General features: G+C 69.1%; 55 protein-coding genes, 1 tRNA gene and 2 riboswitches. Of the genes, 26 read left to right on the forward strand and 30 right to left on the reverse strand.

The features are described from left to right. Positions 1–77 precede the first annotated feature (77 nt). Positions 78–446, forward strand: a complete 369-nt coding sequence (locus AB0305_RS11625) for a DUF2750 domain-containing protein (RefSeq protein WP_364134416.1) — start codon at positions 78–80, stop codon at positions 444–446. A gap of 57 nt (positions 447–503) precedes the next feature. Here the strand turns inward: AB0305_RS11625 and AB0305_RS11630 are convergent, their stop codons facing one another. Beyond that, positions 504–1,028, reverse strand: a complete 525-nt coding sequence (locus AB0305_RS11630; RefSeq protein ID WP_364134419.1) for a DUF2199 domain-containing protein — start codon at positions 1,026–1,028, stop codon at positions 504–506. 1,027 nt (positions 1,029–2,055) lie between these two features. On the opposite strand from AB0305_RS11630, the gene AB0305_RS11635 reads away from it, so the two are divergent. From AB0305_RS11635 to AB0305_RS11650, 4 genes are all read left to right on the forward strand, one after another. Next, complete coding sequence (locus AB0305_RS11635) at positions 2,056–2,205, forward strand: hypothetical protein (RefSeq protein ID WP_364134422.1); 150 nt, start codon at positions 2,056–2,058, stop codon at positions 2,203–2,205. A 202-nt stretch (positions 2,206–2,407) separates the two neighbouring features. Continuing rightward, positions 2,408–2,932: a hypothetical protein gene (locus AB0305_RS11640; RefSeq protein ID WP_364134425.1), complete on the forward strand. Its 525-nt coding sequence runs from the start codon at positions 2,408–2,410 to the stop codon at positions 2,930–2,932. 146 nt (positions 2,933–3,078) lie between these two features. Continuing rightward, the gene (locus AB0305_RS11645; RefSeq protein ID WP_364134428.1) at positions 3,079–3,627 is read left to right on the forward strand and encodes a dihydrofolate reductase family protein; all 549 of its coding nucleotides are present in this window, start codon (positions 3,079–3,081) and stop codon (positions 3,625–3,627) included. Between the two features lie 50 nt (positions 3,628–3,677). Further along, a complete protein-coding gene (locus AB0305_RS11650) occupies positions 3,678–4,301 on the forward strand; it encodes a LysE family transporter (protein WP_364134431.1) in 624 nt (207 codons plus the stop codon). A gap of 8 nt (positions 4,302–4,309) precedes the next feature. Here AB0305_RS11650 and AB0305_RS11655 read toward each other — a convergent pair whose 3' ends face one another. The 5 genes from AB0305_RS11655 to AB0305_RS11675 are packed head-to-tail and all read right to left on the reverse strand — an operon-like array spanning position 4,310 to position 9,476. Further along, positions 4,310–5,917: a long-chain fatty acid--CoA ligase gene (locus tag AB0305_RS11655; protein WP_364134434.1), complete on the reverse strand. Its 1,608-nt coding sequence runs from the start codon at positions 5,915–5,917 to the stop codon at positions 4,310–4,312. A gap of 36 nt (positions 5,918–5,953) precedes the next feature. Beyond that, entirely contained in the window at positions 5,954–6,409 is a 456-nt protein-coding gene (locus tag AB0305_RS11660; RefSeq protein ID WP_364134437.1) for a MaoC family dehydratase, read from the reverse strand. 26 nt (positions 6,410–6,435) lie between these two features. Next, the gene (locus AB0305_RS11665) at positions 6,436–7,644 is read right to left on the reverse strand and encodes an acyl-CoA dehydrogenase family protein (RefSeq protein WP_364134440.1); all 1,209 of its coding nucleotides are present in this window, start codon (positions 7,642–7,644) and stop codon (positions 6,436–6,438) included. A 1-nt stretch (position 7,645) separates the two neighbouring features. Then, on the reverse strand, positions 7,646–8,539 hold the full coding sequence (locus tag AB0305_RS11670; protein WP_364134443.1) for an amidohydrolase family protein: 894 nt from the start codon (positions 8,537–8,539) through the stop codon (positions 7,646–7,648). Between the two features lies 1 nt (position 8,540). Beyond that, positions 8,541–9,476, reverse strand: coding sequence for an SDR family NAD(P)-dependent oxidoreductase (locus AB0305_RS11675; protein ID WP_364134446.1), 936 nt, complete (start codon positions 9,474–9,476; stop codon positions 8,541–8,543). 121 nt (positions 9,477–9,597) lie between these two features. Between AB0305_RS11675 and AB0305_RS11680 the strand changes: the two genes are divergently transcribed. Further along, positions 9,598–10,068, forward strand: coding sequence for a MarR family winged helix-turn-helix transcriptional regulator (locus AB0305_RS11680; protein WP_364134449.1), 471 nt, complete (start codon positions 9,598–9,600; stop codon positions 10,066–10,068). 9 nt (positions 10,069–10,077) lie between these two features. Here AB0305_RS11680 and AB0305_RS11685 read toward each other — a convergent pair whose 3' ends face one another. After that, positions 10,078–10,533: an SRPBCC family protein gene (locus AB0305_RS11685; RefSeq protein WP_364134452.1), complete on the reverse strand. Its 456-nt coding sequence runs from the start codon at positions 10,531–10,533 to the stop codon at positions 10,078–10,080. A 97-nt stretch (positions 10,534–10,630) separates the two neighbouring features. Here AB0305_RS11685 and AB0305_RS11690 point away from each other — a divergent pair, with 97 nt between their 5' ends. Together AB0305_RS11690 and AB0305_RS11695 are read left to right on the forward strand one after the other, a co-directional pair. Beyond that, the gene (locus AB0305_RS11690) at positions 10,631–11,188 is read left to right on the forward strand and encodes a hypothetical protein (RefSeq protein ID WP_364134455.1); all 558 of its coding nucleotides are present in this window, start codon (positions 10,631–10,633) and stop codon (positions 11,186–11,188) included. A gap of 117 nt (positions 11,189–11,305) precedes the next feature. Continuing rightward, positions 11,306–11,965: a Type 1 glutamine amidotransferase-like domain-containing protein gene (locus tag AB0305_RS11695; protein WP_364134458.1), complete on the forward strand. Its 660-nt coding sequence runs from the start codon at positions 11,306–11,308 to the stop codon at positions 11,963–11,965. 11 nt (positions 11,966–11,976) lie between these two features. Here the strand turns inward: AB0305_RS11695 and AB0305_RS11700 are convergent, their stop codons facing one another. Further along, positions 11,977–12,411 carry an NUDIX domain-containing protein gene (locus AB0305_RS11700; protein WP_364134461.1) on the reverse strand — a complete coding sequence of 145 codons (435 nt, stop codon included), beginning with the start codon at positions 12,409–12,411 and terminating at the stop codon, positions 11,977–11,979. 537 nt (positions 12,412–12,948) lie between these two features. Between AB0305_RS11700 and AB0305_RS11705 the strand changes: the two genes are divergently transcribed. Beyond that, positions 12,949–13,314 carry a hypothetical protein gene (locus tag AB0305_RS11705; RefSeq protein WP_366173005.1) on the forward strand — a complete coding sequence of 122 codons (366 nt, stop codon included), beginning with the start codon at positions 12,949–12,951 and terminating at the stop codon, positions 13,312–13,314. A gap of 12 nt (positions 13,315–13,326) precedes the next feature. Here AB0305_RS11705 and AB0305_RS11710 read toward each other — a convergent pair whose 3' ends face one another. Then, positions 13,327–13,731 (reverse strand): VOC family protein, encoded by a 405-nt coding sequence (locus AB0305_RS11710; protein WP_364134467.1) that lies wholly within the window; start codon positions 13,729–13,731, stop codon positions 13,327–13,329. A gap of 49 nt (positions 13,732–13,780) precedes the next feature. Between AB0305_RS11710 and AB0305_RS11715 the strand changes: the two genes are divergently transcribed. The 4 genes from AB0305_RS11715 to pabB all read left to right on the forward strand — a co-directional run bounded on the left by AB0305_RS11715 (position 13,781) and on the right by pabB (position 17,583). Further along, complete coding sequence (locus AB0305_RS11715; RefSeq protein ID WP_364134470.1) at positions 13,781–14,311, forward strand: GNAT family N-acetyltransferase; 531 nt, start codon at positions 13,781–13,783, stop codon at positions 14,309–14,311. Then, positions 14,308–14,871 (forward strand): LysM peptidoglycan-binding domain-containing protein, encoded by a 564-nt coding sequence (locus AB0305_RS11720; RefSeq protein WP_366173008.1) that lies wholly within the window; start codon positions 14,308–14,310, stop codon positions 14,869–14,871. Before AB0305_RS11715 ends, AB0305_RS11720 begins: the two co-directional genes overlap by 4 nt. 94 nt (positions 14,872–14,965) lie before the next feature. Beyond that, on the forward strand, positions 14,966–15,547 hold the full coding sequence (locus tag AB0305_RS11725; protein WP_364134476.1) for a low molecular weight protein-tyrosine-phosphatase: 582 nt from the start codon (positions 14,966–14,968) through the stop codon (positions 15,545–15,547). Then, positions 15,544–17,583, forward strand: a complete 2,040-nt coding sequence (gene pabB, locus AB0305_RS11730) for an aminodeoxychorismate synthase component I (RefSeq protein WP_364134479.1) — start codon at positions 15,544–15,546, stop codon at positions 17,581–17,583. The genes AB0305_RS11725 and pabB overlap by 4 nt, the downstream gene beginning before the upstream one ends. 7 nt (positions 17,584–17,590) lie before the next feature. Here the strand turns inward: pabB and cls are convergent, their stop codons facing one another. Continuing rightward, positions 17,591–19,066, reverse strand: a complete 1,476-nt coding sequence (gene cls, locus AB0305_RS11735) for a cardiolipin synthase (protein ID WP_290256404.1) — start codon at positions 19,064–19,066, stop codon at positions 17,591–17,593. Positions 19,067–19,157: 91 nt separating this feature from the next. Here cls and AB0305_RS11740 point away from each other — a divergent pair, with 91 nt between their 5' ends. After that, a complete protein-coding gene (locus AB0305_RS11740) occupies positions 19,158–20,108 on the forward strand; it encodes an aminodeoxychorismate lyase (RefSeq protein WP_364134482.1) in 951 nt (316 codons plus the stop codon). A 24-nt stretch (positions 20,109–20,132) separates the two neighbouring features. Here AB0305_RS11740 and AB0305_RS11745 read toward each other — a convergent pair whose 3' ends face one another. The 5 genes from AB0305_RS11745 to AB0305_RS11765 form a co-directional block, all read right to left on the reverse strand. Beyond that, positions 20,133–20,918 carry a hypothetical protein gene (locus AB0305_RS11745; protein WP_364134485.1) on the reverse strand — a complete coding sequence of 262 codons (786 nt, stop codon included), beginning with the start codon at positions 20,916–20,918 and terminating at the stop codon, positions 20,133–20,135. 157 nt (positions 20,919–21,075) lie between these two features. After that, entirely contained in the window at positions 21,076–22,155 is a 1,080-nt protein-coding gene (locus AB0305_RS11750) for a hypothetical protein (protein WP_364134488.1), read from the reverse strand. Next, positions 22,152–23,447, reverse strand: a complete 1,296-nt coding sequence (locus tag AB0305_RS11755) for a glycosyltransferase family 2 protein (RefSeq protein WP_364134491.1) — start codon at positions 23,445–23,447, stop codon at positions 22,152–22,154. Before AB0305_RS11755 ends, AB0305_RS11750 begins: the two co-directional genes overlap by 4 nt. After that, the gene (locus AB0305_RS11760) at positions 23,434–24,378 is read right to left on the reverse strand and encodes an ATP-grasp domain-containing protein (protein WP_364134494.1); all 945 of its coding nucleotides are present in this window, start codon (positions 24,376–24,378) and stop codon (positions 23,434–23,436) included. The genes AB0305_RS11755 and AB0305_RS11760 overlap by 14 nt, the downstream gene beginning before the upstream one ends. Next, positions 24,375–25,280 (reverse strand): PIG-L deacetylase family protein, encoded by a 906-nt coding sequence (locus AB0305_RS11765; RefSeq protein WP_290256410.1) that lies wholly within the window; start codon positions 25,278–25,280, stop codon positions 24,375–24,377. The genes AB0305_RS11760 and AB0305_RS11765 overlap by 4 nt, the downstream gene beginning before the upstream one ends. Before the next feature lie 466 nt (positions 25,281–25,746). Then, positions 25,747–25,859, forward strand: a riboswitch (SAM riboswitch). A 103-nt stretch (positions 25,860–25,962) separates the two neighbouring features. On the opposite strand from AB0305_RS11765, the gene AB0305_RS11770 reads away from it, so the two are divergent. The 3 genes from AB0305_RS11770 to AB0305_RS11780 are packed head-to-tail and all read left to right on the forward strand — an operon-like array spanning position 25,963 to position 27,817. Beyond that, on the forward strand, positions 25,963–26,205 hold the full coding sequence (locus AB0305_RS11770) for a DUF1737 domain-containing protein (protein ID WP_364134697.1): 243 nt from the start codon (positions 25,963–25,965) through the stop codon (positions 26,203–26,205). Further along, entirely contained in the window at positions 26,202–26,609 is a 408-nt protein-coding gene (locus AB0305_RS11775; RefSeq protein WP_364134497.1) for a rhodanese-like domain-containing protein, read from the forward strand. The genes AB0305_RS11770 and AB0305_RS11775 overlap by 4 nt, the downstream gene beginning before the upstream one ends. Next, a complete protein-coding gene (locus AB0305_RS11780; protein ID WP_364134500.1) occupies positions 26,606–27,817 on the forward strand; it encodes an O-succinylhomoserine sulfhydrylase in 1,212 nt (403 codons plus the stop codon). The genes AB0305_RS11775 and AB0305_RS11780 overlap by 4 nt, the downstream gene beginning before the upstream one ends. A 28-nt stretch (positions 27,818–27,845) precedes the next feature. Here the strand turns inward: AB0305_RS11780 and AB0305_RS11785 are convergent, their stop codons facing one another. The 6 genes from AB0305_RS11785 to AB0305_RS11810 all read right to left on the reverse strand — a co-directional run bounded on the left by AB0305_RS11785 (position 27,846) and on the right by AB0305_RS11810 (position 34,603). Then, positions 27,846–28,994, reverse strand: coding sequence for a glutamate--cysteine ligase (locus tag AB0305_RS11785; RefSeq protein WP_364134503.1), 1,149 nt, complete (start codon positions 28,992–28,994; stop codon positions 27,846–27,848). A gap of 23 nt (positions 28,995–29,017) precedes the next feature. Continuing rightward, on the reverse strand, positions 29,018–30,541 hold the full coding sequence (locus AB0305_RS11790) for a UDP-N-acetylglucosamine 1-carboxyvinyltransferase (protein ID WP_364134506.1): 1,524 nt from the start codon (positions 30,539–30,541) through the stop codon (positions 29,018–29,020). Between the two features lie 100 nt (positions 30,542–30,641). Next, on the reverse strand, positions 30,642–31,445 hold the full coding sequence (locus AB0305_RS11795) for an energy-coupling factor transporter transmembrane component T (RefSeq protein ID WP_364134509.1): 804 nt from the start codon (positions 31,443–31,445) through the stop codon (positions 30,642–30,644). Next, entirely contained in the window at positions 31,442–33,001 is a 1,560-nt protein-coding gene (locus AB0305_RS11800) for an ABC transporter ATP-binding protein (protein ID WP_364134512.1), read from the reverse strand. The genes AB0305_RS11795 and AB0305_RS11800 overlap by 4 nt, the downstream gene beginning before the upstream one ends. A gap of 11 nt (positions 33,002–33,012) precedes the next feature. Further along, positions 33,013–33,645 carry an ECF transporter S component gene (locus AB0305_RS11805; RefSeq protein WP_290256417.1) on the reverse strand — a complete coding sequence of 211 codons (633 nt, stop codon included), beginning with the start codon at positions 33,643–33,645 and terminating at the stop codon, positions 33,013–33,015. A gap of 67 nt (positions 33,646–33,712) precedes the next feature. Continuing rightward, a riboswitch (TPP riboswitch) is annotated at positions 33,713–33,854 on the reverse strand. Positions 33,855–33,880: 26 nt separating this feature from the next. Continuing rightward, positions 33,881–34,603, reverse strand: coding sequence for a hypothetical protein (locus tag AB0305_RS11810; RefSeq protein WP_364134515.1), 723 nt, complete (start codon positions 34,601–34,603; stop codon positions 33,881–33,883). 105 nt (positions 34,604–34,708) lie between these two features. On the opposite strand from AB0305_RS11810, the gene AB0305_RS11815 reads away from it, so the two are divergent. Beyond that, complete coding sequence (locus AB0305_RS11815; RefSeq protein WP_290256419.1) at positions 34,709–34,972, forward strand: DUF4235 domain-containing protein; 264 nt, start codon at positions 34,709–34,711, stop codon at positions 34,970–34,972. A gap of 42 nt (positions 34,973–35,014) precedes the next feature. Here AB0305_RS11815 and mnhG read toward each other — a convergent pair whose 3' ends face one another. The 6 genes from mnhG to AB0305_RS11845 are packed head-to-tail and all read right to left on the reverse strand — an operon-like array spanning position 35,015 to position 41,350. Next, the gene (gene mnhG, locus AB0305_RS11820) at positions 35,015–35,422 is read right to left on the reverse strand and encodes a monovalent cation/H(+) antiporter subunit G (RefSeq protein WP_364134518.1); all 408 of its coding nucleotides are present in this window, start codon (positions 35,420–35,422) and stop codon (positions 35,015–35,017) included. Continuing rightward, positions 35,412–35,690 (reverse strand): monovalent cation/H+ antiporter complex subunit F, encoded by a 279-nt coding sequence (locus tag AB0305_RS11825; RefSeq protein WP_290256421.1) that lies wholly within the window; start codon positions 35,688–35,690, stop codon positions 35,412–35,414. Before AB0305_RS11825 ends, mnhG begins: the two co-directional genes overlap by 11 nt. Then, the gene (locus AB0305_RS11830; protein ID WP_290256422.1) at positions 35,687–36,232 is read right to left on the reverse strand and encodes a Na+/H+ antiporter subunit E; all 546 of its coding nucleotides are present in this window, start codon (positions 36,230–36,232) and stop codon (positions 35,687–35,689) included. Before AB0305_RS11830 ends, AB0305_RS11825 begins: the two co-directional genes overlap by 4 nt. Further along, positions 36,229–37,857: a Na+/H+ antiporter subunit D gene (locus AB0305_RS11835; RefSeq protein ID WP_364134523.1), complete on the reverse strand. Its 1,629-nt coding sequence runs from the start codon at positions 37,855–37,857 to the stop codon at positions 36,229–36,231. Before AB0305_RS11835 ends, AB0305_RS11830 begins: the two co-directional genes overlap by 4 nt. Beyond that, positions 37,854–38,399 carry a Na(+)/H(+) antiporter subunit C gene (locus tag AB0305_RS11840; protein ID WP_364134526.1) on the reverse strand — a complete coding sequence of 182 codons (546 nt, stop codon included), beginning with the start codon at positions 38,397–38,399 and terminating at the stop codon, positions 37,854–37,856. The genes AB0305_RS11835 and AB0305_RS11840 overlap by 4 nt, the downstream gene beginning before the upstream one ends. Further along, complete coding sequence (locus tag AB0305_RS11845) at positions 38,396–41,350, reverse strand: Na+/H+ antiporter subunit A (protein ID WP_364134529.1); 2,955 nt, start codon at positions 41,348–41,350, stop codon at positions 38,396–38,398. The genes AB0305_RS11840 and AB0305_RS11845 overlap by 4 nt, the downstream gene beginning before the upstream one ends. Before the next feature lie 156 nt (positions 41,351–41,506). On the opposite strand from AB0305_RS11845, the gene AB0305_RS11850 reads away from it, so the two are divergent. The 3 genes from AB0305_RS11850 to AB0305_RS11860 all read left to right on the forward strand — a co-directional run bounded on the left by AB0305_RS11850 (position 41,507) and on the right by AB0305_RS11860 (position 44,651). Then, a complete protein-coding gene (locus AB0305_RS11850) occupies positions 41,507–42,904 on the forward strand; it encodes an MFS transporter (protein ID WP_364134532.1) in 1,398 nt (465 codons plus the stop codon). A 64-nt stretch (positions 42,905–42,968) separates the two neighbouring features. Beyond that, positions 42,969–43,451: a cation:proton antiporter regulatory subunit gene (locus AB0305_RS11855; protein ID WP_290256427.1), complete on the forward strand. Its 483-nt coding sequence runs from the start codon at positions 42,969–42,971 to the stop codon at positions 43,449–43,451. Positions 43,452–43,454: 3 nt separating this feature from the next. After that, a complete protein-coding gene (locus tag AB0305_RS11860) occupies positions 43,455–44,651 on the forward strand; it encodes a cation:proton antiporter (protein ID WP_364134536.1) in 1,197 nt (398 codons plus the stop codon). Between the two features lie 36 nt (positions 44,652–44,687). On the opposite strand, the gene dcd is transcribed toward AB0305_RS11860, so the two are convergent. Both dcd and AB0305_RS11870 read right to left on the reverse strand, forming a co-directional pair. Continuing rightward, a complete protein-coding gene (dcd, locus tag AB0305_RS11865) occupies positions 44,688–45,269 on the reverse strand; it encodes a dCTP deaminase (RefSeq protein ID WP_364134539.1) in 582 nt (193 codons plus the stop codon). Between the two features lie 79 nt (positions 45,270–45,348). After that, positions 45,349–45,795, reverse strand: coding sequence for an SRPBCC family protein (locus AB0305_RS11870; protein WP_364134542.1), 447 nt, complete (start codon positions 45,793–45,795; stop codon positions 45,349–45,351). Between the two features lie 235 nt (positions 45,796–46,030). Between AB0305_RS11870 and AB0305_RS11875 the strand changes: the two genes are divergently transcribed. From AB0305_RS11875 to AB0305_RS11885, 3 genes are all read left to right on the forward strand, one after another. Next, a tRNA-Gly gene (locus AB0305_RS11875) sits at positions 46,031–46,104 on the forward strand. Positions 46,105–46,212: 108 nt separating this feature from the next. Next, positions 46,213–46,362 carry a hypothetical protein gene (locus AB0305_RS11880; RefSeq protein ID WP_290256431.1) on the forward strand — a complete coding sequence of 50 codons (150 nt, stop codon included), beginning with the start codon at positions 46,213–46,215 and terminating at the stop codon, positions 46,360–46,362. Further along, positions 46,359–47,519, forward strand: coding sequence for a N(5)-(carboxyethyl)ornithine synthase (locus AB0305_RS11885; RefSeq protein ID WP_364134545.1), 1,161 nt, complete (start codon positions 46,359–46,361; stop codon positions 47,517–47,519). The genes AB0305_RS11880 and AB0305_RS11885 overlap by 4 nt, the downstream gene beginning before the upstream one ends. A gap of 90 nt (positions 47,520–47,609) precedes the next feature. Here AB0305_RS11885 and AB0305_RS11890 read toward each other — a convergent pair whose 3' ends face one another. Continuing rightward, positions 47,610–48,956, reverse strand: coding sequence for an MFS transporter (locus tag AB0305_RS11890; protein ID WP_364134700.1), 1,347 nt, complete (start codon positions 48,954–48,956; stop codon positions 47,610–47,612). Between the two features lie 219 nt (positions 48,957–49,175). On the opposite strand from AB0305_RS11890, the gene AB0305_RS11895 reads away from it, so the two are divergent. Together AB0305_RS11895 and AB0305_RS11900 are read left to right on the forward strand one after the other, a co-directional pair. Next, positions 49,176–50,030 (forward strand): LysR substrate-binding domain-containing protein, encoded by an 855-nt coding sequence (locus AB0305_RS11895; protein ID WP_364134548.1) that lies wholly within the window; start codon positions 49,176–49,178, stop codon positions 50,028–50,030. Positions 50,031–50,282: 252 nt separating this feature from the next. Next, entirely contained in the window at positions 50,283–50,642 is a 360-nt protein-coding gene (locus AB0305_RS11900; protein WP_364134551.1) for a hypothetical protein, read from the forward strand. The last annotated feature ends 45 nt before the right edge of the window (positions 50,643–50,687 follow it).

Below are 50,687 nucleotides of genomic sequence, written 5' to 3' on the forward strand. Positions count from 1 at the left end.
AGGGGATGCCTCAATGGGACGTGTGTGCTGGGAATCCCTTTCAGAGCCGATTGAGGGCGGTCACTTAAGCTGTGCGTGTGAGTATCAGCGCAGCCCAGGCGAGCCGTTTCTACCAAGAGGTCATCCTGCATCAGCGAGTCTGGGGAATTCGCGATTCCGGCGGTTTCCCTGCACCCCGCAATGGAGATGGCGAACGTAGCATGCCGTTCTGGTCGCTCCGAAGCAGAGCCGAGAAAGTGATCAGCAGCATTCCGGCGTACAGCGCGTTCGAAGTAGAGGAAATCCCTGTTGCTGTCTGGCGCACGCGGTGGATTGACGGACTCGACCGAGATGGCATTCTCGTGGGTCTCAACTGGTCGGGCGTTCGCGCAACGGGGTATGATATTCAGCCGCTTGAAATCCGTGCCCGGCTCGAGGCCGGTGGAGGCGCCCCACCAGAACAATGAGATCGGCCCGGTAAAGGATCCCTGAATGGACGCCCCCGGACCGTGCTTGCATCAGGCCTAGCCCATTACAGTTTTGTTGATTTCGGCCAGCCGATGCAGCGAGATTCCGGACGCTTGTTCTCTAACTAGAGGGTGGTCGATGGACGGGTCGAGCTCAATGTAGGGAACCATTCCTGGCGCCCTATTGTGCACGTGCGTCGCGATTGAGGTCGTGGGCGTCTCGTAGGGCAACTCATTGCATAGCCAGCCAAACACCGGGGGCATGGAAGCTCGTGCAGGATCATCCCAATGGTCAGCAATCTTTTGGATGCTTTCCTGGCTGAGGGAGACCCAAGCAGACCAGCTGAAGGCCTCACCGGGGGAATCAATGAGAGGGATCTCAATGTGTCCCCTAAGGAAATAATGCCGTTCTCCTCCGACTTCAAGCACGCATACGTCGCCGCTCAATTCGCCGGCTTTCCGTTCAGTTGCGCTGGCCTGCAGCCAAACGTCCGGAGCTTGGGCTCCGAAAACCGTAGCGAGCCCTCGGTGCGGCTCTCCGCACGTCCCGCAGCGCCATTCGTTCCCGCCCCGGCTACCCATTGATTCCGCCCCCCCGAGATTTCGTGAACACTTTTAGCTTCCCGAAGCCTACCTGCGAAGGAGCCCCCTTCCTCGGCTTCGCTGGAGGATCGTCCACGGGGCTCGTGTCCATCTTGGGGGTTCGCGCACCAGTCGGTACGGCCGTCGCTGTCCCATAAGGGGGCCGCCCGCTAACTGTCCCGTAAGACGGTCCCCTACTGCGACAACCCACCTCTGATCTGCGGCGTTACGGGGTCCCTGCTCAGGGTGTCCCGTATACCCCGCCCGCAAAATTGCCCGGTGAAGGTGCCCTATACGCTACACACTCAACCGTCTCCAAACCCATGGGATACGAGACGTCTCGCCGGTGCCGACCAGTCCCGAAACGGCGATGCCCCTAATTCCGCTGATTCTCAGGAAACTTCCCGGCGCCCGCGATTCTCATAACTACGTCACATAACTGTCTGGGCGAATCGGCGTATCCATTGTTAGTTATGAGACACCTTGTAGTCAGGTAAGGCGAGACTGATCGGCTACTGCGCTTTTCGGCGCGGCCGCAGTCAAGTGACCGGCAACAGGCAGACCGTCTGGCATCCGACGCCCGTCGGGATGACCCTTTAGTCGACCACGGCGTCTCGGGGTCACGCGTCGCCACCTCAGTTGGACCGGGCACTGGACGCGCTGGTCGAGGGCGTCACCCTCGTCTCACCACTCAGGACTGGCACGACGCTCCACCCAGAACATGTTTGCCTTCGCCGACGCACTCCGGACCCGCGGTGCCAGCCGCTGGATCCTGAACCTGCGCGGGAGCGACGTCGATACCTCACCCGTACTCAGTGATGCAGGGTTCGCGGGCCAGCCGGCTTCCTCGGTCATGCTGTACTCGTTGCCCGTATCGGCCCTCCTTGCCTCTGCCTCAGTGCAGTGTTCGCCTCATTACTAAAGCCGGATTCCTCACCAGGCGACTTCGCTCCTTACTGTGGTCAGCGGCCGCAAGGAAGTTCCATGAGAGGCTGACATGAATTGCAGCAACTAGCTGGGGGAAACAATGCTTTCAATCGTCGTGTCCGTGGTCGTATTTGTCGTGCCGGTGGCGGTGATCATCTTTGCCTTGTACTGGATCATCCGTATGGGCGTAAAGCACGGGCTGAGGTCCTACTACGCAGAGCGGAACCAGGAAGCGGAGACCTCCATCTAGGGTCCCTCCCTGAACTGCCGCTTAGTGTGTCTGCGCCCGCGCGAGCGCAGGGCGCGCAGGGAACCCCCAGCCCCTGAGCGGCCGCACCTGCACAGGAACGCCACAGTGTTGCCAAAGTCCTGCCCTATCTGCGCGGGCGAGGCTGGGTTCAGCCGCAAAGGTCGGCTGGCCCGGACCCCGGGCTCCAGAAAAGGAGCAACAAATGGCAAAGATCAACAAAACCACGGCGACCATCATGCTGGCAGCGGTGATCGGCGGCGGCGCGGTCGGCGCCGCCGCGGTTCCTGCAATGGCTGCGGACAGCACCGGATCGACGACCTCGAGCACCTCCACCAGTGGCACTTCATCGGCGGGCGGCTACGGGGCTGCCGGATCGAACGGCGGCCAGCGCGGACCGCACCAGGCGAATGGGAAGACCGAGGAGGTCCTCACCGGCGACACCGCAACCAAGGTGGAGGCAGCGGTCAAGGCAGCCCAGCCGGGTGCGACGATCGACCGGATGGAGACCGACGCCGACGGCGCCACCTACGAGGCCCACATCACGAAGGCCGACGGCACCCACTCGACGGTGCTCCTGGACGGCAACTTCACCGTGACCGGCACCGAAGACATGGGGCAGGGTGGACCGGGTGGCCACGGCGGCCCCGGTGACGGCGACGGCGACGGCGACGGCGGCCAGGGCGGCACGGGTCAGAACGACGCCGGCGCTCCCGCCACCAACGGCTGACGCGGCGGGGTCCCCGGCCGCAGGCCCGGGACCCCGTCCGTCCGGCAGCCGGAGGCTACCGGACGCTACCCGGCCGCCCGGAACCCATTCCCTCCACGCGGATGTGCCGCTAGGGTGCAGGCATTGACCCGATGTGAGGAGAGCGGATGCGCAAGGTAACGGCCGGATTGTTCAGCTCGGTGGACGGAGTGGTGGAGGACCCCTTCCTCTGGCAGTTCGACAGCTTCGACGCGGAACTGGGGGCCGGCATGGGCGAGATGATGGGCCGAATCGACGCCGGGTTGCTGGGCCGGGTTGGCTACCAGCAGTGGGCCGAGTACTGGCCCAACGCCCATGCCGATGACGATTTCGCCGCCTTCATCAACCCACTGCCCAAGTACGTGGCGTCGCGAACCCTCAGCGGGGACCTCGCCTGGCAAAACTCGCAGCTGATCCAGGGCCCGCTGGAGGACTTCGTCAAGGAGCTCAAGCAGGGCGACGGCGGCGACATCGGCGTCTTCAGCAGCATCTCCCTGGTCCGTCAGCTGTTCTTCGCCGGGCTTCTGGACAGCCTGATGCTGATCGTCCACCCGGTGGTGGCCGGCAGCGGCCGGAAGCTCTTCAACGACGGCGACCCGCTCAGCCGGCTGGAACTGCAGTCCTCCGAGCAGACCAGCAAGGGCAACATGATCCTCAGTTACGGGCGCCGGGACTGAACAGCGGCCTGGATGCGGGCGCCGGCAACGGCGAACCGTAAGCTTGGCGGGTGCAATTCTCCCTCTGGCTGGCCCTGGTCGGCGCCGGCGTCCTGATCAGCTTCACGCCCGGCGCGGGCGCCATCAACACCATGAGCAACTCGCTCAACTCCGGTTTCCGGCGCGCCATCTGGGGCATCCTGGGCCAGCAGGCGGCCCTGGTGGTGCACATCCTGATCGTGGCCCTCGGCGTCGGCGTGCTGGTGGCCAGCTCGCCGCTGGCGTTCAACATCATCCGCTACGCGGGCGCCGCGTACCTGGTGTATCTGGGCATCCAGCAGTTCCGGCACAAGCCGGACCTGGACCAGGAGAAAGCCGCGGCCCTGCGCAACGAGCCGGCGCTGTCCATGTTCCGCCGCGGGCTCTGGGTGAACCTGCTGAACCCGAAGGCGATCGTCTTCTTCCTGGCGTTCATGCCGCAGTTCATCCGACCCGACCAGCCGCTGGTGCCGCAATACCTGGTGCTGTCCCTGACCGTGATCGTGATCGACATCCTTGTCATGTGGTTCTTCTTCGCCGCTGCCGCCAAGACCTTCCAGCGGTTCACCCACGACGCACACGGTCAACGGATCCTCAACCGCGTCTTCGGCGTCCTGTTCATGGCCGTCGGCGTGCTGCTGGCCCTCATTCACTAAGGGCCTCCCTACACCGCGCCCTGGGTCAGCTTCCGCAGCTCGGCCTTGCGGATCTTGCCGCTGGCAGTCAGGGGCATCTGGTCCACAAACACCACGGACTTCGGGATCTTGTACCTTGCCAGCTTCCCGTCCAGGTGCGCGCGCAGCTCCTCCTCGGTCAGCCGCGCCCCGTCCCGCAGCGACACCACTGCCTGCGGAACCTCGCCCCACTTCTCGTCGGCCACACCGATCACCGCCACGCTGCCGACGGCGTCGAGCTCGGCGATCACCTGTTCCACCTCGGCCGGGTAGATGTTCTCCCCGCCGGAGATGATCATGTCCTTGAGCCGGTCGGAGATGAAGACGAAGCCGTCGTCGTCCGTGTACCCCATGTCGCCGGACTTGAACCAGCCGTCCGGGGTGTACGACTCGGCCGTGGCCTCGGGCCGGTTCCAGTATTCACGGATGACGTTGGGGCCCTTGATCTGGATCTCCCCCACCGTTCCTGGCGCGGCCGGGCCGGCATCGGGCTCCAGCGGGTCCGCCACCCGGACGTCGGTGAAGAAGTGCGGCAGTCCGGAGGAACCGGCCTTTTCCCGGGACCGTGCCGCCGGCAGCGTGGTGGCGCCCGGGGCGGTCTCGGTCATGCCGTAGCCGTTGGAGAAATGCAATCCGCGCCGTTCGTAGGCGTCCAGGACCCGGAGGGGAACGGCCGAGCCGCCGCAGGTGAGCTTGTTCAGCGAGCCCAGCGCCGTGGCTTCCCAGTCCGGGTGCTCGCAGAGCATCTGGAACGTGGTGGGAACCCCGCTGAGGGTGGTGGCCCGGTGCCGCTGGATCAGTTCCAGCGTCCGGCGCGGGTCGAAGCGGGCCTCCAGGACCACGGTGCCGCCCTTGAGCAGCGTGGGCAGCACGCCCATGTCCAGCGAGGCCACGTGGAACATCGGCGAGATCATCAGGGCCACGTCGGTCGAGGAGAAGTCGAAGTCCACCAGCACGTTGATGCAGTTCCAGGTGATGTTGCCGTGAGTGAGCAGCGCCCCCTTGGGGCTGCCGGTGGTGCCGGAGGTGTAGAGGATCATGGCCCCGTCGTCGAGGGTCACGGGCACGTCCGGCGCCTGGGGAGACCCGGCGGCGAGCGCCTGCTCGTAGTCCTCGACGGCGGCGCCCGCGCCCCCTTCGACGCCCCCGCCCGGTTCGGCGCCGGACACCGCTTCGGTGCCGGCCGCGCCGGTCGTGCCGCCGTCGTCGACCACCAGGCGGGTCCGGACGCCGGTGCCGGCGGCGCCGCGCCCGGCGAGCCCGGCCAGGCTGGCCGCGTGGACCAAGACGGCGGCGCCGCAGTCCTGCAGCTGGAACTGGATCTCCGGTGGGGCCAGGCGGGTGTTCAGCGGGACGAACACGGCACCCAGCAGCCCGGCGGCGAAAAGCGTCTCCAGGAAGGCTGGATCGTTCTCGCCCAGGTAGGCCACGCGGTGGCCTTTGACGACGCCGCGGCGGCCCAAGGCGTCGGCCAGCCGCGCGGCCCGCTCGGCCAGCTGCGCGTACGTCACGTTCCGCTCGCCGGCGATCACGGCGGTTTTGGTGCCCGACTTGGGACTGCGCCGTTGCAGCCATGAGCCGATGCCGAAGTTCTCCACGGCAGGTCCTTTCGAGAGGGGGAGCCGGTGGGCGGCTTACTTGTAGAAGCGGGCGAGGAACTCGGCGACGACGGCGGGCCGCTCCTGGCCCTCGATCTCGATGGTGTTGGACACCTTGATCTGGGCGCCGCCCTTGACCTCGGTGACCTCGGCGATGGTGGCCTGCATCCGGATGCGCGAGCCCACTTTCACCGGGGAAGTGAAACGAACCTTGTCCAAACCGTAGTTGACCTTGGTGGTGACGCCCTCGACGTCGAACAGCTCGCCCCAGAACGGGATGATCAGGGACAGGGTCAGGAAGCCGTGCGCGATCGGGGCGCCAAACGGTCCTTCCTTGGCGCGTTCGACGTCGACGTGGATCCACTGATCATCGCCGGTGGCGTCGGCGAACTTGTTGATCTGTTCCTGCGTGATTTCGCGGTAGTCGGTGACGCCGAGGTCGGTTCCGGCGAGGGTGAGCAGCTTGTCGAAGTCGACGACGAGGTTGGGCATGGCGGGCTCCTGGGGTTGCGGGCTGGTTAGTGGGTGAAGGCGCTGTGGCCGGTGAGGGCGCGGCCGATGATGAGGGCGTTAATGTCGTGCGTGCCCTCGTAGGAATAGATCGCTTCGGCGTCGGCGTGGAAGCGGGCGACGTCGGCCTCCAGCGTGATGCCGTTGCCGCCGACCACCTCCCGTGCCAGCGCCACGGTCTGGCGCATCAGCAGGGAGGTCTGCATCTTGGCCAGCGCCGAATCCTGGTCCCGGTAGACGCCGCGGTCCTGCTGTTCGGTCAGCCGGACCACCAGCGAGAGGGCGGAGGTGACGTTGCCGAGCATCCGGGCGAGCTTTTCCTGGACCAGCTGGAACGAGCCCAGCGGCCGGCCGAACTGCTGCCGCTCGGTGACGTAGCGGAGGGCCGCCTCGAAGGCGCCGGCGGCGGTGCCGGTGGCGATCCAGGCGACGTCGGAGCGCATCATCCGCAGCATTGCGGCGACGTCGCGGAACGAGTCGACGTTGTGCAGCCGCATCGCCTCGGGCACTCGGACATCCGTCAACGTGATGTGGGCGTTCTGCATCATCCGCAGCGACGCCTTGCCGTGGATTTTCTCCAGGGTCACGCCTTCGGCCTGCCGGTCCACCAGGAAGCCCTTGACCTGCCCGTCGCCCTCGTCGCGGGCGAAGACGGCCAAGACGTCGGCGGTCAGGGCTCCCCCGATCCAGCGTTTGGCCCCGTTGAGAATCCAGTCCCCGCCGTCGCGCCGGGCGCTGGTGGCCAGGCCGCCGGCGATATCCGAGCCGTGCTCCGGTTCGGTCAGGGAGAAGACGCCCTTGAGCGAGAAATCGAGGACCCTCGGCAGCCATTCGGCCCGCTGCTCCGGGGAAGCGCCCACCGTGACGGCCGTCCGGAAAAGGCCGGCCTGGGCGGTGTAGAAGGTGGCCAGCGAGGCGTCCGTGCGCGCCAGCTCGAAGATCCGGAAGCCGTGGTAGATCCCGCGGGCCGGGGTGTGGCCGGGTCCGGGCGGGCCGGTCAGCTCGGCCGGTTCCATCAGGTCCAGGTCGATCAGCGGGCCGGTCAGCTGGTCCGGGAACTCGCCGCGCTCCCAGTAGTCGGCCAGCAGCGGGTGTGCCTGCTCGTCGAGGAAGGTCCGCAGCCGGCCCAGCACCCGCCGCTCCGCGTCGGTGAGCAGCGCCTCGGCGTCGTAGTAGTCGCAGACGCCGTAGAGGCGTTCCGTGGTTTCCGCGCCCATCTCAACCACCGAGTCCGAGCAGGCGGACGGCGTTGGCCTTGAGGATCTTCGGACGGACCTCGTCCTTGAGCGGCAGCTCGGCGAAGGCGCCGAGCCATTTCTGCGGGGTGATCAGCGGGAAATCGGTGCCGAAGAGGACTTTGTCCTGCAGCACCGAGTTCGACATCCGCACCAGCGACTCCGGGAAGTATTTCGGGGACCAGCCGGAGAGGTCGATGAACACGTTGGCCTTGTGTGTGGCGATCGAGTTCGCCTCGTCCTGCCAGGGCACGGACGGGTGGGCCATGATGATCTGCAGTTCCGGGAAGTCCGCGGCCACGGCGTCGAGCAGCAGCGGGTTGGAGTAGGCGAGCTTGATGCCGTAGCCGCCCGGCAGCCCAGCGCCCATGCCGTTCTGCCCGGTGTGGAAAATCGCCGGGAGCCCCAGCTCCTGCAGCCTCTCCCAGAGCGGATAGAACTGCTCGTTCGAGGGGTCGAAGCCCTGCAGGCTGGGGTGGAACTTGAAGCCGCGGGCGCCGAGCTCCTCCGCCTGGTGGCGGGCGCCGGTGATGGCGTCCGGGCCGGTGCGCGGGTCGACGCTGCCGAACGGAATCAGCACGTCATTGTTGCGTGCGGCGCCGGCGATCAGCTCGGGAATGCTGTTGGGTTCGTGCTTGAGCTGGGTGCGGGCGTCCACGGTGAAGACGACGGCGGCCATGTTCAGTTCGCGGTAGATCTCGGCGATCCGGTCCAGCGACGGCGTCCGGTCTTCGGCCTTGAAGTACTTGGCGGAGGCCTCGGTGAGGGTTTCGGGCAAGGAATTGTGGCCGCAGCTGTCCACCTCGAGGTGGACGTGCATGTCGATCGCGTCGAGCGCGGCAGCGTCGATGGCGGGTTCGTACCGGGTCGAGGCCATCTCAGCGGGCCTGGGCCGGTTCGGGCTGCAGCTCCTCCGGCAGCGGCAGGAACTCCTCGCCCACGCTCTGCAGCTTGTCGCCGAAGAGTGAGTCGAAGTTCTCCACGAGGGCCTGGTAGCCCCAGCCGCCCTCGCGGTATTCGGTGGCGGCGGCTTCCGGGTGGGTCCAGAGCTGGAGCCGGTCGCCGCCGGCGCCGATGGCCTGGCCGGTGATCCCGGCGGCGGCGTCGGAGGCCAGGAACGCGACCAGCCCGGCGACGTCGTCGGCGGTGCCGAAGCCCAGCTCGTGACGGAAGAAGGCCGGCATGGCCTCGCCGCGCTCGTCCGCTTCGACGGCCTTTTGGAAGTACGGGACGGTCTTGGTCATGGCGGTGGCGGCCACGGGGATGACGGCGTTGGCGGTGACTCCGGCCTTCTTCATCTCCAGCGCCCAGGTGCGGACCATGCCCACGATCCCGGCTTTGGCGGCGGCGTAGTTGGTCTGGCCGAAGTTGCCACGCTGGCCGGTGGGCGAACCGATGGTGATGATGCGGCCCGGAATCTGGTTTTCCTTGAAGTAGCCGAACGCCTCCCGGGCGCAGGTGAAGGTGCCCTTGAGGTGGACGTTGATGACGGCGTCGAAGTTCTCGTCCGTCATTTTCAGCAGGCTCTTGTCCCGCAGGATGCCGGCGTTGGTGACCAGGATGTCCAGCCGGCCGAACGTGTCGACCGCCGTCTGGACCAGCCGCCTGGCTACCTCGGAGCTGCCCACGGGGGCGACGACGGCGGTGGCGCGGCCGCCGTCGGCCTCGATGGTGCGGACGGCGTCGGCTGCAACCGCCTCGTCAACGTCGTTGACGACGACGGCGGCGCCCTGCCGGGCCAGTTCCCGGGCGTAGGCCAGGCCCAGCCCCCGACCGCTGCCGGTGACGATCGCTACTTTTCCTGCGAGGCTCATTGCCGCTCCTTTGCTAGCTGCCGCGCGTCCTGCACGGCGGCGTGGGACGTTGTTCTGGATCCATGAAAGTATGGATAATTGAGAAAGTCAATGATTCATTTTGTCGACCATTGGAGCCGGAATGACGATCGAAGCCGCGGACGCACCGGGCACGGACCGGGCGCCGAAGCTCACGGCCGCGCCCATAGCCGGCGATGCCGGATTCCTGCTGGCAAAGCTCCATGCCGCCGGCTCGGTCCTGAACAACCGGGCGCTGGCCGGGTTCGGGTTGAAGGAGCGCTCCTTCTCCGTGCTGGCCCTTGCCGCCTCCGGGCTGGAGCCGACCCAGCGCGAGATGGCGGAGTTCCTCAGCCTGGATCCCAGCCAGATCGTGGCCCTGATCGATGAACTGGAGGGCCGGGGGCTGGTGATGCGCGCCCCCGGGAAACAGGACCGGCGGGCCAAGACCGTCACCACCACCGACGACGGCGATGCCGTCTTCCGGCAGGCAACGGCGGCGGCCCGGCGGGCCGAGGCCGACGCCCTGGCCCGGCTCAGCGCCGAGGAGGCCGGTCAGTTGAAGGCCCTGCTCCGGAAGGCGCTGTGGGGTTAGGGAGCCGGACTATTCGATGAGCGTGCCACCGGCAAGATGCCGGTTGCGCGTCTCGATCAGCTGTTTGAGGTAGCGGGCGAGCAGCGCTTTCTCGACCAGACGCCCGAGGGGGCCGAACGGCGCCGAGAACTCGATGCGGTCCAGCATGAGGGTTCCTGCCCCGTCCGCCCTGAATTCATGAACGTGCCGGAAGCGCCGGAACGGACCCCTCACCTGCTCGTCGACGAAGGAGTCGGGCGCGTACATCTCAGTAATCCGGCTGGTCATGTGCAGCGGAATGCCGAAATGGTGGGCCCGCCAGGTCACTTCCTCGCCGAGGGAAATGAGGCCCGAGGTCACCCCGCCGATGGCTTCTTCCCGGGAGTGCGCCAGGGAATCCATGTGGACGTCGATGTTGCGCGCACGATCAAACATTTCCGCCGGGGGCATGGTGGTCCGCGTCCTGCATTCGAAAGTGACGGCCATCGTCAGAGTATTGCAGGGTTTTGACCCCGCCCTGATCCGCATTCGATATCCCGCTCCCGCTATTTCACCCGGGCCGTCCCTATGTAAGACTGCCCGCATGGACGATCCGCGAAGCCGCATCCTTCCCCTTCTCCGCCAAGGCGAGCAGCTGTTGTGGGCCGGCCAACCTGATCCGAAGGTTCGTTTCACCGGTGTCGATGCATTCCTCATTCCCTTCAGCATTCTGTGGGCAGGATTCGCGGTCTTTTGGGAAGTCACGGCCATCCGCACAGCCTCTCAGCCATTCTTCGTGATCTGGGGTGTGCCGTTCGTCCTGCTGGGCCTTTATTTCATCTTCGGCCGGTTCATCGTGAAAGGGCGCCGGAAGCGGATCACAGCCTATGGACTTACTGACCGCAGGGCGATTGTCTGCGTCGGTGACCGGACCGTCGTGGATTCCCCGCTGGGCAATGTGCCCACCAAGATCGACCGATCACGCGACGGCCGCCATGCGAATGTGGTGTTCGGCCAGCAGGGTTTGATGGGGGGTGTCGGCGTGTATCAGAACACCGGTCTCGACTTCATGGGTCTGGGAATGGGCCAGGCCGTCGCCTTTTACGACGTTGCCGATCCCGGCGATCTGCTGAGGGCGCTGGACCACGTCGGGGTTCGGTGAGCGTGAACGTGGGCGAACCCGCACGAACAGTCTTCCCCTCGCCTCGCAGGCTGCCGCCGGCAGTGAACGGCCCGACGATTCCCGCATGATTCGACCCATTACTACCGGAGGTAGCTCTTGAAGCTCTTGCTGACATCAGGCGGCGTCACGAATCCGAGCATCCGCTCCGCGCTGCTTGACCTCCTGGACAAGCCCATAGAGGAGTGCCACGCCCTGGCCATCCCCACGGCACAGTGGGGGCACCCCGCGTGCGGACCGGCGTCGGCGCAGCGTTTCGTGTCCGCGGGGGCCGGCTCGCCGCACATGTCCGGCCTGGGCTGGGCATCGGTCGGCGTCCTTGAACTCACCGCGCTGCCGAGTATTGGGCAGGAACGATGGGTCCCGTGGGTCCGGGATGCCGACGTGCTCCTGGTCGACGGCGGTGACGCAAGCTACCTGGCCCACTGGATCCGCGAGTCCGGTCTGGGCAAAATCCTGCCGTCGCTCACCGAAACGGTCTGGGTCGGGGTAAGCGCCGGGAGTATGGTCATGGCTCCGCGGATCGGGAAGGACTTCGTCCACTGGCCATCGGCGCCGGACGACCGCACCCTTGGAGTGGTGGACTTCGCGATCTTCCCGCACCTGTTCGCCTTCCCGACCAACACCATGGCCGACGCCGAACGGTGGGCGGAGGAGCTGGGCACCCCGGCCTACGCCATCGACGAGCAGACTGCCATCGCAGTGGTCGACGGCTCCGTCGACGTGATTTCCGAGGGAACCTGGAGGAGGTTCGGCTAACGCTGTGGCCGCTAGTCCCGGACCCCCGCAAGCCAGTCCAGGAGAATTGGCATCGCTCCCGCCGGGTACAGCGGACGGTCAAGTGCCCTGATGCGCCTCCAGCCCACGGGGCTGCCTTCATCCAGTACCCGCAGCTCTGCGTCCAGCGGCAGGCCATCCAGACAGTCCGAGTCAACCGCGAAGACATGGACAATCTCGTGACCGATCATCCCCTCGAAGGTGAAGATATTTTCCAGGACGCCGAGCATGTGCACTGCCGCCAAACTCACCCCAAGTTCCTCGACGAATTCACGGCGAAGGGCTTCTTCGGCGGTTTCGCCAAACTCGATTCCTCCCCCGATTGCTCGGTGGAAAACCTCTCCTGTTGAGGAGTCGGATCCATCCGAAACGAGAACACATCCGTTGCGGACCGGCAGTCCCACAGCCAGGTTTCGGATCGAGTGCATGGTCGCCATCCTAGGAGCCGCTGCATGCTGGAACGCGTTGGCTACACCCGGCGTTCGTTGTCCGGCTGTGCGGCCGGTGTTAGCGTGGGGGCGATTGGGGGAGGTGCTGTGGCGGGTTTGGACTTGCTGGAACGCTTTGTACAGCTGGATGTCGCGGTCCGCGCGACCTTCGCTTCCGGACTGCCTCCTATCGCGGCCGTAGCGCTTTTGGCGCTGGTCATTGCCACGGCCATCCTCATGGCCCACACCTTTGAGGCACTTCTCAACCGCCGCGTTGTCGTCAGTGGCGGCGCCGTCGTCGGTGTTACCGACAGGCCGCTCAGGCGGCCACCCCTCTCAGCCGCGTGGCCGCCGCCCGCCGGCGGCCCGGGTCCGCGCGCTCCTGGCGGTTACGCAAACCGCCCCTGAGCATTCAGTAACCGCAGTCCACAGTCTGACCCTTCGCGGGCAGAGCCAATTCGACCGGCTGCTCCTTACCGGCTCACTGGGCGACATCGTCACCGAGTCATTCGCCACCACCGCCTGGAGTTTATTGCCGTGTCCCCGCACATCCCCGTACGCCCGGTGCCTGCGATGCACCGCCCGCTCAATTCCCGAACCATCCGCCGCCTCGCCTTGCAGTATCGCCTGGGCCGCCGCCTCTACCGCCGCGTGGCACTGCGGACCCTCTCGTTCGGCGGCTGGGTCTGGCTCGCTGCCGGCTCGGCCATTGGATTCGAAGCCTTCGACATCCTCTTCGGCACCTTCGCCGTGGCTCCCGAACTGCTCCCGTTCGCCGTCCTGGGGATCGCTCTGGTCTGGTACTTCCGGGGACGGTTGAGGCGGCTTCTGGCGCGTGCCCGCGCACACCGACGGCTCTGGAGGCTATCCGGAGGTCGGTGGTGGCGACGAAAGCTAGCCTGACCGGACCCGCGCCTACCCGGCCGCCACGAGTTCGACTTCGAAGCCGTCCGAATTCACCAGATACCCGGCGTAGTGGTCGGGGCCGCCGGCGTACGGGTACCTGTCGGCGAAAAGCTGCTGCCAGCCGTGGCCGGCCCCCTCCCTGATGAGGGTGTCCACCTGCTCCCGGGGTCCGGCGTGGAAAGCCAGGTGGTTCAGGCCGGGAGAGGTTCGCTCGTGCAGACGGCCGCTCAGGGCCGGGGACTCTTCGGCCACGATGTAGGTTCCGCCGAGCCGCCAGCTGCTCCCCAGATCCCAGTTCTGGAAGGGGTCGTATCCCCGCCGACCGAGAATCCAGCCCCACTCTTCCCGGGCCCGGCCGATGTGGGGAACCCACAGTTCGATGTGGTGCAGGGACCCGGCGGCAGGAGTCTTCACGGTGCGAGTCTCCCACAGCAGGACGGCGGTGACGTGGCAGACTGCCAGTGTGATCCCGTCCCTCACCCTGCCCGCGACCCTGCACACCCCCGCCCGGGAGCTGACGCTGCGCAGGGCCACCGAGAATGACCTCGCCGCCCTGATGCGGCTCCTCGCCGACGACCCGATCAGTGCGTCAAGAGGCGACCAGGCCGATGCCTCGGATACCGAGGCCTACCGCTCCGCGCTGCTGGAGATCACCGCCGACGCCGGCAACGAGCTGCTCGTCGTGACGGACGACGGCGGTGAGCTGATGGGCACGATGCAGCTCACCAGGATCCCCGGCATGGCCCGGCGCGGTTCCACCCGGCTCCTGGTGGAAGCCGTCCGCGTCCGCAGCGACACCCGTTCGGGAGGAATCGGAACGGCCATGATGCGCTGGGTCACCGACACCGCTGCGCCGGCATTTGGCGCGTCCCTGGTGCAGCTCACCTCGGACGAGGCCCGCAAGGATGCCCACCGGTTTTACGAGCGGCTGGGCTTTGTGGGATCCCACCGCGGTTTCAAATACCCGATCCCGTCTCCGGCCGGCAGCAAATGACATGTGCCTCCGTGGCCGCCCGGGCGTCCCTCGGTGTGATCACTGCGGCGTGCGCAACCCTGTTCGCGCTCACCGGCTGCGACTATGCGCCCGCGCCGGACAGGCCAACGGCAACAGCGCCGACAACGGCGTCGGCGACTGCCCAAGCGTCGACGACGGCCTCCGCCCTGCGCGGCACCACCCAAACCAACAGGTTCCATCTGCCCACCAGCTACACGAGCGCGGAGGGAGATACGTGGGACGGCATCGCGCAGGCCTTCGGGATGCCGACCTCATATCTCCGGTCCTTCAACCCCACCGCGACCCTCGCCGCCGGCACCGTCCTGGATCTCCGGGGCAGGAACCTGCCGCAGCGGGGCGCCAACGGGACTTTTGACGAGCAGGCCGACGGCTCCGGAACCTACACCGTCAAACCGGAGGACTCCTTCCTGGGGCTCACCAGCCGGTTCGGCGTCCCCCAGTACGCCATTCGGGCGGCCAACGCCTCCATCCGCGGCATGGATGGGGTGCTTTCGGTCGAGCCCGGCGAATCCATCACCATTCCCAGCAGCCGCCGCTGACACGGCCGGCGGGCCGGCGTCACTTCTGTCTGCGTGACCGGTCACACAGCGTCCTTTGCTGGTCAACGGGCCCGCGCATCCCTCATGCTTAGTCATGACCTCAACGCGGAGCCAGTACCGGATTATCACGGTGTGCACCGGCAATATTTGCCGGTCGCCCATGGCCGAGCTGATGCTGGCCGAGGCCCTGGCCGCGGCGCAGCTGACCGGCGTGGACGTCGACTCTGCCGGCATCACCGCCTACGAGGTGGGACGCCCCATCGACCCGCGGGCCGCCCGTAAGCTCGCCGCCCACCAGATTCCCTCGACGGGCCACATCGCGCGCGAATGGCGCAACGACTGGTTCCAGTCCCGGGATCTCATCCTTGCCATGGACGTTGACCACTACGGCTGGCTTCGGCAGGCGGCCCCCGACGCCGCTTCCCTGGCCAAAATCCGCATGCTCCGCAGCTTCGATCCCGCCGTCGCCGGCAGGGACCCTCTGGACCAGGGCATCGAAGACCCCTGGTACGGCGGCCACACCGACTTCGACATCACCTGGGACCTGATCCACGCATCCCTGCCCGGCCTCCTCGACCACGTACGGGCCGCGCTGGCCCACTCCGCCGCCGACCTCCGGCCCCTCCCGGACCCGGAAGAAGCCGACACGGAGCAGCGGGTACGCTCTATTTCATGAGCCCCGCACCCGTCATCATCGCCATCGACGGACGCTCCGGGGCAGGCAAAACCACCCTCGCCATTGAACTCGCGGCCCGGCTGCGGGAGCACCGCACGGTCTCGCTCTTCCACCTTGAGGACATCTACCCGGGCTGGAACGGACTTGCCGCCGGGATCGACCGCTACGCCGCCACCGTCTTGGCCCCGCTCCGGCGCGGCGCCACCGCGCACTGGACCAGCTGGGACTGGGAGCGGCACTACGACGGCGAGGCACGCCTCACCCGCCCGGCCGACGTCGTCCTGGTCGAGGGTGTCGGTGCGGCAGCCGCTGAGGCCGCGCCATACCTCGACGCCGTGATCTGGACCGACGCCCCCGACGGCGCCCGCAAGGACCGCGCCTTGGAGCGCGACGGCGACACGTATGCTCCCTACTGGGAGCAGTGGGCAGAGCAGGAAGAGGCCTGGCTGGCCGGCGACGATGTCCCTGCCCGGGCCGACGTCAGGGTCCTCAACCACGCCGACGGCGACGCCCCCGGCCAGGTGCTGCAGGCGCTCCTGCACCTTCCCGCGCTGGCCACGCTGCTGCACCCGGAACGGCAGGCCCGCCACGCGGTGCCCCTGCACGCCGAGCGGATCGACGCAGCACCGGATCCCGCACGCCTCTTCGACGCTCTCTACGGCGGCTCGCAGCGGGCCGTCTGGCTCGATTCCTCCCTCACCAGCGACCCGGCGGGCCGGGGCCGCTTCAGCATCCTGGCCGACGACGGCGGCCGCCACGGCCAGTCGGTCCTGCACCGCTCCGGCCGCACCAGCATCCGCGCTGGCGGCGCCGCGGCCACCATCGAAGGCGGCTTCTTCCGCTGGCTCGACGCCGCGTGGGAGGCCCGGCCCCTCCGCTCCCCCGACGACTACGGGTGCGGCTTCACCCTGGGCTGGCTGGGCTACCTCGGCTACGAACTCAAACGCGAAACCGGCGGCAGTGACGTGGCCGCCGACACCCCGGACGCCGCATTGATTTTCGCCGGCCGGGCCGTGGTCCTCGATCACGCGGAGGGTGCCGTCTGGCTTCTGGCCCTGGAGGACCCCGACGCCGCCGCCTGGCTGGCTGGGGCCCGCGCGGCCGTGAGCACGGCATCAACCGGTGACCGCACGCCCGTGCTAGAAAGCGCGGACAACGGGGGTGACGCCGCAGCACTGGTGTTCGCCGCCCGGGACACCGCGGCCGGCTACCAGGCCAAGATCGCCGCGGCGGGGCACCAGATCGCCGAGGGCAACAGCTACGAGGTCTGCCTCACCACCGCCCTCACCGCGGAGGTTCCGGCCGGCGGCGTCGACCCCTGGGAGACCTACCAGGCGCTGCGGCGCCGGAATCCCGCCCCGTTCGCCAGCTTCCTGCGCCTGGACAACGTCACGGTCGCCAGCACCTCCCCGGAGAGGTTCCTGCGGATCACCGCCGACGGCGCCATGCGGGCGGAACCGATCAAGGGCACACGCCGCCGGTCAGCGGACCCGGCAGCGGACCGGGCGCTGCGGGACGAGCTGGCCGCCGCGCCAAAGGACCGGGCCGAGAACATCATGATCGTGGACCTGCTGCGCAACGACCTCAGCCACTTCGCCGTCCCCGGATCCGTCTCCGTCAGCCGGCTCTGCGCTGTGGAGAGCTACGCCACCGTGCACCAGATGGTGAGCACCATCGATGCCCGGCTCCGGCCCGGCGCGTCCCGGGCCGAGGCGGTGGCGGCGTGCTTCCCGGCAGGCTCCATGACGGGCGCACCTAAGGTCAGCACCATGGCCATCCTGGACCACCTTGAGTCGGCCCCGCGCGGCGTCTACTCCGGCGCCGTCGGCTACTTCTCGCTCGACGGCGGCACGGACCTCGCCGTCGCCATCCGCACCCTGGTGATGCACGACGACGGCGCGGCGGGCACCACCCTGAGCCTCGGCGTCGGCGGCGCGATCACCGCCGACTCGGACCCCTCCGAGGAATACGAGGAGGTCCGCACCAAGGCCTTCGGCGTGCTCTCGGCCCTCGGTTCGGTGTTCCCGCCCGGCTGAAAGCCCTCTACTGCAGGGTTGCGGTGAGGCGGGCGACGTTGTCGATGTACTTGATCCGGCGCGGGCGCTTCATCCACTCTTCCAGCGTTAGTTCGCGGGAGATGCCGCGGTAGGTCTCCTCGACCTCGCGGATCCGGCTGACGATGTCCTCGCCGAGCATCATCACGGAGACTTCGAGGTTCAGAGAGAAGGAGCGCATGTCCATGTTGCTGGACCCCAGCACGGCCACCTCGTTGTCCACGGTGAAGTGTTTGGCGTGGAGCACGAACGGGGCCTTGTAGAGGTAGATCCGCACCCCGGCCTCGAGCAGCGCCTGGTAATAGGACTGCTGGGCGTGGTGGACCAGGAACTGGTCACCCTTCTCGGAGACGAAGAGCTCGACGTCGACGCCGCGCTGGGCCGCCGTCGTCACCGCATACAGCAGCGAATCGTCCGGAACGAAGTAGGGGCTGCAGATGGAGAGCTTGTGCTGCGCGGAGTAGATCAGCGTGTTGAAGAGGCGGAGGTTGTTCTCCGTGATGAACCCGGGACCGCTGGGAACCACCTGCGCGGTGACGTGGCCCGGCACCGACTCGGGCCGGTGGCCCAGCTGGTGCTCAAGCGACTCGTCCGTCTCGCTGAGCCAGTCGGTGGCGAAGACGACGTTCAGGGTGGTGACGATCTGGCCGCGCATGCAGGCCATCAGCTCGACCCATTCCCGGCCCACCTTGCGGTGCTTCGGGTTGTTATAGGACGGCTCGATCAGGTTCTGCGAGCCGGTGAAGGCCACCTCGCCGTCGATCACCATGATCTTCCGGTGGTTGCGCAGGTCAGGGCGGCGCCACTGGCCGTGGACCGGCTGCAGGGGCAGCATCGGCCGCCAGCGGATCTTGCTGGCCTTGAGCCGGGCGATCAGCTTGCTGTAGCCCTTGATCCGCAAGGTCCCGAGGTGGTCGAACAGCAGCCGGACCTCGACGCCGCGCTCGGCGGCCTCCTCCAGCGCCGTCAGCAGGTCATCGGTGACGTGGTCCGAGCTGAGGATGTAGAACTCGGCGTTGATGAAGCTCTTGGCCTCGCGGGCCGCGGCGGCCATCGCCTTGATCGAATCCGGGTAGCCGGGCAGCAGTTCCACGCTGTTGTTGTCCACCATCGGCAGCGAGCCCAGCGTCTTGTTCAGCTCCGCCGCGGAGGCCACCCATTCGGGGCCGTCGTAGCGGCTTTCGACGGCGGCAAGTTCGGAGGTGCCGGCGCGGATCCGGGTGTTCACGGCCTCCTGCTGGGCACGGCGGCGGCGGGAGAGCCGGAAGTTGCCGAACAGCAGGAACAGCACCAGACCGACGGAGGGGACGAAGAAGATGCCCAGCAGCCACGCCATGGCGGTGGTGGGGCGGCGGTTGCCGGGGATGATGCCCAGCGCCAGCACGCGGATGGCGAGGTCGATCAGCGTGAGGATCAGGATCGCCCAGGACGGGAGTGACCCCACGAACGGTAAAGGCCAGAGCACAGGCGAACCCCTCTAGTTCCAGACCCGCGGAACAGTTCCGGAACGGGCAATTTCCAAATCCTATCCCGGCGCGCCGCACTAAGCTGAAGCCATGACTACGTCCGCCTCCGCTCCCGCCAACGCCACGGTGCTGGTCTTCCTCGATTCCGCTTTCGAGGACGGCCGCGTCGCCGACTCCTCCAAGCCCCAGTTGATGGCCACGGACCAGGGTGCCACCCGCGGCGACGGCATCTTCGAATCCCTCCTGGCCGTGGGCGGCCAGCCCCGCAAACTGCCGCGGCACCTGGCCCGGCTGGCCGGTTCGGCGCGGACGCTGGAGCTGGATATTCCGGCGGAGGACGCTTGGCGGAAGGCCATCGCGACGGCGCTCCGGGAGTTCCGTGCGGGTGCCCATGAGGACGGCGACGACGAGGTGGTGGTAAAGCTGATCGCGACCCGCGGTGTCGAGGGCTCCCCCGTCCCGACCTGCTGGGTGCAGGCTTCCACCCCGCCCGCGGCCGGCCGCGAGCAGCGCGAGAGCGGCATCGACGTGATCCTGCTGGACCGCGGCTACGACAGCGAGGTGGCAGAACGCGCGCCGTGGCTGCTGCTCGGCGCGAAGACCCTCTCCTATGCGGTGAACATGGCCGCCCTGCGCTACGCCCACCACCAGGGCGCCGACGACGTCATCTTCACGTCCTCCGACGGCCGGGTGCTGGAGGGCCCGACGTCGACCGTGCTGCTGGCGCACCTGGAAACCGCCGACGACGGCGACGGCGGAACCCGAACGGTGCGCCGCCTGATCACCCCGCAACTGGACAGCGGCATCCTCCCTGGCACCTCGCAGGGCGCCCTGTTCGCCGCCGCGAAGGCCGCCGGCTGGGAGCTGGGCTACGGCCCGCTGGTGCCGGAGGACCTCTACGACGCCGACGCCGTGTGGCTGATCTCCAGCATCCGGCTGCTGGCGCCGGTCAACCACATCGACGGCAAGGAAGTCGGCACCGCCGACGTCCGCCGCCAACTGACCGCCGAACTGAACGAACTGTTCGCCACCGTCCAGTAGCAGCCGGGGCGTCCGCGTTCCCGCTTAGCCCTGGGCCAGGGCGTCGCTGACGATCTTCGCCAGGGTGGCGGCCGGCTCCGCACCCACGCCCTGGCCGATGGCCACGGCGGAGACGGACAGGGAACCCTTGATGCCGGTGACGACGGCGGTCTGGGTAGCCTGCCCGTCCGGCAGCCCCTGCGTGGTCAGGGACCCGAACGAGGCGTCCCCGCCGGTCTCGACGGGGAGGACCTCCGTCTTGCCGGTGATCTTCTTGCCCTGCAGTTCGATGGTGTAGTTGGCGCACTTGCCGGCGTTGTCCTTTGCGGCGGCGGCTCCCTTGGACAGCACGGACGGGTCCGAGACGGACACCAAGGTCACGGTGGTCATCGCCTGGCCGGAGGAGGACTTCGCCACGCCGCCGGTGTAAGTGCTGCCGGCCGGGATCTGGCCGCTGGTGTCCACCAGGGCGGCGCATTCCTGCGGGGTGATGACGGCCGCGGAGATCATCTGCTTGGCCGCCGCGATGCCCGTCTCCAGCTGGTCTGCCGGGACCGCCGTCAGGGGGTGGCCCTCCCCGTCCTTCAGGCCGGCCAGGATGGTGCCGAGTTCGGCGGTGGTGTAGGCCTTGGGGCTGGCGGTGGCACTGGGGCTGGGCGCCGACGACGAAGCCGCGGACGTCGCCTGGGATCCGGCCGCCGTCGTTTCCGGGGAGCCGGTGGATTGGGCGGCGGTGGATTGGGCGGCGGAGGAACCGCCGCCGGAGCACCCGGCCAGGGCCAGGCCCGCGGCGATGATCAGTGCGGAAGGTACGAGGCGGTGCGTGGTCATGTTGTCCCCCAAAGGATTGTGCGGATACGTGCGGTGCCAATAAGTGCAGTGCGGATGGTTGCGGTGCGGATGCCAACGTTGTGGATGAGCGTGGAGAGGTGCGTGTTGTGCGCGAGCCTACGACATTGCCGGCCGCCGGGACAGCCCGCGGCCGGTGTCATGCCCACGCCTTGCGCAGGGCCGCCCACGCGGCGTCGTCCAGCATGCTCGAGGGGGTGACCGCGACGGCGTTAGCGCCGCCGGCCACCGAGTCGGCGAGCGCGGTTTCCAGGTCTGCGGCGGACACGGTCCCGGAGCGGGCCCACATCCCGGTGGAGATGACGAACCGTCCGGGCCTCGCCGCCATGGCCGCGGCCAGTTGCTTGGAGTAGTCGGGGCCCTTGCCGTTGAGCGCGAAGTAGTTCCAGAGCACCAGCCGGTCCGCCGCCTTGGCCAGCAGGGCGTAGTCGTGCCCGCTTTCCGGCCGGTCCCCCGCCGGGTCCTGCCAGGGCGCCCGGACGTCCATGTCCAGGCTGGCGCCGTTGGCGTGCGCGGCGGCAGCGGCTTTGGCCACCACGGAGGCGAGGGCCTGGGACCGCCAGGCGCCGATGCTGGCGTCCCCGGTGTCGATCCCGCCGTCGGCCGTCCGCGGCCAGTCCTTCGCGCCGGTGGCGCGCATATAGGAGTCGCGGTCGTCCCCGCCGTAGGTGTTGTCGTCGAACATCAGCTCGGTCAGCGCCACGGCGTCGGGGTGGTAGCGGCGGGTCACCTCGTCGACGAACTCCACCAGCCGCTGGCCCACGGGTCCGGTGGTCAGGGCGGTGACGCTGGCGAAGTCCTTGGACCGGGTGCCGTCAAGGTTGATTCCGGCCAGGCCCTGGTTCTTAGCGATCCAGCCCGGGATCAGCAGGTCGATGGTGAGCGTGACCCGGCGTTTGCTGCCGTTGCCCGCGGTGCCGAGGGCCTTGATGGCCTCCGCCACGTGGTCGCGGCCGCCGGCGGCTTCAATCTCGGGGTGCTTGTCCCACCGGAACGCCGTCCAGTCCAGCCGGCCCACGCTGATGGTGACGCTGTTGGCGTTGACCTCGTCGAGCCGCTTGGCCAGGGCCGGGAGGCCGCCTGGGTCCTCGACCACGGTTTCGTAGCCGACGCCCACGGTGCGCTCCGGCGCCGGTGCCTCCGCCCGGGGAGGCACCGGCGTCGAGCAGCCCGTCAGGGCCAGCAGTGCCATGGCCAGCGTTGCGGCCAGCAGCCTCACACCCTGACCTCGGTGACGGCCGCCGCCGTCGGGACGCTGACCACTCCGGTGCGCTTCAGCTTGTTCCAGTGCGCCTGCTTGCCGCGGGTCTCCTGCAGCAGCGCCGCCGCCATGGTCAGGCCGGTGAACACGGAGTAGAAGGGGACCAGCGGCAGGGTCCAGGCGTGCCGCAGGTCCGGCCACGCCCGGTTGAGGGAGAGCCCGAACAGGGTCAGGACCGCCGTGACCACCAGCCCCAGCCAGCCCAGGACCGCCCACGCGTCGGCGCCCAACGGGCTCCGGCCGCCGGCCACCAGCAGCAGCAGGTCCAGCAGGAGGAACAGCTGCAGGACCGGGAGTGCCACCATGGTCACGGTGTTGAACAGCAGGTAGGCGCCGAACCGGCCGCGCCGCAGGTTTCCGATCATGTCCTTGTGCACCCGCATGGTCTGCAGCAGCCCGCGGGCCCACCGGACCCGCTGCCGCCAGAGGGCGTGCACCGTGGACGGCGATTCGGCGTAGACCAGGGCCTTCGGCGCGAACACCACGTTGTACCCGGCCCGGTGCACCCGCCAGGTCAGCTCCAGATCCTCCCCCACGGTGTCCTCACGGAACGGTCCGACGTCGGCCAGGACCGAGCGCGGGAACGCGCCGATGTTGCCGGAGACGATCGGCAGGCAGCCGATCACCGTCAGTGCCCGCCGGACCAGGCCGGTACCCACGTGGCTGATGAACGCGAGCATCCGGGTCTGGACGCGGTTGAGGTTGACCGGCCGGTCGTCGCCGCAGACGGCGCCCACCCGGCGGTCCGTGAAGCCCTGGAGCATCCGCTTGACCGTGCTGCGGGAGAAGATGCCGTCGGCGTCGACGAACATCAGGACCTCGCCGGTCGAGTAGTTCAGGCCGCGGTTCAGCGCGGCGCCCTTACCGGCGTTCTCCTGGGTCAGGACCGTGATCCTCGGGTCCCCGGCGGCGAGCTCGTGCATCAGTTCCAGGGTGTTGTCCGTGGACCCGTCGTCCACCAGGACCACCTCGTACCGGTCATAGGTGGTGAGCTGGATGGAGCGGACGCAGTTCTCGATCACGGTGGCCTCGTTATAGGCCGGGACGATGATCGAGACGGTCGGCCACTCGTTCAGCAGGGTCCCCTGGCCGGTGCGGCGGCGGCGGGTCACCTGCACCTGGAACCAGAGGGCCAGGGGCAGGACCAGCAGCTTCAGGAGGCCGAAGACCAGCACCGGAATGCCGAGCACCACCAGCAGCAGCTGGGCGCCGGGCATCAGCCCGGCCAGGAGATTCTCATACCAGGGCATGGGCGAACGCTCCCCTCGTCTGCCGGAATGACGCCGGGTTGAAGGCCGGGAGGGAGAACGAGGCGAGGACGGCGTCGAGCAGTTCCGGCGCGCGCTGGCTGTTCGCCCCGAATCGGGCATTGATTTCGAGCACCACCGGGGTGCCGTCGGCCCGGCGCCGGACGTCGAGGTCCACCGGCCCGGTGAGGGACAGGGCACGGACGGCGTTCATCGCCAGGTTGCCGACGTCGTTCGCCTCCCCCGCCTCCACCCGGCGGGTACTAAGGGCGTTGCCGACCTCGCCCTGCGCGAGCGCGGTTTTCTCCACGACGACGGCGAACGGCGGTGTGGTGTTGTGCGCCGGGGTTCCGAAGACCATTGGCCCGTACTCGGTGCCTGGGATGAATTCCTGGACGATCAGGCCGCCGGGAAGTCCGGCCCAGTCGACGTCGGAGCCGCTCCGGACCACCGTCACGCCGCGGCCGCCCCGGGACACCCGGGGCTTGATGACGACGGGTCCGCCCAGGAGCTCGATGGCCTCCTCCGCGCAGCGGAAGTCCCGGGGAACCCCGAAGGCGGGAACCGGAACGCCGGCAGAATGCAGCTGCCAGGCGGTGTAGAGCTTGTCATCGGCGAGCGCGACGGCGCCGGTCGGCCCGATGATGACGCGGACGTCCGGGCCAAAGCCGGCCCGGAAGGCGGCCAGGCGGGGCAGTTCCTCACTGACCGTGGGGATCACGAGGTTGATGCCCTCGGCGCCGACCAGCCGGCGCAGCGCGGACACCAGCTCGGGATCCGTGGCCGCGGGTACCCGGACCACCGGCACCCCGGAGACTTCGGCCAGGTCGCGGATGTCCGTGCCGAGGACCGGGATGCCACGTTCGGTCAGTTGCGCGGCGAGGGCACGGCCGGCGGGGCCGCCGACGCCGGTGACCAGCACGCGCGGCTTCACAGCTTCTCCATTTCGGTGCTCAGCAGGCGGACGGGTTCATAGGCCTCGGCCACCCGGCGGCGGGCCTGGCCGCCGCGGAAGGAGGCGATGCCGCGGACCCGTTCGGGCGTCATGTACGGCTTGGCCAGCTGGTCGCTGTGCATCTTCACCGCCTGGACCTTGGCGTCGACGTAGTCGTCAATGTCCACGAAGACGCTGGGGTTGAATTCCCGCGTGGCCGAGGGGCTCTCGTAACAAAGGATCGAGTGGTGCTGCCGCGCGGCCCGCAGGGTGGCCTGGTGCACCGCCTGGTGGTCCTGGTGCTGGTCGTGGTTGGAGTGGGTGAGGATGATGTCCGGGTTGAAGCGCACGATCGCGTGCTCGATGGCGCCCACCATTTCCTGGCTGTGGCGGTGCAGCTCGGTGTCCGTGAAGTTGTGATGGATCATGCCGGTCAGGCCCATGAACGTGGCGCCGCGCTGGGCGTCCAGCGACCGCTCCAGGGCGTTGCCGCCGCGCTTGCCGTCGCTCATCACCAGCCCCTGCACCTCGTGGCCGGAGTCGACGAACTTGGCGAGCGTTCCGCCGCAGGCCAGCTCCAGGTCGTCCGGGTGGGCGCCGATGGCCAGCACCCGGCGGGGCTGCCGGGCCGGGCTTCCACCGGTGCGCAGGGCGGTCAGCGCGATGGCGAGGGCGGTGAGTCCGCCCAGGGTGGCGGTCAGGTCGGCGGTCTGCCAGAACTCGGAGGCGTCCAGGGCAAAGGCGGCGACGTTGGCCAGCAGCAGCACCGCGCCGGTGGCGAGGGAAATCCGGCGCAGAAGTTCGGGACGGCGCAGCCGGCGGTGGAACCAGGATTTCCCCACCGCCGCTGCGACCAGCAGCGCAATCAGCAAGACGATTATCAAGACGTAAATCGAGACCATGAATCTTTCCAGTTCTTCTTCGAGGTGCCGGCCGCCCCCAGTGCTGCGCCGGACAAAATGATGGATCTGCAACCCGCCCGGCAGAGGCTGCCGGGTTCTGGAGGGAAGGATTGCTTGTCAAAGAACCGGTCCGCGGTATCCCGGCGGAGACGTCAAAACCCATGCGCCAGCGGCACTGCGCATACGGCCGGAAGCGGCCGCGCAGCGGGTGCTGAAAAGGCGTATGCGGTATGTGGAGACCCAGCGGAGACCTTGGACTGCCACTTCAGTAAACGTGACGCCCCTATCGGAAAACCCGAGTAGGCAATACCCGAAAAGCATTCGGCCACCGCGGACGGAACTGGCTTTTTGTACTCGATCACGACGGGCGCGATACTCGGTCGGCCTACGGCGGACGGCCTCCCGTGACCGAACATGACGGGGCCGACGCGCGGGCGCGGGCCCCGGGGTGTTAGGTTTTTTGCAGAGTAATGAGAACCGGTGCCAAGCCCTGACTGGCCGGTCGGCAACCCTCCTTTTGCGGCGGGGTGCCTCAGGTGACTACTCGGCAATCGACCATTCGAGCTGCAAGCGTGAACGTAAGGAGTTTGTCGTGTCCGACGCGACCCCGCCCCCAGTCCCCGCCCCCGGAACCGGCACCCCGGCCAACCCTCCCGCGCAGGCCGCAGCGCCCGCGGAGCGGCTGGCCTACCGGCTGCTGACCGGCCCAGACGACCGCAGCTTCTGCGAGCGGATCTCGGCCGCCCTTGCCGAGGGGTATGTGCTGCACGGCAGCCCGGCCGCAACCTTCAATGGCACATCGGTGATCGTGGCGCAGGCACTGGTGCTGCCGGCCGCCGTCGCGGAGGCGGACGCCGCGGTGGCCCGCGCCGTCGACGGTCTGGAATCCGAAGGGCTGGAATCCGAAGGGCAGGCGGGGGCATGAGCTACGCCGGGGACCTGACCCCGCAGGCAACCTGGGAACGGCTGCAGTCCGGCGCGGTGCTGGTGGACGTCCGCACCCGGGCCGAGTGGGCCCAGATCGGCGTCCCGGTGACCGGCGGGGCGGCCGCGGAGCCGGTATTCATCGAGTGGACCCGGGCCGGCGGCGTGCCGAACGAGGACTTCCTGGACGAGCTCCGGCAGCGCGTCCCGGCCGACGCCGAACTGCTCTTCCTCTGCCGGTCCGGGGCCCGCTCCGTCGCGGCGGCAGGGGCTGCGACGGCGGCGGGATTCACCGTCTACAACGTGCTGGACGGCTTTGAGGGCCAGCCGGATGAGGCCGGCGTCCGCCGCGTCAACGGCTGGAAAAACGTGGGCCTGCCGACCGACGGGACCCGCACCGCATGAGTTTCAATCCCGAGGCCGCGGACTGGAACCCGGACACCCAGGCCGTCCGTGGCGGCCTGGACCGGACCGGCTTCCAGGAAACCACCGAGCCGATCTTCCTCAACTCCGGCTTCGTCTACGAATCCGCCGCCGCCGCGGAGCGGGCCTTCACCGGCGAGGACGAGCGGTTCGTCTACTCCCGCTACGGCAACCCCTCGGTGGCCACCTTCCAGGAGCGGCTCCGCCTGCTCGAGGGCACCGAGGCGTGCTTCGCGACGGCGTCGGGCATGTCCGCGGTGTTCACCGCTCTCGGCGCGCTGCTTGGGGCCGGTGACAGGGTGGTCGCCGCCCGGTCCCTGTTCGGATCCTGCTTCGTGATCCTGAACGAGATCCTGCCGCGCTGGGGCGTGGAGACCGTCTTCGTCGACGGCCCGGACCTCGACCAGTGGCGTGACGCGCTCTCGACGCCGGCCACCGCCGTGTTCTTCGAGTCGCCGTCGAACCCGATGCAGGAGATCGTGGACATCGCCGCCGTGAGCGGGCTGGCGCACGCCGCCGGCGCCACCGTGGTGGTGGACAACGTCTTCGCCACCCCGCTGCTGCAGCGCTGCACGGACTTCGGCGCGGACGTGGTGGTCTACTCCGGCACAAAGCACATCGACGGCCAGGGCCGGGTGCTGGGCGGCGCGATCCTGGGCAGCAAGGAGTTCATCGAGGGCCCGGTCCGGCAACTGATGCGCCACACCGGACCCGCGCTGTCCGCCTTCAACGCCTGGGTGCTGACCAAGGGCCTGGAAACCATGTCGTTGCGGGTCAACCACGCCTCCGCCTCGGCGCTGCGGCTGGCAGAGTGGCTCGAGGCGCAGCAGGCCGTGACTTGGGTGAAGTACCCGCTCCTGGCCTCCCACCCGCAGCACGAGCTGGCCGCCAAGCAAATGAAGTCCGGCGGGACCGTGCTGACCTTCGAACTGGCGTCCCCGGCCGGCCGGTCCGCCAAGGATGCCGCCTTCGGGCTGCTGGACGGGCTGCGGATCATCGACATCTCCAACAACCTGGGCGACTCGAAATCGCTGATCACGCACCCGGCCACCACCACGCACCGGGCCATGGGTCCGGAGGGGCGGGCCGCTATCGGGTTGAGCGACGGCGTGGTGCGTCTCTCCGTCGGACTGGAGGACGCGGAGGACCTGATCCGGGACCTTGGCCAGGCGCTGGCGCGGATCCAGTAATCCCCGGCGGCGGCGTGGAACGTACGGCCTAGAACCGGCGGACGGGTGCCAGTGCCGGCAGCGGACCGGTAGCGGTGCCGGCGTCGGGCACGTCCCCGCCGACCGTGGTCCGCACCGCCTCGCCGACGACGGCGCCGAGCCCGGCGCGGCGCTGCAGCTCCGCACCGGTGCCCTCCGCCAGGATCCTGGCCACCCCGGCGCGCACCACGCCGAGCTCGCCCTGATCCGCCAGGACCGGGGCGAGGTAGTCCACCAGGGCGTTCACCACCTCGGCCGCGGGGCGGGGCCGGAAGGTCCCGAAGTCCAGCAGCTCGGAGGACAGCCCGCAGTTGCTCGCCTGCCAGGCCGCCATCCTCAAGAGCACGGTCGGCACCGGCGCCGGGTCCACGCCGTCGTACCACTCGCGCGAGGCGGTCTCCACCAGCGCCCGCACCAGCACCGCCAGCAGCGCCGCGTCCTCCGCGCGCAGGCACACGTCCGCCACCCGGATCTCCACGGTGGGATGGTTCCGGGCCAGCCGCGCGTCGAAGTACACCATGCCCTCATCGAAGAGCACGCCGCTGTCCAGCAGCCGCGACACCACCCTGCGGTAGGCCGCATGGCTGCCGAAGACCATCGTCGGACCGGCAGCGGGCCAGCGGTTCCAGGCTTGGGTGCGGTAGCTCTCGAACCCCGTTTCCATCCCGTTCCAGTACGGGGAGTTGGCGCTGAGGGCGATCAGCACAGCCAGCTTGTCCCGGATCCGGTCCAGCACCGCCACCCCCTCCTCGGGCGAGTCGATGGCGGCGTGGACGTGCAGCCCGCAGGTGAGCTGCTCCTGGACGGTGAGGCCGAACCGCCGCTGCATCGTGGCGTAGCGCAGTTTGGGGGTGGTGTGGGTGGGTGCGGCCAGCGGCGAGGTGGCCAGTGCCGCGACCCGGGCGCCGTGCACCCGGGCGGCGTCGTCGGCGGTCCGGCGGGCCCGACGAATCTGCCGCAGCAGGGCGTCATGCTCCCGGCACGGCAGCGTCTGGGTTTCGATCTGTTCGAGCTTGAGCTCGAAACTGAAGCCGGAATGGCCCTCGCCGGTCTCCGGGCCCCGGACGAGCCCGCGCAGCATGGCGTCCGCGAGCGCCAGCGGCACCCCGCTGACGGGGTCCACGATCAGCAGTTCCTCTTCGACGCCGAAGGTGCGCATACCCCATTGTGCGCCGGGGGTCTTTAGTCCTGGAAGTACTCGATCTTCGCGCCGATGGTGTTCAGCCGCTCGGCCAGATCCTCGTACCCGCGCTCGATCACGTAGATGTTGCGCAGCTCGGACACGCCCCGGGCGGCCAGCATGGCCAGCAGCAGGCAGGCGGCAGGGCGGAGGGCCGGCGGGCACCCCACCTCGGCGGCGCGCCACTTGGTGGGGCCGTTGACGTAGATCCGGTGCGGGTCCAGCAGCTGCACCTGCGCGCCGAGCCGGTTCAGTTCGGTCAGGTAGATGGCGCGGTTCTCGTAGACCCAGTCGTGGATCATGGTCTGGCCCTGCGCGTTGGCGGCGATCACGGCGAAGAACGGCAGGTTGTCGATGTTCAGGCCCGGGAACGGCATGGGGTGGATCTTGTCCTCGGGCGCCTTCAGCTCGGAGGGCCGGGTAGTGACATCCACCAGCCGGGTCCGGCCGTTGCGCGCCACGTATTCGGCGGAGACCTCCAGCCGCTGGCCCATCTGCTCCAGGGTGGCCAGCTCGATCTCCATGAACTCGATCGGCACGCGGCGGATGGTGACCTCGGAGTTGGTCACGATGCCGGCCGTGATCAGGCTCATCGCCTCGATCGGGTCCTCGGAGGGGAAGTACTCGATGTCCACGTCCACCGCGGGCCGGCCGACAATCTTCAGCGTGGTGGTCCCGACGCCGTCGATCTCCACGCCCAGGCGCTGCAGGTAGAAGCAGAGGTCCTGGACCATGTAGTTGGGGCTGGCGTTGCGGATGACCGTGGTGCCGCGACGGTGGGCGGCAGCCATGATGGCGTTCTCGGTGACCGTGTCGCCCCGCTCGCTGAGGACGAAGGAGCGGTTCTCGCCGTCGGCGGGCGGCGCCTGGACGGTGTAGAAGCCGGAGGTGGCCTCCACGCGGAGGCCGAACTGGCGCAGCGCCTGCATGTGCGGCTCCACGGTCCGGGTGCCCAGGTCGCAGCCGCCGGCGTAGGGGAGCCGGTACTCGGCGGACTCGTCCAGCAGCGGGCCCAGCAGCATGATGACGCTGCGGGTGCGGCGGGCTGCGTCGACGTCCATGCCGTCGAGGTCCAGGACGGCGGGGCGGCGGATCTGCAGGTCGGTGGCGTTCAGCCAGGTGCACTCGACGCCGATGCTGGTCAGCACCTCGACGATCCGGTTGACCTCCTCGATCCGGGCCAGCCGGCGCAGTACCGTGGTGCCGCGGTTGATCAGGCTGGCGCAGAGCAGGGCGACGCCGGCATTCTTGCTGCTGTTGACGTCCACGGCGCCGGAGAGGGTGTGGCCGCCCTCCACGCGCAGGTGGGTCATCTGGGGCCGGCCCACCTTGACGATGGTGCGGCCGAAGATGGACTCCAGGCGCTGGATCATCTTCAGGCTCAGGTTCTGCTTGCCCTGTTCCATCCGGGCGACGGCGCTCTGGCTGGTGCCAAGCTCTGCGGCAAGTTTGCCCTGGGTCCAGCCCTTTTCGCCGCGTGCGTCCTTGAGGACCGTGCCGAGGTGTTCTGCAGTGGGAAGCGTCATACCCAAGAAATATCACACATGAGTTACCGACCGCCTCCGGATGCGCTTCAAAGCGCGTAACGTCACACCCCTAGTCGGATGGTGCGATAAATCGCGCTGGTCACTGCTGGCCGAGGAACACCATGTTCCAGGTCCCTGCGGCGACGGCGGCGGCTACTGCCGACCCGGCGATCACCACGCCGCCCAAGACCACCCACACATCCAACCCGGTGAAACGAGCCTGCCGGGCCCAGGTCCGCCGGGCACCGCCGAAGCCGCGCGCCTCCATGGTCACCGCCAGCCGCGACGCCCGCCGGACCGCCTGGACCAGCAGCCCGAAGCTTTGCCCCAGCATGGCCCTGAGCCGTTGCGCCGGGCTGCCGTGCGAGCCCACGCCGCGGGCCCGCCGGGCCATCCCGATGGTCTGCCATTCCTCCGCCATGAGTCCCACCAGCCGCATCGCCGCGAGGGTGCCCAGCACGAACCGGTGCGGCAGCTTCGCCTGCTGCGCGAGGGCGTCGGCCAGGTCCGTGGGGTCGGTGCAGCTCATCAGCAGCACGGCCGGCAGCGCGATCGCGAGGCCGCGCAGCAGGAAGCCGAGGCCCAGCTGGAGTGAGCCCTCGCTGATGGACCAGAGCCCCACGTCCAGCAGGATCCGGCCACGGTCCGGGGCGAGGATGGCGGTGCTCCAGCCGCCCAGGGCAGCGGCCAGGATCAGCGGCCAGCCGCGGCGCCAGAGCAGGGCGGGGGTGAGCCCGGCCAGCGGGAAGAGCAGCACCTCGAAGGCCAGCGCCACGGACGCGGAGACCCAGTCGATGGACAGGGCCAGCGCCACGGTGACCAGCACGACGCCGGAGAACTTGGCCAGCGGGTTGGCGCGGGCCAGCAGGGCGCGGTTTCCCTCCAGGGTCAGGGCTTCCCTCATGCCGCCACCCCCTGCAGCTTGAGCTCGTCGCCGCCGAGGACGTCACTGAATTCGGCGTCGTGGGTGACGGAGACGACGGCGGTGCCGGCGTCCAGGAGTTCGGAGAGGAAGGAGGCCAGCTCGGCCCAGGTGTTGGCGTCCTGGCCAAACGTGGGTTCGTCGAGGACCAGGACCTGCGGGTGGGCGGCCAGCACGGTAGCCACGGACAGGCGCCGCTTCTCGCCGCCGGAGAGGGTGTAGGGGTTGGCGTCCACCAGGTCCCGCAGCCGCAGCCGCTCCAGCAGTTCGTCCACCCGGTCCGCGCCGCGGCCCAGCTGCCGCGGCCCGAAGGTCAGTTCGTCCAGCACCCGGCCGGTCACGAACTGGTGTTCGGGTTCCTGGAAGACCGTGCCGATCCGCGGGATCAGCTGCTGCGCCTTCCAGGCATAGGGGTCGATGCCCGCGCCGGCGCTGAGGTCGGTGGTAGCGGACACGGTCCCGGCCACCGGGGCCAGCAGCCCGGCGAGGGTCAGGGCGAAGGTCGATTTCCCGGCGCCGTTGGGCCCGGTGATGGTGAGCGCGCGCCCCGCACGGACCTGCGCGGCGATACCCTCCTGCACCGGCACGGGCGGCACGGCGCGGAAGCGGGTCCGCAGGCCGCCCCGGCGGGGACGGTCGCGGGACACGGCCAGGGACTCTGCGGCCAGCAACAGCCGGCCCGCTTCGAAGCCGGGTTCCGGACCCTGCCCGGTGTCGCCGGCGCTCCGGGCGCGGGTGGCCGGCACGTGGCCCGGGACCCAGACCCCGGCGGCGATCAGCATCTCCCGCGCCTCGGCCAGCACCCGGTCCGGCGGCCCGTCCAGCAGTACGGCGGATTCGCCCGCGCTGCCGGGCTGCAGCACCACGATCCGGTCCACCAGGTCCTTCCACACGGAAACCCGGTGTTCCACCACCACCAGGGTGGCGCCGGTCCGGTCCAGGCAGCGGCCCACGGCGTCGCGGACCTCCAGCACACCGGCGGGGTCGAGGTTCGCGGTGGGTTCGTCCAGCAGCAGGAGCCCGGGCCGCATCGCGAGGATGCCGGCCAGGGCCAGCCGCTGCTTCTGCCCGCCGGAGAGGGCAGACGTCGGGTGGCCCAGGGGCAGGGATCCGAGCCCGACGTCGTCGAGCGCCTCCCCTACCCGGGCCCAGATCTCCGCGGGCGGGACGGCGAGGTTCTCCGCCCCGAACGCGACGTCGTCACCCACCCGGGAAAGCACCACCTGGGTCTCCGGGTCCTGCTGCACCAGCCCGGCGCGTCCGCGGCGGTCCCGGGGTGGGGCCCCGTCGATGAGCAGGCTGCCGGTCTCGTCGGCGTCGTCGGCGTCCGCGTCCGCGCCGCCGCCCTCGCCGAGCACCCCGGCCAGGGCGTGCAGCAGGGTCGACTTACCGGCGCCGGAAGGTCCCAGCAGCAGGACGCGTTCGCCCGGGCTGATGTCCAGGTCCAGTCCGCTGATGGCGGGCCGGGACCGTCCGGCGTGCCGCCAGCCCCAGCCGCGGGCGGTGACCGCGGCGGGGCGGACGTCGTCGGCGTTCATGCGCGCGGGTGTCAGGAGAAGACGGGTTCGGTGGCCGCCTTGCGGGAGGCGAAGGAGGCCAGCACCCCGGTCCGGGCCAGGCCGCGGGTGGCGATCCAAGCCAGGCCGCCGGCGATCACGGCACCGGAGATGGCGCAGAAGACGATGTAGGCGGCCTTGTCCCCGGCCTCGAAGGCGATGTTCCAGCCCCAGGGCAGGAAGCAGTCGTTCAGGCCGCAGAAGAGGCCCGCGCCGGCGCCGGCGAGCAGGGAGACCGGGAGGTTGAACTTGCTGTAGCGGAAGGCGGCGAAGACCAGCTCCGCGCCGAGGCCCTGCAGGATGCCCGAGATCAGCACGGTGGTGCCGTACTGGGAGCCCATGATCAGCTCGCCGGTGGCGGCGACGGCCTCGCAGAACAGCGCGGCGCCGGGCTTGCGGACCACCAGCATGCCGAGGACCGCGGGGATCATCCAGCCGCCGGCGTAGAGGCCGGTCAGGGGCGGGTAGACGGCGGTGAGCGGGACGGACACCACGTTGGAGCCCTGGTCCCAGGCCCAGAAGATGACGCCGCCGGCAATCGCGATCAGCGCCGCCAGGACAATGTCGACCACGCGCCAGCTCTTTTTGCCGGCCGCTGTGGTGCGGGGGGTGGAAATATCGGTCATGTCGTCCTCCTGAGGTACAGGAGGGGAGGGTATTCCGGCCACGGCGGCCGCTGCCGCGTGTTCCGGACACCCTGAGAACTCGACTCCCTTGCGCCGGTACTAACCGGATCAGGTTCGAGGGTCTGCGGCTGTCCGCACTCTCAGCGCCCACCTACGGTTCCCGGATTCCTCCGGAAGGGTCCGACGGCGGCGCTCCCCTGTCGTTATGAATGTCGCCCGTGTGGGCTGGCCCAGTTTACACCCGCGCCGCCGGGGCCCGCCTCCCCTCCCTGCCGAGCCGGATCAGCACGATCCCGGCCGCCACGAACCACGCCCACATCAGGAGGCCGTAGCCGCCGTAGAGCGCCGGGACGAGGTACCGCAGCGCCTCCGCGAGCAGCCCCAGGGCACCGGCGCCGATGCCCAGCCAGCCCACCGCCCGGGAGAGCCCTGCCCGCACCATGGCCACGGACATGAGGAGAATGCCCGCCGCGGAAAGCACCCCGGCGACGGCGGGTGTGTTGTTCTCGGCGATCACCGCCTCGGCGGCGGCGCTGATCCGCTGCCGCGCGGCGTCGTCGGCCGCCCCGGCGTACCGGTCGCTGAGGTAGACCAGCACCAGAGAGCCGCGGCTGGTAACCGGGATGGCGAGGATCAGCGCCCAGGACAGCCCGCCCACCAGGGCGCCGCCCAGCGCCAGGCCCCGTGCCAGTCCCTCTGCCGCCGGAGCGCACGCCAGGAACAGCGCAGCGAAGACGGGCACCGCCAGGATGTTCGGGACCGTCCAAAGCAGCTGCTCGGCGACGTAGACGGGCTTGTTGCGGGCGATGAACTCAAGCGTCGGCACGGCCCCGTCGACCGGCGGCGGCGCGATGAAGTCCAGCACAAGGGCCAGCACCAGCAGCACCACGAACGCGATCGAGCAGCAGCCGGCCGCCAGCTGGAACGGCGCCCAGGGTGCGCCCCGGTCTCTGTCCATGCCCGACGGTAGGCCGGGCGGCGCGCGGCGGACAGGGGCGTCCGCCCCGGACCGGTGTGCCAGTAGGCTAGGGGCAGTCCTGTTTCCACCCGCAAGGAGCACGAAATGAACATTGTCATCAAACTGCTCGGCACCGGCATCAGCCTGGTCGCCGGTCTCGTCGGCACCAAGCTCGTGGACACCGTCTGGGAGAAGACCACCGGCAACAAGCCGCCGAAGGGCCACGACGACGACGTCCCCACCACGCTGCGCCAGGCCCTGACCTTCGCGCTGATCTCGGCCTCGGTGAGCGCCGTCATCCAGGTCCTCGCCAACCGCGGCACGCAGCGGGCCATCACTCGCTTCGCCAAGACCCAGGACATCGTCTAGGCGCACCGCACCACCGGACTCCGACGGGGAGTCCCCCGGGCATCAGTCCCGGCGGGGCTCCCCGTCCTCGTTGAAGCCGCGTTCCCCGGCGGCCTGCTGCACCACCGCTTCGAGCTCATCCGCGCTCAGCAACTCCGGGTGGAGGTGCTTGGTGCGGTAGCCGGCGCGGCCCACCATGTGCGCGGAGACCGGGACGGTCAGCAGCTGGAAGATCCACGCGACCACCAGCACCGGCCACACCCACCAGGTGCGCATCTGCAGGCCCACGGCGCACAGCAGCAGGAACAGGCCCAGGACCTGCGGCTTGGTGGCGGCGTGCATCCGGCTCATCAGGTCCGGGAAGCGGAGCAGGCCGATCGCGGCGCCGAGGGACATCAGTGCACCCACCACCATGAACACGGCGGACACGGCGTCGATCACCGTATCCCCGGAGAAGGTCTCAGGATTCATGGGGGTGCCTCCTGCGGTCGGCTACGAAGCGGGCCACGGTCACGGACCCGACGAAGCCGATGATCGAGATCGCCACCAGCAGCATCAGGTTGTTCAGGTGCCGGTTGACGGCCATGTCGATGCACAGCGCGGCGCCCAGGATGGCCAGCAGCACGTCGGTGGCGAGCACGCGGTCCAGCAGCGAAGGCCCTCGGGCGATCCGGATGATGGCGCCGCCCGCCGCGAGGGACAGAATCACGGCGGTCACGGCCAGGACGATCGGCATCATGCGGCTGCCTCCTGTTTGAGGGCGGAAACTTCCTCCGGGGAGCCCATGATCCGGATCAGGCCGGCCTCAGTGTCCCGGACGTCCTTGCGGAGCCTGGCGGCGTCCTCGGCGTCGCGGACGTTGATGCCGTGGATATAGAGCGTGGACGTACCCCTGTCCACCTCCACGACCAGGGAGCCCGGAATCAGCGAGATGACGTGGCCGGTGGCGGTGACCAGGAGATCCGAGTGGCTGCGGAGCGGGACCGCGACGATGGCGCTGACCACCCGGGGCCCGCGCACCACGGCGAGGTAGAGCAGCTGGAAGCTCGCCGCGACCACCTTGCCGAGGAACACCAGGCCAAAGGGGACGGCGCGCAGCACGTTGAACCGTCCGCCCAATTCCACCGGCGGCAGGTAGAACAACCGGGCCACGAACACAGCGATCAGCGCCCCGAAGAGCAGGTTGCCGGCGCTGAAGTCCTGCCAGAGGGCGCCCCAGACAATCACCAGCCAGACCAGCAGCGGCAGTTCCTGGCGCAGCGAGATGCGTTTGCGGGTCATTTGCCGCCTCCCTGGGCCACGGGCTGCGGCGGGGCCGGGACCGTGACCTCGTCGCCGAGGACCGCGTGGATGTAGGAGGACCGGTCCAGCATCTCGGCCGCGGACTGGCCGGAGAGGCGGAACAGCGGCCCGGCGAACACGGTCAGGGCCACGCCGAGGATGACCAGCGCCAGAGTGGAACCGACCATGGTGCGCGGCAGCAGGCTCACCGTGTGGCGTGCGGAGGATGTCCCGGCCCCGCCGGTTCCCTGGGACTCACCGCCCGGGGCGGCGAGCAGCACCGGGTCCGGGTGCTCGGCGTCCTCGGGCTTGCGCCAGAAGGCACGGTTCCAGACACGGGCGATGGCCAGCAGGGTCAGGAGGCTGGTCAGGACGCCGCCGGCCACCAGCGCGTACGCCAGCGGGGTGCCGAGCAGGACGCCGGCCTGGAGCAGGCCCAGTTTGCCCAGGAAGCCGGAGAGCGGAGGGATCCCGGCGAGGTTCATGGCCGGGATGAAGAACAGCACGGCCAGCAGCGGGGAGAGCTTGGCCAGGCCCGCCACCCGGTCCACGGAGGAGCTGCCGGCGCGGCGTTCAATCAGCCCGGTGACCAGGAAGAGGCTGGTCTGGATGGTGATGTGGTGCGCCACGTAGAACACCGCGGCGCCCAGGCCGGCCACCGAGGACATCGCCAGCCCGAACACCATATAGCCGATGTGGCTGACCAGGGTGAAGGAGAGCAGACGTTTGATGTCGCTTTGCGCGAGCGCGCCCAGGATCCCCACCACCATGGTCAGCAGCGCCACCACCATCAGCGGGGAGTTGAAGGTGTCGCCGGGGAAGAGCAGCGTCTCGGTGCGGACGATCGCGTAGACGCCCACCTTGGTGAGCAGGCCGGCGAACACCGCCGTAACCGGGGCGGGGGCGGTCGGGTAGGAGTCGGGCAGCCAGAAGGAGAGCGGGAAGACGGCGGCCTTGATCCCGAACGCCACGAGCAGCAGCACGTGCAGCAGGTTCCGGGTTCCCTGGTCCAGGTCCCCCAGCTTCATGGCCAGGTCCGCCATGTTGATGGTGCCGGTGGCGCCGTAGATCATCGCGATGGCGATCAGGAACAGCACCGAGGAGACCACAGAAACCACCACGTAGGTCACGCCGGCGCGGATCCGGGGCCCGGTGCCGCCGAGGGTCATCAGCACGTAGCTGGCCGTCAGCAGGATCTCAAAGCCCACGTAGAGGTTGAACAAGTCTCCGGAGAGGAAGGCGTTGGACACCCCGGCCACCAGGATCAGGTAGGTGGGGTGGAAGATCGAGACCGGGGCGTCGCTGTCGCCGTCGGCCATGCCCTGCCCGGTCGCATAGACCAGCACGGCCAGGCTCACGGCGGAGGAGACCACCAGCATCAGCGAGGAGAACTGGTCCACCACCAGCACGATCCCCCACGGCGGCAGCCAGCCGCCGATGCTCACCGCCGCCGTGCCGCCCTCCCAGACGGAGGCCAGCAGCCAGCACTCGAGCAGCAGGGTCACGGAGAGCAGCGCGATGCTGACCGTCCGCTGCGCCCGGGAGTGCCGGATCAGCAGGAAGGTCAGGGCGGCGCCCAAGATGGGGAGGACGACGGCGAGCGGGGCAAAGCTGGCGATGTTCACTCGGACCCTCCTTCCTGGTTCGGGGCGGTGGTGCGGGAGCCGGGCCGTTCCTCTGCCGCGGCTTCGCTGGCCGGCATCTGGCGGGCGCCGGCCAGGATGGTCCCGCCGGCGTCGGGCTCGACGGCGGGCAACGGGAATTCGGAGGTTTCCTCGGGGATGACGGCGTCGTCCTCGGCGTCGAAGCTGGGCGTCTCGGCGACGCGGAGGTCCTCGGCGTCGTCCTGGATCTCGTCCTGCCGGGCCAGCACCCAGGTGCGGTAGATGATGCCGAGCATGAACGCGGTCACGGCGAAGGAAATCACGATCGAGGTCAGGATCAACGCCTGCGGCAGCGGGTCGCTGTAGGCGCCGGGATCGGTGTCCTTGGCGAACAGCGGGGCCAGGCCGGCGTAGCCGCCCGTGGTGAGGATGAGCAGGTTGGTGGCGTTCGCCAGCAGCATCAGGCCCAGCAGCACCCGGGTGAGGCTGCGCTCCAGGAGCAGGTAGATGCCGCAGGCGTACAGCACCCCCATCACGGTCAGCAGGGTCAGGTTGACGCTCATGCATTCCCCCCGGGGGTGGTTCCGGCGGCCGCGTCCGACTGCTCTTCGAAGTGTTCGTCGATTTCGGCGCCGAGGCTGCGGAGCACGTCCAGGGCCAGGCCGACGACGACGATGTAGACGCCGATGTCGAAGATGGTGGAGGTGACGAACTTGATGTCACCGAAGACCGGGAGCCAGAGTTGGACGATGGCGCTTTGGAAGACCTCGCCGCCCAGGAGCAGCGGCGCCACCCCGGACACGGCCGCCGTCGCCAGGCCGATACCCAGCAGCGCGCCGGCGCTCAGCGGCGCGGCCTCGCGCAGCTCGAACCGGCCGCCGGCCAGGTAGCGGATGGTCAGCGCCAGCCCGGCCATCAGGCCGCCGGCGAAGCCGCCGCCGGGCAGGTTGTGCCCGGCCAGCAGCAGGTAGATCGAGAAGACGATCATCGAGTGGAACACCAGGCGGGTCACCACCTCGAAGATGATGGAACGCCGCTCGGGGGCGAGGGTCCGGCCGGCCACCAGCCAGGCGTCCTTGGTGGACGCCGCGAACCGGCGGCTCAGGGCCAGCGCGGCGCCGTCGCGGCTGTGCGCGGGGGCGGCCAGGCGGCCCACCGTGCCCTCGACGACCGAGCCGGAGGACCGGATCCGGTCGCCACGGCCGCGGACGAAGATGAGGCTGGCGACGCCGGTGGCGGCAAGGGCCAGCACGGAGATCTCGCCGAAGGTGTCCCAGGCCCGGATGTCCACCAGGGTGACGTTGACGACGTTGAGCCCGCCGCCGCCGTCGTAGGCCAGCCGCGGGAAGTCCAGCGAGACCGGCGTGGCGACCCGGGCACCGAGGGCGTAGATCGCCACGAAGATCATGGTCAGGCCGAAGCCGGCGCCGATGATGATCCTGACCACGCGGTACCGGCCGCCGGTGCGGTCCCGGAGTTCGGCCGGGAGGCTGCGCATGGCCAGCACGAACGCCACCAGGATGATGGTTTCCACCAGCATCTGGGTCAGCGCGAGGTCCGGGGCGCCCTGCAGTGCGAACATCAGCGCGATGCCGTAGCCGGTGACGGAGACCATCAGGACGGCCAGGAACCGCTTGTTGGCGCGGACCGCGGCGAGGGCGCCGACCACGATGCCGGCTCCGGCCACCAGTTGCAGCGGGGACCCCGGGTCGATGACGTAGAGGTCCGCCGGGAGGGGCTTGCCCGCGAGCAGGATGGCGGTCAGCGGGAGCAGGAAGGCCACGCTGAGGATGACGGCCAGGTAGAAGTAGAGCGAACCGCGCTGGGTGCGGCCGGTGACCCACACGGCGGCGTCGTCGAGCGCGCCGATGGTCTGCTGGTAGGCGCGGTCGCCGTTGATCCAGCCCGGAACCAGCTCCTGGGCCTGGGCGACGGCGCCGCGGCCGTAGTACATCGCCAGTCCGAGGGCGAAGGTCACGGCGGTCAGGCCCAGCGCCGGCGTGATTCCGTGCCAGAGGGCGAGGTGCCCGGCGTCGTGGGCGTCCTCACCGGCGAACAGCGCGGCGTAGGGCTGGATCCAGCCGTCCACCGGCGCGGGCCACAGCCCGTAGGCCACCGTGAGGACGGCCAGCACTGCGGGCGCGGCCAGGAAGGCGGGCTTGATGGCCTTGAACCGGGTGACCGGGACGCCGTCCTTGACCGCGAACGCGCCCCAGAGGAAGCGCGCGCTGTAGGCGAAGGTCAGGATCGACCCGACGACGACGCCGGCCAGGACCACCACTCCCCAGGGCCCGGACCCGGCGTGGTGCACGAAGGCCTCGAAAACGGACTCCTTGGCCACAAACCCGGCCAGCGGGGGCACCCCGGCCATCGAGGCGGCGCCGATCACGGCCACGACGCCGAGCGCCCGGGAGGACCGGAACACACCGGAGAGCTTGCGGATGTCGCGGGTGCCGGCCTGATGGTCGATGATGCCGACCACAAGGAACAGGGTGGCCTTGAACAGCCCGTGGGCCAGCAGCAGGGCGATCCCGGCCAGGGCGGCGTCGGGCTGCCCGAGGCCCACCACCATGCTCAGGAAGCCGAGCTGGCTGACGGTGCCGTAGGCGAGGATGAGTTTGATGTCCGTCTGGCGCAGCGCCCGGTAGCCGCCCACCAGCATGGTGGCCAGGCCCAGGCCCAGCACCACCGGCAGCCAGGTGTCCGTCCCGGCGAACCCGGGCGCCAGCCGCGCCACGAGGTAGATGCCGGCCTTCACCATCGCCGCGGCGTGCAGGTACGCGCTGACCGGGGTGGGGGCCGCCATGGCGCCCGGCAGCCAGAAGTGGAAGGGCACCAGCGCCGACTTGGTGATGGCCCCTACCAGCACCAGCACGACGGCGGTGGCCACCGCCGGCGCGGCGGGGCCGGCCACCAGCTCCGGCGCCTGCTGCAGCAGGGCCGAGATCCGGTAGGTGCCGGCGAAGGATCCGAGCATGATCAGGCCCACCAGCATGGCCAGGCCGCCGGCGGTGGTGACGATCAGGGCCTGCAGCGCGGAGCGGCGGGCGGCCAGGCGGGTCCGGGCGTAGCCGATCAGCAGGTAGGACAGGACGGTGGTGAGCTCCCAGAAGATGAACATGAGGAGCAGGTCGTCCGCGGTGACCAGCCCGAACATCGCCCCGGCGAAGGCCAACAGCTGCGCCCCGAAGCCGCCCAGGTTGCTGTCCTTGTTCTTGAAGTACCGGGCGCAGTAGACCAGGACCAGCGCCCCGACGCCCAGGATCAAGAGGGACATCACCCAGGCCAGGGCATCCATCCGGAAGGCCAGCTCCAGGCCGAGGTCGGGAATCCAGGGGACCAGCAGGGCGGGGGCGTCCGGGGCCGCGTACACGGCGTCGTGCTGCAGGATCAGCCAGAGGAACGAGCCCGCGGGGACCGCCGCCAGTGCGTAGAACGCATTCCTGCCAACCCGGCGGAAGAGAAACGGCGCCACAAGAGCCACAGCGAAGTGCACGGCTAGGACTGTGATCACTGGTATCTCCGCAACGTCAGGAATTCGGTTATCAAAAAGTTGGAGCAGGCGGCGCATGTGGTTAGGTTCAGTCCGAACAGTTTACCAAGCGTGTACAAATTCTTTTCTGCCCGTTTCATCCCGGTCCGGGCGGCGGGGACGGCTAACATCAGGGCTATGAATTCCGCCACCGCTCCCGAGGCCGCACCGGCGTCCGAACTTGGTTCCGGACGCCAGCCCGCCGGGAGGGGACGCATCCTGGCCTGGGCCGCGTGGGACTGGGGCTCTGCCGCGTTCAACGCCGTGATGACGACCTTCGTCTTCACCGTGTACCTGACGTCCAAGGCCTTCGGCGGCGAGGACGAGGCCTCCGCGGTCCTCGGCACCGCCCTGGCCATCGCCGGCGCCGCCATCGCGGTGCTCGCCCCGGTCACCGGACAGCGGTCCGACGCCGGCGGCCGCCGCAAGCTCTGGCTGGGCGTGAACACCGCCGCCGTTGCGCTGCTCACCGGGCTGTGCTTCTTTGTCTTCCCGCGGCCGGAATTCCTGCTGCTGGGGGTCACCCTGATCGCCCTCGGCAATATCTTCTTCGAGTTCGCCGGCGTCAATTACAACGCCATGCTCGCCCAGATCTCGACGCCGGCCAACATCGGCAAAATCAGTGGCTTCGGCTGGGCCTCCGGCTACCTCGGCGGCATCGTGGCGCTGCTGATCGTCCTGCAGCTGTTCGTCCAGCCGAGCATCGAGTGGTTCGGCGCCTCCACCGAGGACAGCCTGAACATCCGACTGGTCGCCATCTTCTCGGCGCTTTGGCTGCTGGTCTTCGCCGTCCCGGTCTTGGTTGCCGTGCCCGAAGTGCCCATCGTCCGGCAGGACAGACTGGGCTTCTTCGCCTCCTATGGACTGCTGGCACGCCGGATCAAGGCCATCTACCGAACCAGCCCGCACACCATCTACTTCCTGCTGGCCAGCGCCATCTTCCGCGACGGCCTCGCCGCCGTGTTCACCTTCGGCGGGGTGATCGCCGCCGGCACCTTCGGCTTCGACCTCAAGCAGGTCATCTTTTTCGCCATCTTCGGCAACGTCGTCGCCGCTGTCGGCGCACTCGTGGGCGGACTACTCGACGACCGGGCCGGCCCCAAAGCGGTCATCATTGGCTCCCTGGCGGGCCTGCTGGTGGCTGGCACCGCGCTGCTGATCCTGGGCAACGGGACATATTCCTTCTTCGGCATATCCTGGTCCGGCAGCATGACCTTCTGGGTCTTCGGCCTGTTCCTCTGCCTCTTCGTAGGGCCCGCCCAGTCTTCCTCCCGCGCCTACCTGGCCCGGCTGGCCCCCACCGGAGAGACCGGTGAGCTGTTCGGGCTCTATGCCACCACCGGCAGGGCCGTGAGCTTCCTCGCCCCAGCCCTGTTCACCCTCTGCATCACCATCGCCACGCCCCTGGTGGCCCCGGGCCAGGCGCAGCGCTGGGGCATCGTCGGGATCATGGTTGTGCTGCTGGCCGGCCTGCTGGTGCTGCTGCCGGTCAAGGCCCCGGGCAAAACGGACATCGCCGTCGTGCCATCCCACTAGCCGCCCGCATCGGCTGCCATCTTCAACGCGCCCCAAAACCGGGTGCGGCCACTAGGCTGGTGGCATGAACGTGGATGAGACCGAACTTCCCGGACTGGGCCGGCGCAAGGATTTCATGACCGCCTCGGGGCGCCGGATCGGCGTCGTCGAATACCGCGAGGGGCAGACCGAGCTCATCGTCTCCACCTGGGACGACCCGGACACCTGCCAGGCCTCGATTCCCCTCACCGCAGACGAGGCAGCCGCCCTGGGCAACCTGCTCGGCGGGCAGCGGCTGGCCATGCAGCTCTCAGAAGCCCACCGCGAGGTTCCCGGCATTGTCACCCGCCAGTTCTCCATCGCGGCCGATTCGCCGTTCCAGAACCAGCCCATGGGCAAGGCCTGCATCCGGACCCGCAGCGGCGCCTCGATCGTGGCGATCATGCGCGAGGGCGAGGTGCTCCCCTCCCCCGGCCCCGACGTCGTGCTCCACCCCGGCGACCTGCTGGTGGCCGTCGGCACCCAGGAGGGCCTGGACACCGCGGCCTCCATCCTGCGCAACGGATAAGCCATGGATGCCCTCGCCGTGACCCTGATCGAGCTGGGGGCCGTCGTGTTCTGCCTCGGCCTGCTGGCGAGGCTGGCCGGGCGGATCGGCATGTCCCCCATCCCGCTGTACCTGGTCGGCGGCTTGTTCTTCGGCGCGGGCGGGCTGGTCAAGCTCGAGGGCATGCACGAGTTCGCGCACCTCTCCAGCGAGATCGGCGTCATCCTTCTCCTGCTCATGCTCGGCCTGGAATATACGGCTGCCGAGCTGGTTACCGGGCTGCGCCGGTCCTGGCAGGCCGGCGTGCTGGACCTGGTTCTGAACTTCGTCCCCGGGGCGGGTCTGGCGCTGCTGCTGCGCTGGGGCGTGGTGGGGGCCATGGTGATGGGCGGTGTGACCTACATTTCCTCCTCCGGGATCGCCGCGAAGGTGATCACGGACCTGGGCCGGATCGGCAACCGCGAGACGCCGGTGATCCTGTCCATCCTGGTCTTCGAGGACCTGGCCATGGCCGTGTACCTCCCCGTCCTGACGGCCACCCTGGCCGGGGTGAGCCTCCTGGTGGGCCTGCAGACCGTGGGGATCTCGCTCGCCGTCGTCACCCTGGTCCTGGTGGTGGCGCTGCGGCACGGGCACCACGTCTCCCGGGCCGTGCACAGCGAAAACTCCGAGGTTTTCCTGCTCAACCTCCTTGGCGCGGCGCTGTTGGTGGCCGGCCTGGCCGCGGCCATGCAGGTCTCCGCGGCGGTGGGCGCGTTCATGCTCGGCATCGCGATTTCCGGCGCGACGGCCCATAGCGCCACTCGGATCCTGGAGCCGCTGAGGGACCTGTTCGCCGCGATTTTCTTCGTGGTCTTTGGCTTGAACACGGACCCCCGGTCCATCCCGCCGGTGCTGGGCTGGGCGCTGGTCCTGGCGGTCCTCACCGCGGCCACCAAGATGCTGACGGGCATTTGGGCGGCCAAGCGGGCCGGCATCGCGATCCCCGGCCGGTTCCGTGCCGGGGCGGCCCTGATTGCCCGCGGCGAATTCTCCATCGTGATCGCGGGCCTGGCGGTGGCCTCCGGCGCGGTGCCCCGGGAGCTCGCGGCGCTGGCCACCGCCTATGTCTTGATCATGGCAGTGATGGGTCCGCTCGCGGCCAAGTTCATCGAGCCCGTGGTCCGGGCGGTCCGGCGGCCGGCCCGGCGCGCGGTGCAGCGGGCGCGGCCGGTCAACTGACAGCCCGTGCAAGCGCCCCAGCGCACCGCCCGCCGGCTAGGACGTGATCTCGGTGCGGTGGAAGTTCAGGTGGCTGCGGCTGGCGGTGGGGCCGCGCTGGCCCTGGTACCGGTTGCCGTACTCGCCGGAGCCGTAGGGGTGCTCGGCGGCGGAGCTGAGCCGGAAGAAGCACAGCTGGCCGATCTTCATGCCGGGCCAGAGCTTGATCGGCAGGGTGGCCATGTTGGACAGTTCCAGCGTGACGTGGCCGGAGAAGCCGGGATCGATGAAGCCCGCCGTCGAGTGCGTCAGCAGCCCCAGCCGGCCCAGGGAGGACTTGCCCTCCAGCCGGGCCGCAATGTCGTCGGGCAGGGTGACCGTCTCGTAGGTGGAGCCCAGGACGAACTCGCCGGGGTGCAGGATGAACGGCTCGTCGGCGTCGACCTCCACCAGACGGGTCAGCTCCGGCTGGTCCACGGCGGGGTCGATGTGCGCGTACTTGTGGTTGTCGAAGAGGCGGAAGAAGCGGTCGATCCGCACGTCCACCGATGAGGGCTGGACCATGGCGGGGTCGAACGGTTCCAGCACAATCCGCTGGGAGTCAATTTCGGTACGAATGTCGCGGTCAGAGATCAGCACAGGATCAAAAGTACCGCAGGTTCCCGGCTCCCCCGCGTCCGTGCCGGCGGCTCCGTCACAGAGGGTCCGGCGGCGGCACTCAGGCCGCGGCCTGCTCCGCTTCCAGCAGCATCTTCAGCTGCTCGAGCTGCACCACCTGGGCCTGCATGGCGCGCCGCATCTTGGCCGAGAGCAAGAACGAGGCCACGCCGGGCCGGTACCGCAAGGCAAAGCGGACGTGGGTGCTGCCGCCGTGGGTGCTCAGATAATAGCCGCAGTGGACCCGGGCACGGCCGGAAATGACCTGGAACTGAATCTCCGCGCCGGGGCGGGCGGCCGTAAGCTCGAAGTCCCCGGCCGCCGGGGGAAAACTGCCGGCGGTAAGCGCCGGCCGGTACACCGAGCCGGGGGCACCCACCGCGCCGGAGACCAGCGCGACACTCTCGATCCCCTCGCGCCAGTACGGCAGGTTCCGGGGGTCCAGAAGGAAGGCGTAGATGCCCATGGCGTCGTACTGGATGACGACGTCGTGCTCTGCATACGCCACGGAAGTTCCCTCAAGGTCGGACTAATGGTGCTCGTAGCCCGCTTCCCCCTCAGACCGCAGCTAACCCCACCACGGTATCCAGCGGCCGGGGCTGCCGCATCGTCACCGGCCCGTCTTTACCGAAGAGTTATGCAGCCGGTACCGGGCGTTGATGTTCGGGGAACTCCCGCGCCTGGGGTAAGGTGAATCTCGTTGTTCCGCAGGACACAGCCGAGGGTTATTGGCCGGTCCCTGCGCGGCTGTAGCTCAATGGTAGAGCGCTAGCTTCCCAAGCTTGATACGCGGGTTCGATTCCCGTCAGCCGCTCCATTTCCCCCTCCTCCGCCCTCCCGCCGTCACGAAGCGACGCGGCCCATTAGGCGGCTACCTGTATCGTTCGAAGTCTGGAACCTATTCGGTTCCGCTACAGGAGCGAACATGGCTGACAAATCCCCCCGTCAAGCAGCATCCAAGAAATCCACCAAGTCCATCAAGGAAAAGCGCGCCGATAAGAGGGCCGCCGCCGCGCCGCCCAGCTCCCTGGACAAAGGCACCCCCGTCAAGGCCGCGGGCGCCAAGAAAAAGTGATTGAGTCATCGAAACGACTCACCCTCGGTGTCCTTGCCAGCACGCGCAAGCAGGACGAACGCCGACTCCCCGTCCATCCGGGCCATTTTGAGCGCATCGCTCCGGAACTCCGCGAGCACATGATCGTCGAGGCCGGATACGGCAGCCGGTTCGGCATGACGGATGACAGGTTGGCGGAGCTGGTGGGCCGGGTCGCCCCGCGCCCGGAGGTACTGGACGCGGCCGACGTCGTCCTGCTGCCGAAGCCCCAGCCCGAGGATCTGGCCGAGCTCCGGGATGGACAGGTCCTCTGGGGCTGGCCGCACTGCGTCCAGGAGCCGGCGATCACCCAGCTGGCGATCGACAAGAAGCTCACGCTGATCGCCTTCGAGGCCATGAACCACTGGGCCAGCGACGGCGGTTTCGGCCTCCACGTCTTCCACAAGAACAACGAGCTGGCAGGCCACTGCTCGGTGCTGCACGCACTGTCCCTGACCGGATCCACCGGGGACTACGGCCGGCGGCTGAGCGCCGTCGTCATCGGTTTCGGGGCCACCGCGCGCGGCGCCGTGACGGCCCTCAACGCCCATGGCATCCATGACGTGCAGGTGCTGACCAACCGCGGAGTCGCCGCGGTGGGTTCCCCCATCCACTCCGTGCGGATCGCCCAGTTCGACCACGACACGGAGGCGCCCTTCCTCAGTGAGGTCATCACCGAACGGGGCCGGGTGCCGCTGGCCCCGTTCCTGGCGGAAAGCGACATTGTGGTCAACTGCACCCTGCAGGATCCGACAGCACCGCTGACGTACCTGCGCACCGGGGACCTGGCCGCGTTCCGGCCCGGCAGCCTGATCATCGACGTTTCCTGCGACGAGGGCATGGGCTTCAGCTGGGCGAGGACCACCACGTTTGCCGAGCCGATGTTCACGGTCGGCACCAGCATCGACTACTACGCCGTGGACCACAGCCCGTCGTACCTCTGGAACTCCGCCAGCTGGGAAATCAGCGAGGCTTTGCTTCCGTTCCTGGCCACGGTGCTGTCCGGTCCGGAGGCGTGGGACGGTGATGAGACCATCCGCCGCGCCATCGAAATCCGCGACGGCGTGGTGTTGAATCCGGATGTCCTGGTGTTCCAGCACCGGCAGCCGGACTATCCCCACCTGGCCACGGCCGGCTAGCTGTCGCGCGCCGGTTCCCGATCACCGCGCACTTTTCGGACAGCCGCTACGCCGATCCGCGGAGCGGCTGTCCTTTTCCGGCGCGGAAACCTACGCCCGGACAATCCGCAGCAGCCGCCGCCGGTGCCGGAGGTCCACCCGGAGCATCAGCTGCCCCCGCCGGGCCAGCAGCACCGCCACCGACGCCGCAGCCAGTGCCGGGACCCCGCCGGAGATGAGGATCGCGGTGTGCGGGTCGACGTGCTCGGCCAGCCACCCCATCAGCGGCCCGCCGATCGCCTGCCCGCCGATCAGCACCATGATGTACAGGCTCATCACCCGTCCGCGGATCCCCATGTTGGCGCTGACCTGCACCAGCTGGTTGGCGGCGGTGAGGAACATCAGGCACCAGAATCCGGCCAGCACCATCGCCGCGCCGAACCAGACCATCGAGGGTGCAGCCGCACCGAGGCAGAGCATCAGCCCGTACATGCCGGCCCCAAGCATGACCGAGCGCAGCCGCAACTCGCGCCGCCGGGCCGAGGTGATGGCCCCGGCCAGTGCGCCGAGCGCCACCAAGGCGTTGAGCAGACCGTACCCGCCGGCGCCGACGTCGTATACGTGGTCCGCGAAGGCGGCCAGCAGCACCGGCAGGCTCATGGCGAAGACGGACACGAACCCGGCCATCAGCCAGGGCCAGTAGATCGTGGGCTTGGCGAGGGCGTAGCGGAGACCCTCCTTGAGCATGCCCTTGCGCTTGGCGGCGGGCGGCGTGGTGTGCAGTTCGTCCTTGCGCAGCACCAGCAGCATGGTCACGGTGGAGCAGCATGCGACGGCGTTGCCCGCGAAGGCCCATCCCGCCCCCACCGCGCCGAGCAGGATCCCGGCGACGGCCGGCCCGATCAGGCCGCCCAGCTGGAAGATCGTGGAGTTCAGGCTGATGGCGTTCCGGAGGTACACCGGCCCCACCAGTTCGTTGACGAACACCTGACGTGCGGGCTGGTCCAGCACGGTGACCAGGCCCAGCGCCAGGGCAATCGCGTAAACATGCCAGACCTCGATCCGGCCCGTCAGCGCCAGGACGGCGAGCGCCGCGGCGAGGACGGCCGCCACCGACTGGCACAGCATCAGGATCCGGCGTTTGGCGAAGCGGTCAGCCATCATGCCGGCCCACGGCCCGAGGAAGAGCGAGGGCAGGAACTGCAGGGCCACGGTCACCCCGACGGCCGTGACCGAACCCGAAAGCTGCAGCACCAGCCAGTCCTGGGCGATCCGCTGCATCCACAGGGCGATCACCGCGATGAAATGCCCGGCCGCGAAAATGCGGTAGTTCCGGACCGTGAGCGAGACGAAGGTGTGCCGCCAGGGCAGCCGTTCGCTGACGACGGCGAGCGGCTCGGTCACGGGCGGCGACGGCGGCAGGGCCGGCACGTCGGCGGCGGGCGACGACGGTGGCAGCGCCGCCGGCGCGGGCCGGCGGGTAGGGGTCTGGTCTGGGTCGGCGGCCTGGAACGGCGGTGGGGGTGCCACGGAAAAGTCCTCGTGAGAGTGGGCCTGCGGGGGTCGGTTTAACGCTAGGCTGGCCGCAATCGATTATGGAAGGTTATTGGATGCATAACTCCCATCACGAAATGCAATGCACCCCCCTGGCCGTCGGCGGGTCCGGGACTCGCGCCCGTGTTTGAGCCCGCCCAGCTCCGGTCCTTCCTGGCCGTCGCCGAGACGCTGAGCTTCACCCGTGCGGCGGAACGGCTGGGGCTTGCCCAGCCCACCATCAGCCAGCACGTTCGGAAGCTGGAGGCCGCCGCCGGCCGGACCCTGATCGCCCGGGACACCCGGGACGTGCGCCTGACGGACAACGGCGACGCCATGGCCGGGTTCGCCCGGAGCATCCTCTCCGCCCACGACTCGGCGGCCCGGTACTTTTCCGGCTCGGCGATGCGCGGCCGCCTGCGGTTCGGCACCGCCGACGACTTGGCCATCACGGGACTGCCCCGGATCCTGCGGGAGTTCCGGCAGGTCTACCCGCAGATCAACCTGGAACTGACGGTCGGCCAGAGCGACCAGCTGTACAAACGCCTCAACGCCGGGCAGCTGGACCTGGTGTTCGTGAAGTGGGTGGCAGGGGCCAAGGACGGCACGGTGGTGCAGCAGGACTCCTTCGCCTGGGTGGGCCTGGAGCAGACCGCCCTGGCGCCCGGACACCCGGTGCCGCTGATCGCCTACCCCGCCCCCAGCCTCAGCAGGAAGCTGGCGATCGACGCCCTGGAGGCCTCCGGCCGCACCTGGCGGATCACCTGCACCACGCGGCAGATCAGCGGGGTGCTGGCGGCGGTGCGGGCGGGTATCGGCGTCGCCGTGATGCCGTCGTCGCTGGTTCCGGACGATCTGAAGATCATCACCCGGCGCTTCGACCTGCCGCCGGTGGGCGACGTCGACTTCACGTTGATCCGGAATCCGCTGGCAAACACGGAAGTCATCGAGGCGTTGACCCAGACCATCACGGGCCGCGCGCTGCACCGTCCGGCGTAGGGAATACCCGGCCTTACCTGCCCTTTCGGGGCGCACTACCTGCCGGCGGCCGGGACGCCCGGGCGGGGATACGCAACCATTGAACCCGCCGGATACTTGCCCTATCCTGACACTACTTGCAGGTCAAGCAGAGGCCAGCCACCCCGCTCAGTCAAGAGAGCACAGACTACGGACGCTTCCTGCCGTCGCTGCCGGTATTCCCGGCCCTCCGTGGCACCCAGCGTTCGGGATAGGCCAGCAATGACGCCAGCCATGAATACTCCCCACGCCTCGATGCGGCCGGCCCCGCGCCGGCTCGGCCCCCGCACCCCGGCACGCCCGCCGGCTGCGGCCGCGGCACGGCTGGAGGGACTCACCCACCCGGCCCTCGGGCGACTCGATCCGCACCCCGCACCGGCACGCGCAGACGGCGACTATGTGGGCATTCCGTTCTGCGAACGCTGCGGCACCGACGAGTTCGTCTACCTGGAGTCGTTCGTTCCGCCCCGGCACCACCGCGACGGCTCCGTCAGCCAGCTCGGCGAGGTGACCTACTTCTGCTCCGGCTGCGAGGACTTCTCCGCCCATGCCGTTCCCGCGTCCTGGGCACCGCCCGGCTGGTACCTCGGCTAAGCCCGGGCTAAACCACAAAGGGGCGGCGCGGGAACCGAAAGGTCC

Source organism: Arthrobacter sp. NPDC080086, assembly GCF_040702285.1.

Bases quoted from the DNA above. Each gene is read 5' to 3' on its own strand.
- AB0305_RS11630 (WP_364134419.1), bottom strand. From the start codon at position 1,028: ATGGGTAGCCGGGGCGGGAACGAATGGCGCTGCGGGACGTGCGGAGAG.
- AB0305_RS11635 (WP_364134422.1), top strand. From the start codon at position 2,056: ATGCTTTCAATCGTCGTGTCCGTGGTCGTATTTGTCGTGCCGGTGGCG.
- AB0305_RS11640 (WP_364134425.1), top strand. From the start codon at position 2,408: ATGGCAAAGATCAACAAAACCACGGCGACCATCATGCTGGCAGCGGTG.
- AB0305_RS11645 (WP_364134428.1), top strand. From the start codon at position 3,079: ATGCGCAAGGTAACGGCCGGATTGTTCAGCTCGGTGGACGGAGTGGTG.
- AB0305_RS11660 (WP_364134437.1), bottom strand. From the start codon at position 6,409: ATGCCCAACCTCGTCGTCGACTTCGACAAGCTGCTCACCCTCGCCGGA.
- AB0305_RS11665 (WP_364134440.1), bottom strand. From the start codon at position 7,644: ATGGGCGCGGAAACCACGGAACGCCTCTACGGCGTCTGCGACTACTAC.
- AB0305_RS11670 (WP_364134443.1), bottom strand. From the start codon at position 8,539: ATGGCCTCGACCCGGTACGAACCCGCCATCGACGCTGCCGCGCTCGAC.
- AB0305_RS11675 (WP_364134446.1), bottom strand. From the start codon at position 9,476: ATGAGCCTCGCAGGAAAAGTAGCGATCGTCACCGGCAGCGGTCGGGGG.
- AB0305_RS11680 (WP_364134449.1), top strand. From the start codon at position 9,598: ATGACGATCGAAGCCGCGGACGCACCGGGCACGGACCGGGCGCCGAAG.
- AB0305_RS11685 (WP_364134452.1), bottom strand. From the start codon at position 10,533: ATGGCCGTCACTTTCGAATGCAGGACGCGGACCACCATGCCCCCGGCG.
- AB0305_RS11690 (WP_364134455.1), top strand. From the start codon at position 10,631: ATGGACGATCCGCGAAGCCGCATCCTTCCCCTTCTCCGCCAAGGCGAG.
- AB0305_RS11700 (WP_364134461.1), bottom strand. From the start codon at position 12,411: ATGCACTCGATCCGAAACCTGGCTGTGGGACTGCCGGTCCGCAACGGA.
- AB0305_RS11720 (WP_366173008.1), top strand. From the start codon at position 14,308: ATGACATGTGCCTCCGTGGCCGCCCGGGCGTCCCTCGGTGTGATCACT.
- AB0305_RS11725 (WP_364134476.1), top strand. From the start codon at position 14,966: ATGACCTCAACGCGGAGCCAGTACCGGATTATCACGGTGTGCACCGGC.
- pabB (WP_364134479.1), top strand. From the start codon at position 15,544: ATGAGCCCCGCACCCGTCATCATCGCCATCGACGGACGCTCCGGGGCA.
- AB0305_RS11740 (WP_364134482.1), top strand. From the start codon at position 19,158: ATGACTACGTCCGCCTCCGCTCCCGCCAACGCCACGGTGCTGGTCTTC.
- AB0305_RS11745 (WP_364134485.1), bottom strand. From the start codon at position 20,918: ATGACCACGCACCGCCTCGTACCTTCCGCACTGATCATCGCCGCGGGC.
- AB0305_RS11755 (WP_364134491.1), bottom strand. From the start codon at position 23,447: ATGCCCTGGTATGAGAATCTCCTGGCCGGGCTGATGCCCGGCGCCCAG.
- AB0305_RS11765 (WP_290256410.1), bottom strand. From the start codon at position 25,280: ATGGTCTCGATTTACGTCTTGATAATCGTCTTGCTGATTGCGCTGCTG.
- AB0305_RS11775 (WP_364134497.1), top strand. From the start codon at position 26,202: ATGAGCTACGCCGGGGACCTGACCCCGCAGGCAACCTGGGAACGGCTG.
- AB0305_RS11780 (WP_364134500.1), top strand. From the start codon at position 26,606: ATGAGTTTCAATCCCGAGGCCGCGGACTGGAACCCGGACACCCAGGCC.
- AB0305_RS11785 (WP_364134503.1), bottom strand. From the start codon at position 28,994: ATGCGCACCTTCGGCGTCGAAGAGGAACTGCTGATCGTGGACCCCGTC.
- AB0305_RS11790 (WP_364134506.1), bottom strand. From the start codon at position 30,541: ATGACGCTTCCCACTGCAGAACACCTCGGCACGGTCCTCAAGGACGCA.
- AB0305_RS11795 (WP_364134509.1), bottom strand. From the start codon at position 31,445: ATGAGGGAAGCCCTGACCCTGGAGGGAAACCGCGCCCTGCTGGCCCGC.
- AB0305_RS11800 (WP_364134512.1), bottom strand. From the start codon at position 33,001: ATGAACGCCGACGACGTCCGCCCCGCCGCGGTCACCGCCCGCGGCTGG.
- AB0305_RS11805 (WP_290256417.1), bottom strand. From the start codon at position 33,645: ATGACCGATATTTCCACCCCCCGCACCACAGCGGCCGGCAAAAAGAGC.
- AB0305_RS11810 (WP_364134515.1), bottom strand. From the start codon at position 34,603: ATGGACAGAGACCGGGGCGCACCCTGGGCGCCGTTCCAGCTGGCGGCC.
- AB0305_RS11815 (WP_290256419.1), top strand. From the start codon at position 34,709: ATGAACATTGTCATCAAACTGCTCGGCACCGGCATCAGCCTGGTCGCC.
- mnhG (WP_364134518.1), bottom strand. From the start codon at position 35,422: ATGAATCCTGAGACCTTCTCCGGGGATACGGTGATCGACGCCGTGTCC.
- AB0305_RS11825 (WP_290256421.1), bottom strand. From the start codon at position 35,690: ATGATGCCGATCGTCCTGGCCGTGACCGCCGTGATTCTGTCCCTCGCG.
- AB0305_RS11830 (WP_290256422.1), bottom strand. From the start codon at position 36,232: ATGACCCGCAAACGCATCTCGCTGCGCCAGGAACTGCCGCTGCTGGTC.
- AB0305_RS11840 (WP_364134526.1), bottom strand. From the start codon at position 38,399: ATGAGCGTCAACCTGACCCTGCTGACCGTGATGGGGGTGCTGTACGCC.
- AB0305_RS11850 (WP_364134532.1), top strand. From the start codon at position 41,507: ATGAATTCCGCCACCGCTCCCGAGGCCGCACCGGCGTCCGAACTTGGT.
- AB0305_RS11855 (WP_290256427.1), top strand. From the start codon at position 42,969: ATGAACGTGGATGAGACCGAACTTCCCGGACTGGGCCGGCGCAAGGAT.
- AB0305_RS11860 (WP_364134536.1), top strand. From the start codon at position 43,455: ATGGATGCCCTCGCCGTGACCCTGATCGAGCTGGGGGCCGTCGTGTTC.
- AB0305_RS11880 (WP_290256431.1), top strand. From the start codon at position 46,213: ATGGCTGACAAATCCCCCCGTCAAGCAGCATCCAAGAAATCCACCAAG.
- AB0305_RS11900 (WP_364134551.1), top strand. From the start codon at position 50,283: ATGAATACTCCCCACGCCTCGATGCGGCCGGCCCCGCGCCGGCTCGGC.